The sequence below is a fragment of the Paraburkholderia sp. SARCC-3016 genome (genome assembly GCF_031119615.1).
Lineage (GTDB): Bacteria > Pseudomonadota > Gammaproteobacteria > Burkholderiales > Burkholderiaceae > Paraburkholderia.
Genome location: NZ_JAVHZD010000025.1, coordinates 1 through 56,930 on the forward strand (window position 1 = coordinate 1; position 56,930 = coordinate 56,930).

At 61.3% G+C, this 56,930-nt stretch carries 51 protein-coding genes and 8 pseudogenes; 21 read left to right on the forward strand and 38 right to left on the reverse strand.

The features are described from left to right. Positions 1-210 precede the first annotated feature (210 nt). The 14 genes and pseudogenes from istB to QYH69_RS23735 all read right to left on the reverse strand — a co-directional run bounded on the left by istB (position 211) and on the right by QYH69_RS23735 (position 12,723). Complete coding sequence (gene istB, locus QYH69_RS23670; RefSeq protein WP_308834176.1) at positions 211-999, reverse strand: IS21-like element helper ATPase IstB; 789 nt, start codon at positions 997-999, stop codon at positions 211-213. Positions 1,000-1,005: 6 nt separating this feature from the next. Then, positions 1,006-2,523 carry an IS21 family transposase gene (gene istA / locus QYH69_RS23675; protein ID WP_308834294.1) on the reverse strand — a complete coding sequence of 506 codons (1,518 nt, stop codon included), beginning with the start codon at positions 2,521-2,523 and terminating at the stop codon, positions 1,006-1,008. Between the two features lie 222 nt (positions 2,524-2,745). Beyond that, positions 2,746-3,510 (reverse strand): annotated as a pseudogene (locus QYH69_RS23680) (IS481 family transposase); the annotation flags it as partial. A 387-nt stretch (positions 3,511-3,897) separates the two neighbouring features. Next, positions 3,898-4,857 (reverse strand): formyltransferase family protein, encoded by a 960-nt coding sequence (locus QYH69_RS23685; protein WP_308834177.1) that lies wholly within the window; start codon positions 4,855-4,857, stop codon positions 3,898-3,900. A gap of 17 nt (positions 4,858-4,874) precedes the next feature. Next, positions 4,875-5,869: pseudogene (locus QYH69_RS23690) on the reverse strand (IS5 family transposase). Between the two features lie 489 nt (positions 5,870-6,358). Further along, the gene (locus QYH69_RS23695) at positions 6,359-6,565 is read right to left on the reverse strand and encodes a hypothetical protein (RefSeq protein ID WP_308834178.1); all 207 of its coding nucleotides are present in this window, start codon (positions 6,563-6,565) and stop codon (positions 6,359-6,361) included. 107 nt (positions 6,566-6,672) lie between these two features. Beyond that, positions 6,673-7,479, reverse strand: coding sequence for a type III secretion system export apparatus subunit SctT (gene sctT, locus QYH69_RS23700; protein ID WP_308834179.1), 807 nt, complete (start codon positions 7,477-7,479; stop codon positions 6,673-6,675). A gap of 13 nt (positions 7,480-7,492) precedes the next feature. Then, entirely contained in the window at positions 7,493-8,047 is a 555-nt protein-coding gene (locus QYH69_RS23705) for a type III secretion system protein (RefSeq protein ID WP_308834180.1), read from the reverse strand. 13 nt (positions 8,048-8,060) lie between these two features. After that, the gene (sctN, locus tag QYH69_RS23710; RefSeq protein WP_308834295.1) at positions 8,061-9,362 is read right to left on the reverse strand and encodes a type III secretion system ATPase SctN; all 1,302 of its coding nucleotides are present in this window, start codon (positions 9,360-9,362) and stop codon (positions 8,061-8,063) included. 104 nt (positions 9,363-9,466) lie between these two features. Beyond that, a complete protein-coding gene (gene sctL, locus QYH69_RS23715; protein ID WP_308834181.1) occupies positions 9,467-10,159 on the reverse strand; it encodes a type III secretion system stator protein SctL in 693 nt (230 codons plus the stop codon). Between the two features lie 65 nt (positions 10,160-10,224). Then, entirely contained in the window at positions 10,225-10,896 is a 672-nt protein-coding gene (locus QYH69_RS23720; protein ID WP_308834182.1) for a type III secretion protein HrpB4, read from the reverse strand. A gap of 25 nt (positions 10,897-10,921) precedes the next feature. Next, positions 10,922-11,731 (reverse strand): type III secretion system inner membrane ring lipoprotein SctJ, encoded by an 810-nt coding sequence (gene sctJ, locus QYH69_RS23725; protein WP_374992481.1) that lies wholly within the window; start codon positions 11,729-11,731, stop codon positions 10,922-10,924. Between the two features lies 1 nt (position 11,732). Further along, the gene (locus QYH69_RS23730; RefSeq protein ID WP_308834183.1) at positions 11,733-12,125 is read right to left on the reverse strand and encodes a serine kinase; all 393 of its coding nucleotides are present in this window, start codon (positions 12,123-12,125) and stop codon (positions 11,733-11,735) included. A 28-nt stretch (positions 12,126-12,153) separates the two neighbouring features. Further along, entirely contained in the window at positions 12,154-12,723 is a 570-nt protein-coding gene (locus QYH69_RS23735; RefSeq protein WP_308834184.1) for an HrpB1 family type III secretion system apparatus protein, read from the reverse strand. Positions 12,724-13,033: 310 nt separating this feature from the next. Here QYH69_RS23735 and QYH69_RS23740 point away from each other — a divergent pair, with 310 nt between their 5' ends. The 11 genes from QYH69_RS23740 to QYH69_RS23790 all read left to right on the forward strand — a co-directional run bounded on the left by QYH69_RS23740 (position 13,034) and on the right by QYH69_RS23790 (position 22,294). Then, positions 13,034-14,092 carry an EscU/YscU/HrcU family type III secretion system export apparatus switch protein gene (locus QYH69_RS23740; RefSeq protein ID WP_308834185.1) on the forward strand — a complete coding sequence of 353 codons (1,059 nt, stop codon included), beginning with the start codon at positions 13,034-13,036 and terminating at the stop codon, positions 14,090-14,092. 23 nt (positions 14,093-14,115) lie between these two features. Next, on the forward strand, positions 14,116-16,095 hold the full coding sequence (locus QYH69_RS23745; protein ID WP_308834186.1) for an FHIPEP family type III secretion protein: 1,980 nt from the start codon (positions 14,116-14,118) through the stop codon (positions 16,093-16,095). 16 nt (positions 16,096-16,111) lie between these two features. Then, the gene (sctP, locus tag QYH69_RS23750) at positions 16,112-16,870 is read left to right on the forward strand and encodes a type III secretion system protein SctP (RefSeq protein WP_308834187.1); all 759 of its coding nucleotides are present in this window, start codon (positions 16,112-16,114) and stop codon (positions 16,868-16,870) included. A gap of 21 nt (positions 16,871-16,891) precedes the next feature. Further along, positions 16,892-17,989 carry a type III secretion system cytoplasmic ring protein SctQ gene (sctQ, locus tag QYH69_RS23755; protein ID WP_308834188.1) on the forward strand — a complete coding sequence of 366 codons (1,098 nt, stop codon included), beginning with the start codon at positions 16,892-16,894 and terminating at the stop codon, positions 17,987-17,989. Continuing rightward, on the forward strand, positions 17,986-18,642 hold the full coding sequence (gene sctR / locus QYH69_RS23760) for a type III secretion system export apparatus subunit SctR (protein ID WP_308834189.1): 657 nt from the start codon (positions 17,986-17,988) through the stop codon (positions 18,640-18,642). Before sctQ ends, sctR begins: the two co-directional genes overlap by 4 nt. A 10-nt stretch (positions 18,643-18,652) precedes the next feature. After that, positions 18,653-18,916 (forward strand): type III secretion system export apparatus subunit SctS, encoded by a 264-nt coding sequence (gene sctS, locus QYH69_RS23765; RefSeq protein ID WP_308834190.1) that lies wholly within the window; start codon positions 18,653-18,655, stop codon positions 18,914-18,916. Further along, positions 18,913-19,932: a hypothetical protein gene (locus tag QYH69_RS23770; protein ID WP_308834191.1), complete on the forward strand. Its 1,020-nt coding sequence runs from the start codon at positions 18,913-18,915 to the stop codon at positions 19,930-19,932. The genes sctS and QYH69_RS23770 overlap by 4 nt, the downstream gene beginning before the upstream one ends. Before the next feature lie 87 nt (positions 19,933-20,019). Continuing rightward, on the forward strand, positions 20,020-21,021 hold the full coding sequence (hrpD5, locus tag QYH69_RS23775; RefSeq protein WP_308834192.1) for an HrpD5 family protein: 1,002 nt from the start codon (positions 20,020-20,022) through the stop codon (positions 21,019-21,021). Between the two features lie 17 nt (positions 21,022-21,038). Beyond that, complete coding sequence (locus QYH69_RS23780; RefSeq protein ID WP_308834193.1) at positions 21,039-21,299, forward strand: type III secretion system protein; 261 nt, start codon at positions 21,039-21,041, stop codon at positions 21,297-21,299. Positions 21,300-21,476: 177 nt separating this feature from the next. Continuing rightward, the gene (locus QYH69_RS23785) at positions 21,477-21,722 is read left to right on the forward strand and encodes a hypothetical protein (RefSeq protein WP_308834194.1); all 246 of its coding nucleotides are present in this window, start codon (positions 21,477-21,479) and stop codon (positions 21,720-21,722) included. 116 nt (positions 21,723-21,838) lie between these two features. Beyond that, on the forward strand, positions 21,839-22,294 hold the full coding sequence (locus tag QYH69_RS23790) for a molecular chaperone Tir (protein ID WP_308834195.1): 456 nt from the start codon (positions 21,839-21,841) through the stop codon (positions 22,292-22,294). Between the two features lie 31 nt (positions 22,295-22,325). On the opposite strand, the gene QYH69_RS23795 is transcribed toward QYH69_RS23790, so the two are convergent. The 4 genes from QYH69_RS23795 to sctC are packed head-to-tail and all read right to left on the reverse strand — an operon-like array spanning position 22,326 to position 27,409. Beyond that, the gene (locus tag QYH69_RS23795; protein ID WP_308834196.1) at positions 22,326-23,723 is read right to left on the reverse strand and encodes a secretin N-terminal domain-containing protein; all 1,398 of its coding nucleotides are present in this window, start codon (positions 23,721-23,723) and stop codon (positions 22,326-22,328) included. After that, positions 23,720-24,475: a response regulator transcription factor gene (locus QYH69_RS23800; protein WP_308834197.1), complete on the reverse strand. Its 756-nt coding sequence runs from the start codon at positions 24,473-24,475 to the stop codon at positions 23,720-23,722. Before QYH69_RS23800 ends, QYH69_RS23795 begins: the two co-directional genes overlap by 4 nt. 34 nt (positions 24,476-24,509) lie before the next feature. Further along, positions 24,510-25,595, reverse strand: coding sequence for a HAMP domain-containing sensor histidine kinase (locus QYH69_RS23805; RefSeq protein WP_308834198.1), 1,086 nt, complete (start codon positions 25,593-25,595; stop codon positions 24,510-24,512). 32 nt (positions 25,596-25,627) lie between these two features. After that, entirely contained in the window at positions 25,628-27,409 is a 1,782-nt protein-coding gene (gene sctC / locus QYH69_RS23810) for a type III secretion system outer membrane ring subunit SctC (protein ID WP_308834297.1), read from the reverse strand. Between the two features lie 117 nt (positions 27,410-27,526). On the opposite strand from sctC, the gene QYH69_RS23815 reads away from it, so the two are divergent. Further along, positions 27,527-28,627: an ATPase, T2SS/T4P/T4SS family gene (locus tag QYH69_RS23815; protein ID WP_308834199.1), complete on the forward strand. Its 1,101-nt coding sequence runs from the start codon at positions 27,527-27,529 to the stop codon at positions 28,625-28,627. A gap of 126 nt (positions 28,628-28,753) precedes the next feature. Here the strand turns inward: QYH69_RS23815 and pilV are convergent, their stop codons facing one another. The 9 genes and pseudogenes from pilV to QYH69_RS23860 form a co-directional block, all read right to left on the reverse strand. Continuing rightward, positions 28,754-30,394, reverse strand: a complete 1,641-nt coding sequence (pilV, locus tag QYH69_RS23820; RefSeq protein WP_308834200.1) for a shufflon system plasmid conjugative transfer pilus tip adhesin PilV — start codon at positions 30,392-30,394, stop codon at positions 28,754-28,756. Further along, positions 30,387-30,866 (reverse strand): type IV pilus biogenesis protein PilM, encoded by a 480-nt coding sequence (pilM, locus tag QYH69_RS23825; RefSeq protein ID WP_308834201.1) that lies wholly within the window; start codon positions 30,864-30,866, stop codon positions 30,387-30,389. The genes pilV and pilM overlap by 8 nt, the downstream gene beginning before the upstream one ends. A gap of 13 nt (positions 30,867-30,879) precedes the next feature. Then, a complete protein-coding gene (locus QYH69_RS23830; RefSeq protein ID WP_308834202.1) occupies positions 30,880-31,440 on the reverse strand; it encodes a type 4 pilus major pilin in 561 nt (186 codons plus the stop codon). A 92-nt stretch (positions 31,441-31,532) separates the two neighbouring features. Continuing rightward, positions 31,533-32,602 (reverse strand): annotated as a pseudogene (locus QYH69_RS23835) (type II secretion system F family protein). Continuing rightward, positions 32,592-34,310, reverse strand: a complete 1,719-nt coding sequence (locus tag QYH69_RS23840) for a GspE/PulE family protein (RefSeq protein WP_374992482.1) — start codon at positions 34,308-34,310, stop codon at positions 32,592-32,594. Before QYH69_RS23840 ends, QYH69_RS23835 begins: the two are co-directional and overlap by 11 nt. A gap of 5 nt (positions 34,311-34,315) precedes the next feature. Then, entirely contained in the window at positions 34,316-34,882 is a 567-nt protein-coding gene (gene pilP / locus QYH69_RS23845; RefSeq protein ID WP_308834203.1) for a type IV pilus biogenesis protein PilP, read from the reverse strand. Continuing rightward, positions 34,872-36,191, reverse strand: a complete 1,320-nt coding sequence (gene pilO2 / locus QYH69_RS23850; RefSeq protein ID WP_308834204.1) for a type 4b pilus protein PilO2 — start codon at positions 36,189-36,191, stop codon at positions 34,872-34,874. Before pilO2 ends, pilP begins: the two co-directional genes overlap by 11 nt. Before the next feature lie 4 nt (positions 36,192-36,195). Continuing rightward, entirely contained in the window at positions 36,196-37,923 is a 1,728-nt protein-coding gene (locus QYH69_RS23855) for a PilN family type IVB pilus formation outer membrane protein (RefSeq protein ID WP_308834205.1), read from the reverse strand. Continuing rightward, the gene (locus tag QYH69_RS23860) at positions 37,923-38,789 is read right to left on the reverse strand and encodes a TcpQ domain-containing protein (protein WP_308834206.1); all 867 of its coding nucleotides are present in this window, start codon (positions 38,787-38,789) and stop codon (positions 37,923-37,925) included. Before QYH69_RS23860 ends, QYH69_RS23855 begins: the two co-directional genes overlap by 1 nt. A gap of 757 nt (positions 38,790-39,546) precedes the next feature. On the opposite strand from QYH69_RS23860, the gene QYH69_RS23865 reads away from it, so the two are divergent. Both QYH69_RS23865 and QYH69_RS23870 read left to right on the forward strand, forming a co-directional pair. Then, positions 39,547-40,983, forward strand: coding sequence for a helix-turn-helix transcriptional regulator (locus QYH69_RS23865; protein WP_308834207.1), 1,437 nt, complete (start codon positions 39,547-39,549; stop codon positions 40,981-40,983). Positions 40,984-41,136: 153 nt separating this feature from the next. Beyond that, on the forward strand, positions 41,137-41,586 hold the full coding sequence (locus QYH69_RS23870; protein ID WP_308834299.1) for a lytic transglycosylase domain-containing protein: 450 nt from the start codon (positions 41,137-41,139) through the stop codon (positions 41,584-41,586). Positions 41,587-41,723: 137 nt separating this feature from the next. Here QYH69_RS23870 and QYH69_RS23875 read toward each other — a convergent pair. Then, a pseudogene (locus tag QYH69_RS23875) lies at positions 41,724-41,834 on the reverse strand (helix-turn-helix domain-containing protein); the annotation flags it as partial. Between QYH69_RS23875 and QYH69_RS23880 the strand changes: the two are divergent. Further along, positions 41,833-42,610 (forward strand): annotated as a pseudogene (locus QYH69_RS23880) (IS110 family transposase); the annotation flags it as partial. The pseudogenes QYH69_RS23875 and QYH69_RS23880 sit on opposite strands and share 2 nt — an antisense overlap. Positions 42,611-42,636: 26 nt before the next feature. Here QYH69_RS23880 and QYH69_RS23885 read toward each other — a convergent pair. Beyond that, positions 42,637-42,943: pseudogene (locus tag QYH69_RS23885) on the reverse strand (DDE-type integrase/transposase/recombinase); the annotation flags it as partial. Positions 42,944-42,999: 56 nt separating this feature from the next. Further along, positions 43,000-43,386 (reverse strand): hypothetical protein, encoded by a 387-nt coding sequence (locus tag QYH69_RS23890; RefSeq protein WP_308834208.1) that lies wholly within the window; start codon positions 43,384-43,386, stop codon positions 43,000-43,002. 83 nt (positions 43,387-43,469) lie between these two features. On the opposite strand from QYH69_RS23890, the pseudogene QYH69_RS23895 reads away from it, so the two are divergent. Beyond that, positions 43,470-44,136: pseudogene (locus QYH69_RS23895) on the forward strand (IS3 family transposase); the annotation flags it as partial. Between the two features lie 72 nt (positions 44,137-44,208). Here QYH69_RS23895 and QYH69_RS23900 read toward each other — a convergent pair. The 4 genes from QYH69_RS23900 to QYH69_RS23915 all read right to left on the reverse strand — a co-directional run bounded on the left by QYH69_RS23900 (position 44,209) and on the right by QYH69_RS23915 (position 47,886). Next, entirely contained in the window at positions 44,209-44,454 is a 246-nt protein-coding gene (locus tag QYH69_RS23900; protein ID WP_308834209.1) for a hypothetical protein, read from the reverse strand. 312 nt (positions 44,455-44,766) lie between these two features. Then, positions 44,767-44,970: a hypothetical protein gene (locus tag QYH69_RS23905; RefSeq protein ID WP_308834210.1), complete on the reverse strand. Its 204-nt coding sequence runs from the start codon at positions 44,968-44,970 to the stop codon at positions 44,767-44,769. 76 nt (positions 44,971-45,046) lie between these two features. Beyond that, positions 45,047-47,368, reverse strand: a complete 2,322-nt coding sequence (locus QYH69_RS23910) for an SMC family ATPase (protein ID WP_308834211.1) — start codon at positions 47,366-47,368, stop codon at positions 45,047-45,049. Further along, complete coding sequence (locus tag QYH69_RS23915; protein WP_308834212.1) at positions 47,356-47,886, reverse strand: hypothetical protein; 531 nt, start codon at positions 47,884-47,886, stop codon at positions 47,356-47,358. The genes QYH69_RS23910 and QYH69_RS23915 overlap by 13 nt, the downstream gene beginning before the upstream one ends. Positions 47,887-48,192: 306 nt before the next feature. Here QYH69_RS23915 and QYH69_RS23920 point away from each other — a divergent pair. Further along, positions 48,193-49,186: pseudogene (locus QYH69_RS23920) on the forward strand (IS110 family transposase). Positions 49,187-49,550: 364 nt separating this feature from the next. On the opposite strand, the gene QYH69_RS23925 reads toward QYH69_RS23920, so the two are convergent. The 4 genes from QYH69_RS23925 to QYH69_RS23940 all read right to left on the reverse strand — a co-directional run bounded on the left by QYH69_RS23925 (position 49,551) and on the right by QYH69_RS23940 (position 53,274). Further along, positions 49,551-50,927 carry a metallophosphatase family protein gene (locus QYH69_RS23925; protein WP_308834213.1) on the reverse strand — a complete coding sequence of 459 codons (1,377 nt, stop codon included), beginning with the start codon at positions 50,925-50,927 and terminating at the stop codon, positions 49,551-49,553. Between the two features lie 78 nt (positions 50,928-51,005). Beyond that, positions 51,006-51,491, reverse strand: coding sequence for an NADAR family protein (locus QYH69_RS23930; protein ID WP_308834214.1), 486 nt, complete (start codon positions 51,489-51,491; stop codon positions 51,006-51,008). A 158-nt stretch (positions 51,492-51,649) separates the two neighbouring features. Beyond that, positions 51,650-53,011: a hypothetical protein gene (locus QYH69_RS23935; protein WP_308834215.1), complete on the reverse strand. Its 1,362-nt coding sequence runs from the start codon at positions 53,009-53,011 to the stop codon at positions 51,650-51,652. Beyond that, entirely contained in the window at positions 53,008-53,274 is a 267-nt protein-coding gene (locus tag QYH69_RS23940) for a hypothetical protein (protein ID WP_308834216.1), read from the reverse strand. Before QYH69_RS23940 ends, QYH69_RS23935 begins: the two co-directional genes overlap by 4 nt. A gap of 623 nt (positions 53,275-53,897) precedes the next feature. Between QYH69_RS23940 and QYH69_RS23945 the strand changes: the two genes are divergently transcribed. From QYH69_RS23945 to QYH69_RS23960, 4 genes are all read left to right on the forward strand, one after another. Further along, complete coding sequence (locus QYH69_RS23945; protein WP_308834217.1) at positions 53,898-54,548, forward strand: DUF1845 domain-containing protein; 651 nt, start codon at positions 53,898-53,900, stop codon at positions 54,546-54,548. Between the two features lie 870 nt (positions 54,549-55,418). Further along, positions 55,419-55,886, forward strand: a complete 468-nt coding sequence (locus tag QYH69_RS23950) for a polymer-forming cytoskeletal protein (RefSeq protein WP_308834218.1) — start codon at positions 55,419-55,421, stop codon at positions 55,884-55,886. A 10-nt stretch (positions 55,887-55,896) separates the two neighbouring features. Then, a complete protein-coding gene (locus QYH69_RS23955) occupies positions 55,897-56,346 on the forward strand; it encodes a hypothetical protein (protein ID WP_308834219.1) in 450 nt (149 codons plus the stop codon). A 67-nt stretch (positions 56,347-56,413) separates the two neighbouring features. Then, positions 56,414-56,917 carry a hypothetical protein gene (locus QYH69_RS23960; RefSeq protein WP_308834220.1) on the forward strand — a complete coding sequence of 168 codons (504 nt, stop codon included), beginning with the start codon at positions 56,414-56,416 and terminating at the stop codon, positions 56,915-56,917. The last annotated feature ends 13 nt before the right edge of the window (positions 56,918-56,930 follow it).

Genomic DNA, 56,930 nt, shown 5'->3' on the forward strand with positions numbered 1-56,930 from the left:
CGAGTCTCCCTTCAACGTGATGACCGTATAACGCACCAACAGAGAATCGGTTGTCATGAATTTGGTAAAACTCAATAACTCCGCGATACGATCGACGGGCGTCTTGCCACCAAGTGAGCCATGCGTGTCACGGATCGGCGTAATGACGCCGGGGATGATCGCCGTAATGGCGCCAGTTTGAAGTGAAGTAAAACGCGGATTCGAACGGACTCAAGGATGCGTTTTTTTGGCCGATTTCGCAAGCCGCGTCTGGTCGGGTTCTGGCATGGGTCTGGGCGTGCGGAAACTGTCACCATCGAGCACGATGCGATAAGCGCCATGTCGTAGGCGATCGAGTGTCGCGGCGCCGAGAATACGGTTGCCGGCAAAGGCATCGCCCCATTCGCTGAAGTCGAGGTTATTGGTCAGGATCGTCGCGGCAGTCTCGTACCTTTCCGCGATCAGGTCGTGGAAGTCTTCATCTTGCGGCGAGCGCAGCGGCTTGAGCGCGAAGTCGTCAACGATGAGGACCGGTACGCTGGCAAGCTGTTTCAGTTTGCGCTCATAGGTGCCAGTCGCACGCGCGGCATGCAGGCCGTTCAACAGTTTGGTCTGCGTGGTGAACACGACATCATGCCCTTGCCGGGCCGCGCAATTGCCGAGTGCCTGGGCCAGATGGGATTTGCCGGTGCCCGTTGGACCGGCGACGAGAACTGCAACCTTCTCATCGATATAGCGTCCCGTAGCGAGGTCGTGAATGTGGGTTCGATTAAGGTTCGGCAACCGGTCGAAGTCAAACGTTTCGAGTGTCTTGCCCATCGAGAAGCCGGCGCGAGACAGCCGCGTGCGCAGCTTCTTCTGGTCACGCCGGGCGACCTCGTCGTGCAGCAGCATGGCAAGGAATTCGGTGTAGGCGAGCTGGCCGTCAATGGCCTGCCGGTTGCGCTGTTCGAGCGAATCGAGCACGCCGGACAGGCGTAACTGCTTGAGCGTTGTGTTCAGTTCAGGACTGGGATTCATAGGCGTTTAGTGGATCAGCAGGGATTGGAGATTGCGACCGAAGCGACCGCCGTTGACGTAGGTATCGGTGAGCGTTTGCGGGGACCCTGTGATGGGCTCACTCTCCAGACCTTTGTCCAGAATCGTCTTGACGGTTCGCCACCTCGGGCTGGCATGTGCCAGCGCCCGTTCGCATGCGGCCTCCAGCCGGGCTTCTCCCACTTTGCCGCGAAGCCGGATAATCCCCTGCGCGCCACGCAGATTGACGAGCACCTCATTGTTGAAGAGCGCCAGAATCAGCGCGTGACAGGACGGGCCGATTTCTTTGGCCTGCGCCAAACACCACTGCGGATCGTGTTCGAGCCAGGCCTGCGCTGCCGGCGGCTGATGATCGCGGACTGTCGAGCGAGCACCGGGCTTACGCAGGCGGGGATGGGTGGCGACGAGTTCGTGCTGATGGAACAGTTGCACGACCGTGTCGGTGGCCTTCACCCACAGCGTCTTGCCAACCAGTGCGAATGGCACCGAGTAGAGCGCCTTGCGATGCTGGATGTGAGCGTCACGATGAACGGTGACGGTGGACCACGCGGCGAGCACCGGAGGTACATCGGGCAGCGCAGTCAACAGCGGCTTCTCGATGGCGAAGCGCGCCAGCGGCTGTTCACGTGTCGTGCCATGTTCACGAACGCCAGCTTCCAGCATGATCCATTCACGCACCTGCCGGTTGGCGTCGGCCAGATCACGGAACGTGCGCAACGGCATGAAGGACTTCTTGACGTACTTGACACCCGACTCAACGACGCCTTTCTTCTGCGGATCGTGCGGCGGACAGGCATCAATCCTGAAACCGTATCCTTCGGCAAGGCCTGCATAGGAACGCTGGACCTCAGGGTCGTACATGCAGGCCCTGATGATCGCGCACTTCGCGTTGTCGATGATGATTCGCCCCGGGCATCCGCCGAACCACTCGAAGGCGCGCCGGTGACAGGCCAGCCACGTGTCGACGGTCTGATCGAACACGAGTTCGACATACTGGTGACGCGACCAGCATAGCGTCATGACGAAGAACCAGGTCTTGAGCACATGGCCTGATTCGTGGACGAGTGCAGGACCGGAGCCGAAGTCGACCTGCGCGGCATCGGCCGGCGGGAAGTCCAGAATCGTCGTCGCGGTGACGATACGTTCGGCGCCCAGATGCTTAAGGAAGCGGCGCACCGCCGAATAGCTGCCGGTATAGCCATGATTGCGTTTGAGCGCACTGTGAATCGTCGTGCCCTGCACGTCAGCCTCGAACCAACCGATGATCTGCTCACGAAACGGCTCGAGCGTCGACACACAGGTGCTCGGCAGATGCGGCGTGCGGCCGAACCGACTGGCGATCACGGTGTCTTGCGGTAGCGGCTGCGCCGGATCGAGCCAGCCGAGTTCCTGCGCAGTGCGCCTTATGGCGGTGAGTTTCTTGCGGCCCATGAGCCCAGCGCGCGCGATGTCGCGATCGGAATCGCCTTGCCGCATGCGGACAAGGACTTGGCGGTACTCAAACAATTCGAACCTCCGGTTGGCCATGGGCGCTCCGCACAAAAAAGAGCGAAGCGTACCCAGTTGGGAAAGCTCGAACCGCGTTCTACTGCACGACGCAGGTGGCTCCAATACGCCGATCGTAAGCTGGCGCCATTACGGCGATCATCGACTGGCGTCATTACGCCGATCCTGCGCTGGCGCCTATGCGCCGATCATCGATTGGCTCCTATACGGCGATCCGTGACAATGCGGGCGCCGCCAGTTGTAGTCGAACTGCCACTCCTCAATTCGCTCGTCGATCGCATCCTCGGTCGGCGGATGATCCGACCGGAATTCGTTGAGGTCGGTGAGCTGTGAACGCTCGACTTTGCCATTGAGGTGTGGCGAGCGCGGCGGGATCGGCCGGAATTTGATGCACTCGCTCATCAAGCGCCGTTGTACCGACTCAGCGAAGAACTCGCCGCCCCGGTCGGTCTGGATACGCTGGATCGGGAACGGCATCTCCTCAATGACGCGATCAAGAAAGAGCAGCGTATTTCGGGCATTTCTTACTTGGGTAGATCGCCAGTGCCCGAAACCGCGAGCAGTCGTCGATGGCCGTGTATTGGTACGCACCTCGAGCGATTTTCATCGTGTCCATCTGGACGCGGTCACCAGGCACTGGCCGGCTATAGCGTTTCGGCTGCGCTGGTCACCTGGATCGAATCAACGGTTCTACACCCGCCCCACTCAAGACCTTGTGAATGGTCGCGAGGGATAGTTCCCGTTGCTCGCGCAGTCGCAATTCATTCTGGATTCGACGGGCGCCTTTGCGCTAGCACGCAATCGGAAGATCGTCGCCCGATCAGCCGCAGAACCTTTCCGGTTTGGGCTGCGGAGTGGACGACGGCTTTGAGACTGAAGACCTGCCTCGCCAGCTTCCTGATAGCGGCGTAGCCATTTGCGAAGTGTCGGTCGAGATATGCCGCACCGTGCGCACACGAGACCGGCGTTGCCGGTCTCGTTATACATGCGTACCCACCGTTGTCGCGCGGCGATCTCTCAGTCCATGGCTTCATTTTTAGTTGAAACGATGTCTATGAATCACACACTTGCATGCATCGGGTCCAAGCGCAACAATGCTCGCCCGTAGTCCGTAGTCCGTAGTCGAAGAGCGAGGTGACCAGCCGCGCTGCCACAAGAGGCAGCGCCCGCACTATGCAGGATTCGCCGAAACGCTCCTGCTTCGCCGGGCCATGCCTACTGCCGCTCGCACATCGATGCTTTGGCTCGGCCTCGGCCCGGGAAAACTCACTGCTCTCGTTTAACACGTCGTTTTCTCGACGACTCCCGTCATGTCACAGACTCCTGCAAACGTAGCCCGACGAGTCATGACGGGCAAGAGCTACCGCACACTACCTAGCCGCGAGCTTCCCGGCTAAGTACGCTCCATTCGATAAGCGCGACGAACCCATCCGCCGCGGCGATAACTATCGATCGGTGATACTGGTGCACAACCTGCCCCGGCTCATATGCATGCTCCTCTCGCCACGCAACGGCGCGCCGCACGTAGATCTTCGCGTTGCATACCATGGCGAGACATTCGAGTAGTCCGAAAGCTCGTACCATACGCATGGTTTCCGCAACGGGACGCGTGAAATCGAAGGTGCGCGCGGCTTCGGGAACCCGAGGCCAGTAGCTGCCCCCCTCCTGCGAGCGACTCTCGCCCCAAAGCGCCTCGAAATCGCGGGCAACGCGCGAGGCCAGGCGCTGAGCGGCCATCTGAAGTTTCAACTGCAGCGTTTCTTGCCATTCGTCGACCGCTATCGGCAAGTGTTCAACTGCAATCAGCGGGCCCGTGTCGAAGTCGGTGTCGATCTGGTGACAACTGATGCCCCACTCTCGCCGGTCATCGAGAATGGCCTGTATTGGGGGATAGGGACCGCGCCCTTCGGGCAACGGCGACGGATGAAAATTCGCGGCATAGCGCAAATGTTCGCGCCAGTCTGGTATGCGCCATGCGTAGCCGGACACGATCAGCGCATCGCATTGCTGTCGCGAGAGCCGGTGCAAGTCGTCTTGGACAATGCGCGACAGCTGCACGGGAATATTCAGCTTTTGTGCGCGTTGAATGATCTCGTTGTTGAAATCCGTCTGATTGTCGACGGGAATCGTGAAGAGCGCGACGGGTTCCCAGCCTGCCGCAACGAAGGTATCGAATACAACACGCCAGCGATCGAAGCCGGCGAACGCGAATCGCATGAAGGATCTCTCTAAGGAAACGTTGATCAATGAGTCCGATGCGGGTGATCCTGCGCATACGGCTCGCGATTGATTAAACTGGAAGCCCGTCGAGGCATATTTTGGGTACCTGCACAACCGACTTCCTACGCTTTTCACCCGCCAGACGGACTGCCCCCATGACATGGGCGCAACCGCTTACGCGCCATTACCAGGTTCGCCAGCGCAAACAGGCGGAACAATTACGCCGTGTTCTTGAGCAACCCCTTGTAGCGCACCTTGCGATGCCGGAACAGGTTCTTGACGACATGGAATGGATGCTCGACGCTCGCACGAATCTGCGCCTTTTTCCGCTCAGCCGAGACCGCCAGATCTTTGAGCGCGCCGCCCTCGGGCATCGCCTCGATCTTGCCCCGCTTGAGCGCTACGTGCCACTTCACCGGCTTGCCTTTCATCTCCTCGCGCTTGTCCATGCCGGTATAGCCTGCGTCGCCGACCGCTTCGCGCTCGTGACCGTGCAGCAGTGCGTGAGCCTGCGAGATCACCGACTCGTTGGCCGCCGTGGTGACCACGCTATGTACCAGCCCCGAGTCGGCATCGACACCGACATGCGCTTTCATGCCGAAATGCCACTCGCTACCCTTCTTCACCTGGTGCATCTCAGGATCGCGGCTCTTTTCAGCATTCTTCGTCGACGACGGAGCCTCGAAGATCATTGCATCTACCAGGGTGCCGTCCTTCATCATCAGCCCGCGCTCGCACAGTTCGATGCCAATCTCGTCGAACAACTTGCGCGTGAGCTCGTGCTCGACCAGCAGACGCCGGAATTTAAGCAGCGTGGTGGCATCGGGCACGTTCTCTCGCGCCAGGTCAATGCCGGCGAACGCGCGCATCGCCATGCTGTCGTACAGCGCGTCTTCAAGACCTTCGTCTGACAGGCCATACCACTGTTGAAGAAAGTAGATTCGAAGCATGCGCTCAAGACCGATCGGCGGCCGGCCCCGTTCGCCTTTCGGGTAGTGCGGCCCGATCGCCGACAACAGGCGCTGCCGCGGAACCACCTTCTCCATCTCTGTCAGGAAACGCTGCCGTTTCGTCACGCGCTTCTTGCCCAGGCTTTCTGCTTCTGCAAACCGATCTGCCGCTTCATGATCGTGGAACCGTTCCGTGAGCTTCTCTACAACGTCCTCGGCCTCGTAGCGATGACTGCCGAGCTGAATTAATCAGCGTTTCCCTAAGGAAGTAACGGCGAATGGACATGGCCGGCCTCAAGCGTGCCCTTGCCCGTTTGCAGGTACATCTACGACGCGGAAATCGTGTGGTAGATCGCGAACCGGTTAGCTCGAAGCGTTGTTTCGCTGAGCGTGACATCCCATCAAACACGGTGCGGCCAGTCCACCTATTCAAGTGGACGTCAACGCTTGCGGTCCCCGGATTTGGCGTACGTCGACATGTGCCGACCGCAACGTCCCGTTCTACGCTACGCCACTTCCCGCATCAGGTGCTGCAAGTAGCGCTCGCGCTGTATGGGTCGCCATCGGGTCGTCGGACTGAAACGCCGCCGCATAAGTAGACGTCTGCCACGCCGGGTCGCGCAGCGCGTAAAGGCATAGCGCGGTCAGCGCCATCCCGCACGACGTCAGCGTGCCATCGTCGCGCCGACGAGGCGCAGTTCGCTCAACGCCGCTCCCCATACGCGCAAAGGTACATGCCACCAGGCTAGCGCGACGCGTGCTTCGTCGTTATCGGGGCGCAACACGGTAACCGCATCGAGCAAATCCTGCACACGCGAATTCGTGTCGAGTACAGCGCTTGCCCATAGCACACGTTCCCGTAACGACCTCACGTTCTTTCAGTGTTTCCATTGTATTTTTATCCCCGTGTCCAGCATCACATCCACGCGTGCAAAGCAAGCCAGCGGCCTCCCCCTCGCCCGTTCTCTTCGGCAGTGCCTCACTTTTCGCCTGCCAGCGCCCGCGCCTCGGCAGCAATGCCTATAAGCGACAACTGGTCGTGCACCTCATCAACGAAGACGCCAGCCAGCAACGCCAGCATAAGGATCGTAAGTGCACCTTTCACCGGCTGCGCCAGCGAATGCAGATCGAGCTTCTGCGAAACCTTGCCTGTAAAGCCAAAACCGATATCAATCAGCAGCAGCAGCACCATCATCGGCGTCGCGAGCTTTGCCACCGTCTCCATCAGTGAGTCCGTCTTCGAAAGAACAAACGATTCGACGATTTTCGCAGCGACAGGCGCGACGTTCTGGATCGGCCACCAATGGTAAGACTCGTAGATTGCGCCAAGCAGAAACGTCATGCCGCCAAAGCACCAGAAGGCGGCGATCGCAAACTGACTGAGCAGCGTCGATGTGAGCGAAGTCTCCTGCCCCTGGCTCGGGTTCTGCATCTGTATCTGGTTGAAGCCGGTCAGGTCGTCGACGTAGGTGCCGACACACTCGGCCGCCCAGAATACGCTTGACGCCGCGAAACCGATCACGATGCCAATCAGCGCTTCTTTCAGCGCTACGACGACGAGGATCATCGCATCACCGTGCTCCATCAGACCGTCTTGCCCATACGCGACGAAACTGCCCCACATCAGTGCGAGTGCGGTGCGCACACGGCCCTGAATGAAGTTGTCCGAGGTGGGCGGGAAGATCATCATCATCACCATCAGACGCTCGCTACACAGCCCGATAATGATCATGGAGTGCACCAACTGTTGGCTGGATTTGATCGATGCGTAAGTGATATCGCTCATTTCACCCCCTGTTTCAGAATTTCGATGGATGCGACGCGCCCCGACGCAGCACACACCTTCCGTCTTCGTTTCGCAATCGTCGCGACACGCCCGCGCGAGGCCGAAAGCTTTCCGCCGATTCGTCATCCTGTGCATCCTCGGCGGCCCTCGCGATACTCTTGGCGAGCGCGTCGCGACGCTTGTCGTAAATGTTGATACGGGCGCGATTGCGCAATATTTGTGCGCGCGCCTCGGCAATTTCCGCTTCCTTTGCATCAAGCGCGCGCTGTGCCTGTTCAGCCTGCGATTGCAGCGCCGCGTGGCGCTCCGCGGCGTACGAGCGGTACTCTCGTAACATCAGCAGATCGTCGGCGCGAAACCGGTCGCCACTGAACATCGCATCGATCTTGCCGTCCTGGCTCCTGAGTTCAGTCCGCTGCGCGTCGGCGGCATCGCGACGCTCCCGCAGCGCGCCGGCTAGCGCTTGCGACTCGCCCCGCAATCCGGCCAATGCCGCGTTCAGCTTGCGATCCCCCTGCCGACGGCGCGACAGCACCCGTTCGAATGCCTCGACGCGTCGATCCTTCATCGCCGCCCTCGCTTCAGGACTTCGCAAGCTCGAAGAGCATTGCGACGGTGTCATTGGGGTCGATCAGATGGCTCGTGGCCTGACCAAGGAACGACCGGATCGCGTCGATCTTCGCAATCGCTTCGTCGGCAACCGGGTCCGTACCGCTCTGGTATTCGCCGACCTGCAGTAGTAATTCAACTTCTTTATGCTTGGCCATCAGCCGACGAAGGTGGCCGGCCGCCGCGGCGTGGTCGGGTCCGACAATCTGCGACATCACGCGCGAGAGGCTGCCAAGCACATCGATGGCGGGATAGCGGTTCTGCGCGGCAATCTCGCGCGAAAGGATCATGTGACCGTCGAGAATCCCGCGCACTTCCTCCGCGATCGGGTCGCCGCCGGATTCGTCTTCGGCAAGCACCGTGTACAACGCGGTGATCGAGCCGTACTCTGAACGGCCCGCTCGCTCGAGCAGGCGCGGCAGTTCTGCGAAGATCGACGGCGGGAAGCCGCGCCGCGTCGGTGGCTCGCCCATCGCGAGGCCGATCTCGCGCTGCGCTCGAGCAAAGCGGGTCAGCGAGTCCATCATCAGCAGTACGCGCAAACCGCGGTCGCGAAAGTATTCGGCGACCGCCGTGGCCGCATAGGCGGCCTTGACGCGCTCGATCGGCGAGCGGTCGGAGGTCGCGCATACGACCACCGAGCGCGCCATGCCCTCCTCGCCCAGAATGTCCTCGACGAACTCGCGCACTTCGCGGCCGCGCTCGCCGATCAGCGCGATCACGTTGACATTGCAGCGCGCGCCGCGCGCGAACATGCCCATTAGCGTGCTCTTGCCGACGCCCGCAGGGGCGAATATGCCCATGCGCTGTCCTTCGGCGAGCGTCATCATGCCGTCTACGACGCGCACACCGGTCGGCATCGGCGTATCGAGCACGGGCCGCGACATCGGATTGGGCGGATCGGCGAGCACCGGCTGCAATTCGTCGCATTCGAGCTCGCCCCGCCCGTCGATCGGCTGGCCAAGGCTGTCGATCACACGGCCCAGTAGGCCCTGGCCGATGCGCAGCGACAGCGGGCGCTTGAGGCCGACGACGCGCGTCGCGCGCGATATGTTGCTGAGCCGGCCGAACGGCGATAGCAACGCGATGCCACGCGAAAAGCCAACCACTTCGGCGCGTTGAAGCAACTCCCCCCGGGGCGAGCGCAGTTCGCAAAGCTCGCCTAGCGTCGCATCCAGACCCGACACACGCAGCAGCGTGCCGATCACTTCCTGGACTTTGCCGCATGCCGTCAGCGCCGGACGCGCGCGCAGTTCACGCTCAATGGCGTTCATGAGTCCGGTAAAGCCAAACGCGGCGGGCATTTCGTCGCGGCCGCTTTCGCTGTCGCCGGCAACGAGTGCCGCTATTGCACTGTCAACAATGTCAGCTTTGTCAATCAAGATGTCTTATCCGCGTTCCAGTCGGTCGCCTCATCAGCAGCCTGGCCGTCGGCCGTCGGCATTGCGTCGAGGCGGGTCGCGTCCGGCATGCTGCGTACCGCCCGCGCCAACGCATCGCGCATCGCGCCCAGTTGCAGCGACACGCTCGCGTCCAGGACACCAAGGTCGGTCTCGATCAGGCACGCCCCCTCTTCGAGTGTCTCGTCGGCGCTGACGAGCAGCCGCACCGCGCATCCCGCGTCGCGCCATCCGCGCGCCGCGGCTTCGAATGCGCCGTTCGCCCCCGCGAGACCGGACTGGTGAACCCGCACCTGCACGGGGCTGCTGTCTGCAACGATAGGCTCGATGATCGCCGCGGCCCGTGCAAAGAGCGCCGCCGGATCCGCCGTCGCGACGATCTGCTCCACCGCGAGCGCTACAACCTCGGCCAACCTGTCGCGCTGCCGGCGTTCGAGCGACGCCGCGTCGGCGTGCGAGCGCAACGCGCGCTCCTGCCAGTGGGATAGCGCTTGCTGGAAGCCGTGTTCGTATCCGCGAAGAGACGCGTTGTCATATTCTTCCTGTGCACGGGCGACGATTGCCTGCGCCTCCGCGCGGGCGGCCTCCAACACAGAATCATGCTGCTTGCGCATTTCAAGGTAGCCCGCATCCATGTCGATAAGCGTGGCGAAATCTGCGCCGCGCAGCACGTCTCCGTCCGCGCCGACGCCGAGTCCCGCTTCCGGCCCATCGGTTCGCGGGTTGCGTAACCAGATCACCATGACCGCTCCGGAAACAGGCTAGGCAACTGCGAAATGATCGTGCGGCTCAGGTTCTGGCTATGCGCAGCGGGAAAAGCCTCAGGCATCTCGCGCGTTGCATCCTCCGGCAGCGCGAGCTGCACGATGGCAAGTGGTCCGTCGGGCGCCCAGCCGCATTCGTGCGAGAACAACATGAAGCCGTACCTCGCGAGCGCACAAGCGTTCGCCTCATCGATCATCTCGCGCAGTCGCGGCCGCGTGCCATTGCCGGCGAGCCGGCGCCGCTGTCCATGCAGCAGACGAACCCCATGCGCGCCGACCCATTCGCTCAGGAGCGCGCGGCGTGGCCGGTCTATCCACGAACGCAACTCTTCGACGAGTTCGAACAGCGCTCGCAGTCGGAACACGGTCAGGCATTCCTGCGCCGGCAACAGAACGAGCGCGGCGTCTGGTGCACTGAACGCCGCGAGCGGCGGCGGCAGCATGCCGATTCCTCCGAGGAACGCTTCTGCCAGCGCGGGCGTCTCCTGAACGTCTGTCGCTCGCACCTGGTCCGCGCAGGGCATCGCCGCGACGCGCAGCGGATGGATCCAATCAAATAACGTGCGTCGGCGCCGGTGATGTTCGACGAGCCGTGCGGTCACCGCAGCGGCAAGGACATTATGGGTTGCGTTGTAGCCGATCATATCCGCTAGTACTCAAGCGCTTTCGTTACGTGGTCGTCTTGCTTTCGCGCGCGTGTAGCCGCGACCGCAGGCTCGCGAGCATGACGCCGTGCAGCTTGCCCGTCTTGCCGCGTAGCAGCGCGAAAGCACCGGCCAGCGCGAGCAGCATTAGCCCGACTACCCCGCCTGCGAGAGCGAGCGAGCCGTTCTGTCTGTCGCTTCGGACCGCGAGATCCACCGCATCGGCGGGAACCGACGTCACACTAACCTCAGCATAGGTCAGCCCCTCGATGCTGTGCACGACCAGGTTCTTGATCGCGGGCGTAAGCCTCTCAACATTCGCATCGGGCCGATACTTGATGAATACGGACGCCGACGAGGGCTTCGCCGACTCCGCCAACGGGTCGTTGTTCGGCAATACGATCTGCACGCGCGCCACCACGACACCGTCGATCGTCGACAGTGTGTCGTCGAGTTCCTGCGACAAACCGTAGATGAAGCGCACGCGTTCCTCCGTCGGCGTCGACACCATGCCGTCCTTTTTGAACAGCGAGCCGAGATCGTCGTACTTCTTGCGTGGCAGGCCGCGAGCGCGCAGTTCTTCCATCGCAGGCACGATCTCCTTGTCGCCGACCATCACGGACCAGGTCTTGCCGCCGTCGGGCGTGGCTTTCTGCGCATTGACGCCCGCCTGAAGCAGCGTTGCGACCATCTCGTTGGTATCACTCTCGCTCAACTGGCCGTAGAGTTCCTGCTTGCACGCTGAGAGCGAAAACACGAGCGCCATGGCGGGCAAGAGCGGCAAGAGCCGGCGCCCACGCGCAAAGAGGCATTCGCGCAGAATTGTTAATTTCATGTCACTGGTTCTTCATAAGTGTCTGGACCGCGTCCTTTGACGAATTCACCATAGCCATCTTCACCTGAAGATCTGCGGTGGAAAGCGTGACTTCTTCCGATACGGTTAAGTTTGCGGCAACCATACGATCCAATGAGAGCCCGCTCGCGTGCTGTCTCAGGTACAGCACATCGTTCGGCACCTTCCGATCGTCCTCGGCCCGCTCCTCCACAGCCCTCACGACAATGTTGTCGTGCCCCGTGGCATGAACCGGTGGTACGTGCGGCTCGGCCTTGGCCATCGCGGCCAAGAACCGGTCAGTGAGCGCTTGGGGCACGGTACCGGGATCCGGGCCGGCCGCACCGGTGGCGCGGGTGATTTCATCCAGCAAGTGCGTGGCTGCGGTTGGACTCATCAGGTACTCCCTATGAAGAACAAAAGACTTAGATTCGCAAGTACTGCATCGTCAGCGGCATGTCGCTCAACGACTGCGACGGCGCCGCGACCGCGCCTCCGCCGGCCGTCTCCGCTTCTTCTCTCAACTCGCGCACGGACCCAGGCTCAACGAACCGCCCCGTGCGCCTCGCCGTCGCCGCCGCGTGCTTCAGATCATCGCTCGCGAGCAGGATCTTCGCTACCCGGATTGCCTCGTCGTCACCCCCCTCTTCCACGAGCGCACGTGCTTCGTCTTGCCAACCATACACATCCAGCTCCATAAGGCACCGCAGTAATACGCTCTTGCTTTGCGCCAGGTAAATTCCGCGCTCGACGAGACCGCGAAATATTGCCTCCGCGTCTCTCCACTCCCCTCGCAACGTCAAGAGGCAGCCGTCGAAAAACGAAAAATCAGCGTTGTCGGGCCGCAGCAGATGCAGCAGATCAACGATTTGCCCGATATCGTCGACGTCAGCGCCCTCTCGCCTCCCGCCGCGCACGAGAGCAGCAGCGGTCAGGCTAACGATCGCGCTTACCACCGCCCACGGGCATTGCGACTGATTCTTCAGAACGTCCATCCCTTTCCCCCAAAAGCCATCAAGTTCAATTCAACGGGCCCGATGCTGCATAGCTGCGTCGGTGAGAAGTTACGCAACGGCGGTTGGCCGTCTCGGGTACAGCACGAAATCTGAAAATGAAACGCGAATCGACGAGTCATTTTCGCTTTGCTCCCTGAAACGCCTCTCGCACAGCCAGACGGGCCGGTTCGCGGTCGACGCTCCGATTTCGCACCTGTACCCAGTGGACGTCTCGTCAACTCCTAACGTTTCGTCCAATATGGCCCCGTGCCGCGGCGCCGTATAAACAACAACAGACGTAGGACCGGATATGAGTGACGAAAAAAGCGAACAGCCTTCAGAGAAGAAACTGAAAAAGGTACGCGAGGAAGGACAGACCGCGAAGAGTACGGACCTCGTTGAAGTCGCTTCTCTTGGAGCAGTGACAATTACGCTCGCCGCCGGGCAGCACTATCTGGCGGAATCGATGCAAGCCATCGTCAAAGGCGCGATCGACTTCACTCATGGGGAGCTGTCGCTAGACGCTCTGTTCGCCACTCTGAGCGGCATCAGCCTGCACGCAATTACGCTTCTGTGCGGGGTCGCGGTTATCGCCCTCGTCGCCGCGATCGTGGCACTCGCGCCACAGACCGGGTTGCAGATCTCGCTCCAAACCGTCATGCCGAAATTCACTTCTATCAGCCCTTCATCAGGCATACAGAAAATCATTTCGATGAACGCGGTAATCGACCTGCTGAAGATGACGATCAAGGCCGCCGTGATCGTCGCGGTAATGTGGCAAACGATCAGGCAGTCGATGCCCGTGGTCGCGAGCTCGCTCAATCAATCCGTTCCGCAATTGATCGGTGTGCTGTGGTCGGTTCTGATGCACGTCGTCACCATCGCGCTCGGTGCCTTCGCTGTAATCGGCATGTTCGACTACAAGTTGCAGCAGTGGCTTTTTGTCCGCAAGAATCGGATGTCGAAAGACGACAAGAAGCGCGAGTCCAAGGAGAGCGAGGGGAACCCCGAAATGAAAGGTGAGCGCAAGCGCCTCGCGCGGGAATTAAGTCAGCAGGGTCCACGGCGCGGGGTTGGGCAAGCGAACGTTGTGGTCGTGAACCCCGTGCATTATGCGGTGGCGCTCCGTTATGACCCGACCGAGTTCCCGCTGCCGGTGGTGCTCGCCAAGGGCGTTGACGAGGAGGCATTACTGCTGCGCCGCTACGCTACCGAGTGTGGCGTGCCGATAGTCGCCAATCCGCCTGTCGCACGAATGCTGCACAAAATTCCCGAAAAGCAACCCGTGCCTGAAGAGCTTTTCGAAGTCGTCGCGGCGATTCTGCGTTGGGTCGACTCGCTCGCAGCCCAACCCGCCAACCCCGCCTGAGCTGAAGCTAAGGAGTATTCGATATGCTGAAAACCATCAAGCTGCCGGGTGTCGGCGAGGCAGGTATCGCCGTCCTGCTGATCGCGATCGTGTCGTTGATGATCCTGCCGCTGCCGCCGACCATTATCGACGGCCTGCTCGCCATCAACATCACCATCAGCGTCACGCTGCTGATGGTCACTATGTACGTCGGCCATATCGCGTCGCTATCCGCGTTCCCGTCGGTACTGCTGTTCACGACGCTCTACCGGCTGTCCCTGAACATCGCGTCGACCAAGTCGATCCTGCTGCATGCCGATGCCGGCAATATCATCGAAAGCTTTGGCGAACTGGTCGTTGGCGGCAACCTCGTCGTCGGCCTTGTCGTGTTCCTCATAATCTCGGTCGTGCAATTTATCGTGATTGCGAAAGGCTCGGAGCGGGTGGCCGAAGTCGGTGCGCGCTTCACGCTGGACGCGTTGCCCGGAAAGCAGATGAGCATCGACGCCGATTTGCGCGCGAATATCTTGACGCCCGAGGAGGCACGCAAGAAGCGCACCCGTCTTGCGGTGGAAAGCCAGCTGCACGGCGGCATGGACGGAGCAATGAAGTTCGTCAAGGGCGACGCCATTGCCGGCCTGATGATCACGCTGGTCAACATCGTCGCCGGCATCGCGGTGGGCATCGCCTATCACGGTATGTCCGCAGCGGAGGCGGCCAATCGATTCTCGGTGCTGTCGATCGGCGATGCGATGGTCTCGCAGATCCCATCGTTGCTGATCTCGGTCGCCGCGGGCGTGATGATCACGCGCGTCGATGAAGGGAACGGCGATTCCGGGTCGTCGCTCGGCGAAGACATCAAACGCCAGTTCACCAGCAGCTCGCGCGCGCTCTATTTCGCCGCACTGCTGCTGCTCGGCTTCGCGGCCGTACCCGGTTTTCCTGCCCCGCTCTTCCTGTTGCTCGCAGCCACGCTCGGCTTTACGGGCTACAGACTGCAAAGGAAACAAAGTGGTCCGTCCAAAGAGGCCGGCAAGCCGGTTAACGCAATGCAACGCGCCGGCGCGAAGGGCGACGCACCGTCGATCCTGCTGCGTCCGCCGCAATTCACCTGCCCGCTCGGCGTGCGCCTCGCGCCCGATGTCTGCCCCCGGCTCACCGCCGAGGCACTCGATGCGGCGTTCGACATGCATCGTGCCGCGCTACAGGCGGAAATCGGACTGCCGTTCCCCGGGATCATGATGTGGACCGAGCCGACGTTGCCAGCAGACACCTACGAAATTCTGCTTTTTGACGTGCCGCATGCGCGCACGACGCTCACCGAAGCGCAGGCAGCCGAGGTGGATGCGAAGCTCGAGGCCGCCAGTGGCGCGGCGGCCGTGCAAACGCCGGAGGCGCTGATCGCGCGACACACCACCCGGCTCCTGCGCCGCCATGCGCATCTGTTCCTAGGCATCCAAGAAGCCCAATGGATTCTCGATCAGCTGAATGAAGACTATCCTGGCCTCGTCACGGAAGTGCAAAAGGCGCTGTCGCCACAGAAAATAGCGGACGTACTTCGCCGGCTACTCGAGGAAGAAGTGCCAATCCGGAATATCCGCACCATCACGGAGGGCTTGATTACATGGGGCCCCAAGGAGAAGGACATGCTGATGCTGACCGAGTACATCCGCATGGAGCTCGGGCGCCTGATCGCCTACCGTGCGACCGGCGGCGACGCACGCGAGCTGCCAGTGGTGCTCGTCGACACGCAGGTCGAGCAGCACATCCGGCAGTCAATCAAGCAAACGCCAACGGGAAATTTCCTCGCGCTGCCCCCTGATGAGATCGCGCGGATCGTCGGCAACATTGACGCAATCGTCAGCGAGGCGCCCCGTGCTCCTGTCGCGCTCGTCGCATCGATGGACATTCGGCGTTACATCAGGCGCATGATCGAATCACGCCTTGGCTGGCTGCCGGTCTACTCGTACCAGGAGCTTGGGTCCCATGTCGATCTGACTCCCATCGGCCGTCTAACGATGTAATCCAGCGAGGGCCGACATGCATTCTTCGTTACGTCACCGTGCGCGCGTCGTTGCCGAACATCCAGCTCATACGGAACCCAAACCGGACACGTCGTCCGCCCATTTACGCCACCAGGGCGAGCTCTTTCGTCGCCTGCACGCGCGCGCCCACGCCGATTTGACTCAGGAAACGCAAACGATTGATGAAACATCCAATATACGATGCGAGTCCTACGCCTTCGACAGTATTGCCGCGTGTTCTGACGAGGCACGCGACGGCAGCGACCACGGCGAGCACAGCAACGATGACGACGGCAACGAAGAACCGCAAGAGTCCGAATCTCGCAAGAACATCGCTGACAGCTTACCGGGAACTTCGCTCCTCGCTCCGGGGTCATTCGTTCCTAACGTCGCGGCACTGCATGACGTGCACGCGATGAAGCGATTCGCTGTCTCCGAAACGCCGTCCGCAAACGAGGCAGCGTCAGTAGTCGAGCCGGACATGCGGCGCCTCGTTGAATCGATCGTGACGCGGATCGCCGACTTCAGCTCGAACCCTGCCGTCCTCGAACGCGGAGATTGGCACTTCACAATCCCGCTCGACCCCGCGTTGCTGCCCGATTGCACGTTGAACCTGACGTTTTCGCGTTTCACTTTGACGCTTCGTTTCGACACTTTCGTAGACAGATCTGCAACGCTACTCTCCCAGCATACGGACGCGTTGCGAAAAAGCCTCGACGACGTTATGCGAGATCGCTTCGGCACACCCAGCAGCATCGAGATCATCGTCACGTAAAACCATAGGGACCTCAACTCCATGCTAGAGACCAACGGGAGCGGCACCGAAACGATGTCAAGGTCCGCAGTCTCGCTCGATCCGACACGCCTGCCGTCACTTACAGCGACGACCTCGCGCCAGCATCGGCTGGCGGTCGACGGGCGCCTAGTCGCGCTGCTCTCGCATGCCCTGGGCGTCGAGAACTGGAGAGTCGGCACACGCAATCTCGTCGATATCAACTGTGCGACTGTCGTGACGCTGCGTTGGGGCATCCATAGCGCGGCGGTACGTATCGACGCGGCACAACATCCGGGGATGGAAAGCGTGATCGGTTCGGGCGCCGGGGCAAATGTCGCACTTCGCAATGCGGTTGGCGCACTCCTGCTCACCCCACTGCTGCGGGCATTCGAAACGCTCGGCATGCAGAGCGTCGAGATCGCCTCGCTCGAGCGTGCGGCGACACCGTCTTCGGAGAGCGCCTGCTGCGCGCTTGCGTTCCGGCTCGGGTCGCAGCGCATCGACGCGACGCTTGAGCAGATCGACAGCGGCTGGCTCGATGCGCTTGAAGCGCTCGTCGCCCAGCAGTGCACGCCGTTTGCGACGCACGTCAGCGAAATCGCGGTGCCCGGGCGCCTGCTGATCGGGGAGAAGGCAATGAGCGTCACAACGCTCGAATCTCTGCGGCCAGGAGACGTCATCATGCGCGCTGTATCCGGCGAGATGAGCGCACTGCTTAGGCGCACAAGCGAAACGGCGCGCGCCCAGGTGATCTGGGGCTGCTACGGGGCCCGGCAGCTGTGCGTGCTGGCTAACGTTACCCACCATACCCTAATCTTGAAAGAAGACCCCACGATGAGCCACGACACCCAATTCAGCGCGCCTCTGACCGACACGATCGACTCGCCGGTCGAGATCAGCCGTCTCGATCTACCTCTCAGACTTGAGATTGACACTGTGTCGTTGCCCGTAGCACAGCTCTCCGCGCTGCGCGCGGGCTACGTGCTCGAGCTTCCGACCGCCGTCCCCGACGCGCGTATCCGTCTTGTCACCTACGGGCAGACGATCGCCTTCGGCGAGCTCGTCAGCGTCGGCGACCATCTCGGCGTACGTCTGGTTCAACTATCGAGCGGCCAATGATTCACTTCGGCGATTTAACCGGGCTGCTGATCACGGTCGTCGCGATCACGATGATTCCATTTGTCGCGATGGTTGCCACCTCTTACGCGAAGATCGTCGTCGTACTCGGACTGTTGCGCAACGCGCTGGGCGTGCAACAGGTCCCTCCAAATATGGTGCTCAACGGCATCGCGATACTGGTCTCGGCGTATGTGATGGCGCCCGTCGGTATTCAGGCTATGAAGACTCTGCACGACACGCATCGCCCGCCCGGCACCGACTCGTCGATAGTCGTGTTCGATGTGTTCGACGCCGCCAAGGAGCCGTTTCGGCAGTTTCTTAAAAAGCATACGGGAGAGCGGGAGAAACGCTTCTTCGTTCGCTCAGCGACGGTGATCTGGCCCAAGGACATCGCCGCGAAAGTCCGCGACGACGACCTGATCGTACTGGCTCCCGCGTTCACGATCACCGAGATGACCGACGCATTCAAGATCGGATTTCTGCTTTATGTCGCGTTTGTCGTCGTCGATCTCGTCATCGCGAACGTGCTAATGGCCATGGGCCTTAACCAGGTTCAGCCGACCAATGTCGCAATTCCTTTCAAGCTGTTGCTGTTCGTCGCGATGAGCGGGTGGTCCACGTTGATCCATGGCCTCATCATGACCTATCGTTGAGTGATCCGCCATGGAAACCGAATCGCTTGTTCGCATTACCACGCAGGGATTGCTGCTGTGCCTGTCGGTTTCGATGCCTGTCATCGTGGTCGCTGCGCTCACTGGCCTCGCAATATCGTTCGTGCAGGCCATCACTTCGATGCAAGATCAAAGCATCTCGTATGCCGTGAAACTCATCGCGGTGGTCGCTACCGTGTTGATCATGGGTGCCTGGGGCGCCGGCGCGATCTTGCGATTCGCCAATGAGATCATCACACTGGCGGTGCCGTCATGAATCAACGCGTCAACGGGCATCACGGCAACACGTTGCATCAGACCGATCCGAGTGAGCAGATGCTTGAAGCGGCTGCGCGCGACAGGTTACAGCAAGCGGGGCTGCGACATGCGAGGATGCTGCGCAACGAGATGGCCGCTGCGTTCTGGAAGGGCAAAACCATCAGGGGTAGAGGCAAGATTCTTTCACCGTCCGCGCACAGGCTCGCCAGCCTGGGCAAGCGGCCGCGCGCCGATGCGTACGTGAAGGAATTCGCGAGAAACACTGTTGACCGTGATCGATCGGAGTGCAGCGCACAGGATCCAAAAAACCAGCACGAACACCACCACGCACACGAGCACAGGGACGATCGGCAGGAGGAGCGGCAGCAGCGCGGGCGTGATGATGGGGAGCAGCAAGGGGAGCCACAGCAGCAAAACCGGAACGGCGAACAATCGCAACAGCAGCGTTCGCACGACGGACATGAGAAGCCGTCGCGGCCATACGCGAGAAAAGCCAGCAGCCTGAGCGCCGTGCCTGCTGACCCGCGTCCGGGTCCGATGCTCCTTCTGGCAATAGACATGGTCGGTTCGCCAGACCTGCGGTATGCCCTAGCCAACGCGCACACGAAAGCCGCTTTGCGGCTGTTACGGGAACTCGGGCGCGTCGGACACCTGCTCGCCGCTCCGTTTCTGCTCGAAGCGAGGAAGAGATCGAGCCTTCTGCACAGCCGGCGATTGCCACGGCTCCGTTCGTACCGAAATGCCAGTCTTGCCCACGAAGCGGCCAACCCTGGCAACGCGCGTGTCGTAGCGAAACTCCATGAACTGTCGAGTGACTTCACGGAGACGCGGAAGCGTTATGCCGTCGAATATAGCGACTACGAGCAGTCGATCCCAGGGGTCAAGCAAGTCATGCTCGACGAGTCTGACAGAAACTCGGCCGCGCGAAGCGCATCGGTTAGTGTCACTCTCGTCGATTCGGATAAGACTGTCGAAGTTCGCACGCCAACGGCGACGCCAGCGGCCAATACGTAAACTGACGTCAACGGTTGATACATCAGCAGCGAAGAATCGCAGAATGATTAGGTTAGCGAATCATCTGCGAAAAGGCGAACCACACACATGAAAGCCTTTCGAGTATTAGCAGGCAGCCACGCCGGAGTGCAGGTTCCGATCTCGAGCGGCACTTACCGGATCAGCGCGGCAGAGAACGCCGATATATGCATTAGCGACTGGGCCGTCGACGAAGTGATGCTTGCTATCGGCGACGACGGTGTGGCGCGTCTGCTTTCAGGCAACGGCGACGAAGTGCTCGTGGCGGATTTCGTGGCCGTACCGTTCGGCGATGTCGTCCTTTGCGTCGGCCCCGAAGATGCTGCGTGGCCACGCGACCTCGATCTGCTTGCCGGCCTCTTGAACACCACTGAGCCTCCGGTGAAAGACGGAGCAGGCCCGGACAACGCGAACACTGCGACGGAGCCGGAGCGGGCGCCGCGCCGTTTCACACGCAGGACAGCCGCCGTGGCGCTTATGTGCACCTCGGCGATTGGTGGATTGACGGCAGCCGGAGTGATGTTAGCCAGCACGCAGTCGAGCGAGGCTGCAAACGTGAAATTCGCCCCAAACGCGCTGGCGACGCAAATCGACGACGCGCTGCATCGCGCGGGATCAACCGATCTGCACGCGGTCGCGCGCAAGAACAGCGTGGCGGTTGAAGGTATCGTGCCCACGGCCGACGACGACAGCCGGGTGCAGCGGATTGTCGACGGTCTTGCGCCCGGCAAGGTGCATCTGGAATACGACGTCGCACAGGAAGACGTCGCAAATATCCAACAGTCGCTGGCGGGCACAGGTGCAAGAGTCACTTACGAGGGTCACGGCGTGTTTCGCGTTAGTGGCAATGTGAAATCGATGTCGACGTTCGAGACATTGATTGCGGATGTGCGCGCGGATCTCAACAGCAATGCCCGCCGCATTGAGATCAACGTCAAGGAGGCGAAGATACCGGTACCCGCGGACATCGAATACACGGAAGTGGTTGCGACGGGCAGATTGCGTTACATCGAAACGCCTGACGGCACGAAACACCTGTTCCCGAGCATCAAAGACGAAGCTGACAATTGAACGCAAAAGGAATCGACATGTATGAAGCATTGTTACCTATAGCGCAGGACCTGAACGCGCTGGACGCGACCTTCTCCGCGCCCGACAGCGCGCAACGGGTCGCGCGAATCGTCGCAGCCTTCAACGAAGCGGCACGGCGCATCAGCGTTGCAATGCAGACGTCGGCCGACGATCGCGAGCGCCTCGATTTGCAGACGCTGTATCGAGGAATGATTGCCGCACCGCGGATCGTGCTCGCGCTGCATGAACGGCACGGCGCGCGCAGGGGTGCAGTCTGAGAATTGTCTGCCGGCAAACCGCCTGACAGTGTCCCCTCGCAAGTGCACAGACCAGCGGCCGGGCCGTGCGCAGTTATGCCACAACCCTTTAGGACCAGAGGTCTTGGAGACTGATGGTGCTAATTTGGGCATCTACAATCAGCAGTAGGTTTCTTTCATTTTCAAAGGAGAACAGAAATGGGTATTTCACTTCCTAGCGGGTTTTCTTCCGGCAGCTCGCTTGGTAGCACGATCGGCAGCACGCTCGGCGCGGCCGGGCAAATGGCCCAGACTGGTAGCGCAGCGTCTCTCACCGGCGCCGAAGGCGAGCAGTTCGCGCAACAAATGACGGGAATCACCACGGGTTTGCAGTTGCAGGACTCCCTGGACAACGTTGTCCTGACCGCAGCGAAAACAATTGCGGACGCATCGAGCGAGAAGTAGCATCACGGGGGCGGTTGTGTGCGAAGGCGCGGAAACGGGAAGCTAGGCCCTCCCTGCTCCGTGCCTTTGTTTTTTTTTAGATTACCCACAAAGTCACCGTATAAATTCGAAATTTCATGAGCAGGGAACGCTTTGTCGAACTGATCCATGAGGTTTGCGATGTGGTCGGATTACCCGATGCGGAGTACATCGTCGCGACACAAGCGCTGGAGGTCGAGGGATTCGATGTCCGTCTCGATCATTACGAGGACGACCCAAATGCGCTCTACGTCTGTTTCCATTACGGCGCGGTGACACCGGGCAGATCGCTCGTCATCTTCCGCTTGATGCTCGAAGCAAACCTGTTGATCTATGCGCAGGACCAGGCGCAGCTCTGTCTGGACTCCGACACCGGCAGCATCGTGCTGCTCGTGTATGTCAACATCAGCCCCGACGTCACGGGCGAATATATTGCCGACCTGTTCTCGCACTACGCCGAGCACGGGCGCTACTGGAAAAACAATATCCTTGAATCGCCCGATGAGATGTTCGAAGGTATAGCTTCGGGTAACTATATGTGGCTACGTGCGTAGTGCGTGTTGCGCGCTTCGACGTGCGCCAGCGTTACGCCGCAATGCGTGGGATCAGCAGCACCAGACGCTCGCGTGCGGGCAACCCCGATGCGTTGCCCGCTGTGGGCGCCGCAATGACGAAGCACCCGCCCGGCTCGACACTCTGCGCGAGCTTCCGGTGGTCTGCTTCATCTGCTGCTCGCCGCCCGAGTTCCACCTCTAGGCCGATGCGCTGCATCATTGCGGCGCCTTCGACGGTCGGCCGTACGGACAGCCACAGATCGAGTGCAGGATCCTCAGGCAGGTCATAACCAACGCGACGCGCAAGACGCGCTTCGTACCGGTCGAAAATGGCCGGCGTCCGGTCTCGCGTCAGCGCGGTCCGCGAGACTTCGATATGCGCACGGCGGGCTTTGGCGAGCGCTTCAATCTGCGCCATCAACGCCTGTCCCTCGCCGGGCGCGATGCCGGAACCAAAGCGCGCGCCTGCGTCGGCAATCGACGCAAGCGCAGGCGGCAGCATGGATTGCAGATCGCCCAGCGCATCGACGTCGACATCGACGATCCACGTTTGAACCGAAATGAGCTGTGGCCGGGTATCGAGATTCTTGACCAGCATGCCGTCCGCATCGATGCGCTCCGGCTTGTCCCGGACGAGGATAGAGTTGGTCGCCGCGTCGGCCTCGATCGCCGGCAACGGCGTGCCAAGCTCCACGATCTGCCGCGTTGGCGCACTGCCGGCGCCGGCTGCACTCGCAGGCTCCGTGGCGTCCTTCGCGGACCGCCTGAACCGCCGGCGCAGCAGCGTTGCCGCCCCGGGCACAACCACCGTGCGGCCGTCGATCACGCTCGTCTCGTCGGCTGCATTCGCATAGCTAAGGCGAAACACTCGCACCGTCGTGCGCGAACTCGAACCCGCATCGCGCTCAAAGCGCTCGGCGGCAGCGCGAATGCGTGCGATATAACTCTTGGGCCCCGAGATGTCGACGGTGCCCTCGGCGCCATCGACATCAAGCGGGAAACGCGCATCGATGACGCCCGCCTGCTCGAGAGCGGCTGCGAGACCGCGTGTGGAAAGCGCCTGCGGCCTGAGCGCGACCGCCAGTTGCGCATTGGCCGGCGACACCTGCAACACCGCGCCGTCGTCATACCAGACGAAGCCGAACGCACTGGCAAGCGCGTCGAGAAAACGTTGCGGCGGCATCGAGAAGCGACCACTTACGACGCCCTCGACCGGCCCATCGATGCGCAGCGCAATGTGTTCGTCCGCAGCGAATTCCCTCAGCACATCGGGCACGTTGCTACCATTTGTCGCGTACGCGAAGCGGCTACCGGGCCAATCGACGCGCGCGGCGTGAGCGGGCGGCGCAAGGAACGCGGCGACAAGCGCGGACGTGACGCTGACTATCGTGCGCGCGCGCGACAGACGCGAGATCGGGTATTCTCTCATGATGCCTGTCGCGGCGGCGCGTCCATGTCACGCTCCGCAGCTGCATCGACGGAGAGTGTCAGGCGGTAGCCCGTCGCGTAGGCCGACTGCACATTCCAGCCTACACCGGCTGACTTGAGGCTTGCGCGCAGCCGGCTCACGTACATGTCCACGGAGCGGCTCTGCACCGCGGCCTCCCAGCCCCATACCACGCTCATCAGATCCTGCCGTAACACCACAGCGCCCAGGTGGCGCGCGAGATGCCAGAGGATGTCGAATTCCTTCGTACCGAGCTTGTGCGCCACGCCCGCCACGACGAGCGAGCGCTGCAGCTGGTCGAGTGCCGAATCGCCAATCAGCATTCTGCGCTGCTCGAGGTTCGCCGGCACCGCCCGGCGCAGCAGCGCGCGCACGCGCGCGAGCAATACCTGTCGGTCATAGGGCTTCACGAGGTAGTCGTCCGCGCCGGCATCCAGTATCTGCACGATGTCCGATTCCGCCGAATGCACGGTCTGGAAGATAACGGGCATCGTCGACTGTGAACGGTTGCGGATTTTGAGCAGAAGGCGGTCGCCTTTCACGCCGGGTAAGTCCCAATCGAGGATCGCCAGATCGGCCCAGTTGTCCGCGAGGAACTGCTGCGCGTCGAGCCCGCTATGAAAAGCGTCGACATGGTAACCCTCGCCCTTGAGCCACAAGTTGACGAGCGCGTGATGCGCGACATCGTCCTCGACGAAGAGGATGCGAACCGGTTTGCCTGCAAGCGATTTCATAATTCAAATCCTGGTCATGGCGGCACGCTTGCCGTCAATCGGAGCGGCTCGCGCGCAGCGCGCGGTCCGCATCGACGAGCGACGCCGGCTGCGGCTGCACCGCAACCGCGCTCAGGCACGGCAGACGCAGCACGAATGAGGTGCCGCCTTGCCTGTTCCGCTCAGCATAAAGTGAGCCGCCGTGCATGCCGAGGATCTGCACCGCCAGCTTGAGCCCGAGGCCAAAGCCGGTGGCCGACTGCTTGCCCAGCTTCTCGAAGTCGGTGCAGCGCTCGCCTTCGAGCAGCCCCTTCAGTCCACCAGCACGGTCGTCGACGAGCACCTCGGCGAATCCTCCCGCCACTCGCATGGACACCGTCACGGTCTCGCCACGCGGCGAAGCGCGCACTGCATTGTCAATCACGTTCTGGATCGCGCGGGCGACGAAGTTGCGCATGCCACTTACCCAAAGCGGCGAACTGTTGGGCAGCCACAAGTGAAGAGCGATGCCGCAATACACTGCCGTGATCTCGAGTTGCGAAACAATCTGGCGCAGCGTCACGCGCAGATCGAAGCGCTTGAAATCTCGCGCATGCAAATGCTCGCCAACCGACGTGAAGATGAATTGCTCGCCGAGCGAGAGGACGTAATGCGTGAGCTGCGTAATCTGCTGCATGCCGCCGCAACGCTCGAATGCGTCGGGATCGCTCGCGTCCAGTTGCGTCAACGCACTGATCGAATTCAGCGGCGAGCGCAGGTCGTGCAACAGGAAGCGCAGCGACATCGCGCGCTCGTCGAGCGAGTGCGCGAACGGCGTCACGTCGGTCACCGCGATCACGACGGCATCGTCCGCTCCTAGTGGGCCGGCCTCCAGCCACAGGGTCGCCTCGTCGACGCGCAATTCGCGGCCCGCCGCAAGGTCGCGCGGGCGCGGCACATCGCCCATCGCGAAGCGCTCGCTCAACGTCTGGCTGAAGTTCGTGCCCGCCGGCAGATCCAACTTCAGCATGCGGAGCGCCCGCGCATTCGCATGGATGACCGTACCCGCGCCGTCAAGTTCAATGACGCCGCACGGCAACCCACCGAGCACGCCGCGCATGCGGCGCGCTTCGTCGTCGGACATGCGCTGATCGCGCTCCATGATGCTCTCGTTTCTCGCAGCGGCTATCGCGGTTAAGGGGAGATAACGCGCGGCGACAGCAGGAACAGCCGATCCATACTGCTCTTTTGCCGACTGTTGGTTCTGAACAGCCCGCCGATCACCGGGATCTTCGATAGTCCCGGCACGCCGGTGACGCCGTTGCTGTCGTTCTCGGTGCGAAATCCCGCGATCAGCAGCGCCTGCCCTTCGTCGATGAAGGCCTGCGTGTTGATAGTGCTGTTCTCGACCACGGGCAGGTTGCTGACGGTCTGCGACGTCAACTGTCCATCTTCGATCGCGACGTCGAGTTTGATTCGCGTGTGACCGTCCTCCTCGACGACCATCGGCAGCACGCGCAACGATACGCCAGTCGAAATGGTGAACAGGTTTCCGCCCGCAAAGCCCTGCACCGGAACAAAAAACTGTGTCTTGTCGTCCATCACCGCCGAGATGTTATTGAGCGTGACGACCTTCGGGCTCGCCTCGATCTTCGCGGTATTGGTCTGCTGGAGTGCGCTGACGCGGGCCATCACGTAACGGCCCGCGTCCCCGAGCACGGCCGCGAGCGACAGGCCGGTCGGTGACGCCGGAACCATCATATTGCCGGGCAGCGTGGTCTGCCCGAAGGTCTGGCTGAGCGTGCCGTTGAACGTGTTTTGCGGTAGTGTGCCGGTTCCCGTCTGCAGGTCGAAGTGGCTATTGTGCAAGGTCCAGTCGACGCCGAGCTGCCGCATCGCGTTGTCGTCGATCTCGATAATCTGCGCCTCGATCTCGATCAGCTGCGGCTTGACGTCGAGGCGATCGATCAGCGTACCGTATTGCGACATGCGATCCTCGGTGTCGCGGATGATCACGGAATTCGTGCGCTGGTCCGCTACGATGACAGGCAACTGCCCGTCACCTGCCGGCCCCGCACCCGAACGCTGCTGTTGCGCAGGTTGCGTGTCACCTAGCGCCGCGGCGAGTTCCTTCGACGGCTGTCCGGTAAGCCCGGCGAAGAGACCCGTGCTCATCGAGCCCGTTGAGCCGGTCGAGCCCATCGGCAAGGGAATTGGAACGACGCCTCCGCCGGAATTACCGGCTACGTCGCCGATAGACGTATTGCTCGTGATCCCCGCCGCCATGTGGCTCGCGCCGTTGGCCGATGCGCCAGACGACTTCGTCCCGTGCAAATGATAGATCTCATTTAGCACCGTCGCGACGCCCTCAAGCGTCACCTGTTGCCCGTCGACCTGCACCGTGCGGTCTTCGGCCCATGCGTGGCTCAGCGGAAACACGCGCACCTGTGAGCCGCTCACGTGCGAAGTCGTCTCGTCGAGACGGCTCGCGACGTCGGTGACCATTTGCACATAACGCGGCGGCCCGCTTACGAGCGCCGTGCGCTGCTGCGCGTCGTAAACGATGGGAAAGCGCGCGTCGGCGATGTGCAGCCGCTCGAGTGCATCGCGCAGTTCGGATGTATCGGCGGAGTCCAGCTTCACGAGCGTGCTTTGCAAGTTCGACGCGGTCGTGATGTCCAGCACATTACCGTCGTAATACCAGACGAAGCCAAATGACGCGGCAAGCGCATCCAGAAAGGACCGCGGCCGCATATGGAATTTGCCGCTCACCGTGCCGCTTACCTCAGGGGCAATGCGCGTCGGAATGCCCTGGCTTGCGCCGAAATCGTGCAGCACATCCTTGATGTCCTTGCCTTGTGCATCGTAATCCACAATCGAGGTTTTCCAGTGGACCGGTGCCGCGTGTGCGCTGCCCAGCGCCACACCGAACGCAACCGCGGCGCTCAGCGCGAGTGCGCCTAATCGATGGACCATGGGCTTGATGCGCGACCCGCGCAAAGGCATCCGTATCGCCCGTCCGAGCTCTTCCGACACAGCATCCACAATTTTCATGTAACTTCCGACTATCATCCAATTCGAAGGGCATTCCCGATGAACACCCCGGGTCACCAACGCCGAGATCTGACGCGCGAAATTCTCGAACTGATCGATCTGCGCCAGACCTTTACGGACATTCATATCGAGCAGGACCGGCCGGTCATGATCAACGCGCCGCGAGGCTGGCTGGCGGTCGGTGACGAACCGGTGCTGTACGACGAAATAGTGTCGACGCTCGCATCGATCGAGCCCGACTGGGAAGCGCTGTTGCAGCACGGCGCGATCGACCGCCCGTTCGTGCTGACGCGCTGCCGGCTGCGCTGCAATATCTATAGGACCAACGGCGGACGCAGGCTCGTGATCTCGCTGCGCCGCCTGCCGCTTGAGCCGCTGCCGCTCGATAAGCTCGGTCTGCCCGCCTATGTCCGTTCGATGATCGACGGCGCCAAAGGCCTCGTACTCGTGAGCGGGCCGACCGGCTCGGGCAAGACCACGACGATCGCCTCGCTGCTCGATCACATTAACCGCACACGCAACAGCCACATCATCACGATCGAGGAACCGATCGAGTATGAAATTGAAGGCCGGTCGTCGATCGTCTCGCAACGCCAGGTGCCGATCGACACGCCAAGCTTCCCGGCGGGCTTGCGGGAGGCGCTGCGGCAAAGGCCGGATGTCATCATGGTCGGCGAGGTGCGCGACCCGGAAACCGCAGAAACGGCACTGCAGGCCGGCGAATCCGGTCACCTCGTTCTCGCGACGATGCATACTGCCAGCGCGATCGGCACGATTACGCGACTGCTTTCGTACTTCCCGACCGAGCAGCGCGAGCGCTACGCATCGGCGCTCGCGAACTGCCTGATCGGCGTGATCTGCCAGTGCCTCGTGCCGACTCAGGACGGCGAGAAATTCGTGCTCGCGAGCGAACTGCTCTTCAACAACAATCAGCAGATCAGCGCGATGCTGACGGATCCCGCGAAGCTGCCGTATCTGGCCGAGTTCATGAAGCGCAAGGAAGACAACATGTCTCGAATGCTCAACGATCATCTGTTCAGTCTTGTTTCGAAGGACCGGTGCCTGCCGCGCGACGCCCTGCGTGTGGCGTACAACCGGCTCGAACTGCACGAGATGCTGCAAACGCTCGCGCCGCACTAAGGCGGTGTAGCGGCCGGAGCCAACCCGCGGGAGAAATTCTCCGCGGCCCCTGCTGCGGAGGGGTTGGCGCAACGGCGCGCTCGACATGCGGCAAAGCAGACTCGAAGAGTTCACAAGGGGCCGTCCTCAATCGTACGCGTTGATGGTCCAGCCTGCCGCGACAGGCGAGTTCGGAATGGTCTGTTCCTGCTCGCCGCAGAAGCTGCTCGTCCACGGCGTGCCGATCACCGCGAAGGTGGCCCAGTTCGTCGTCACCACAACGGTGTAGGTGCCCGCCGCGCCGGCCTGGGTAAGCGAATTGTTGATGCCGCCCGAATCGTCGGTCAGCGTCGGGGTTTGGCTTTCCTGATGTCCGACGTTGTTGCTATTGCCGTCCAGAATGTCGACGTCTTGTGATAACTGCGCCTCGTGACCTTGCCTTGGGCCGCATAAACCGTCGTTCAGATGGGCAAACGACTGCACGACGATGATGCCGGGTTTGGCCAACGTCACCTGTTGCGAAAACGTGTACGAAAAGGTTCCGTTCGTAGTATTGAACGAGTACGGCGAGTTCGCGAAGTTGGTCGCCGGCTGCGGGGTGCAGGTCGGATAGTCGCCCGCGCCCGGTCCGGCCATGATGATCTGGCAGCCCGTCAACTGGAATACCGGCTCGATTTCGCTTTGCGTTTGCCAGGTGCCATTGCGGCATGACAGTACGTCGCCGCTCGAATCGGTCGAGACGAGCGTCGTATCCGAGGCCGCCGACGCACAGGCCGCACCCACCGTCTGTGCATTGCCCAGCGCGAGATTGCCCGCCTCATCGACGGCCAGCGCCTGCCAGCTCTTGCCGTTGAAGGTGTACGCCCGATTCGTCGCGAGCGTCATCCGCACGTCGCCCGTCACCGCCGTCACTGAACCGAGCGCCGCCGCATCCGCGACCGGCTCGCGCCAGTGAAACGACGCCTGCGGCGTCCAGATCCCGCCGCCGCAATTGAGCACGTTCCCCGCAGCGTCGGCCGCGATGGAGCCCGACTGCGTGCACGCCGCGAAGTCGATCTGCTGCGCGAGCACGATTGGCACCTGCATAGTGTTCGCGGCCGGATCGCCCGGCACGCCCACCCGGTAGAGGAAGTCCGCGTTCTGCGATTGCGCGCCGTTGAAAAAGATAAGACTCGCGAGATGGCCCACGCCGGTCTTCGTGCCTGAGCACGCCGCGTTCGCCGGATTGGGCAACGCCACCGACCAGCCGCCGAACGCTCCCACTGCTGCTCCGCCAGGGTTGTTGGTCGCCTGGATCGAGCCGCCTCCCGCGCCGGCGTTCGTCGCGGCATAGCCGAGCTCTGTGTCCGGAATCGTTGTGCCTCCCTCCGTCACCAGCAGCGCCTGTAGAGCACCGGGCGTTGCAGTGCCGTAGATCAGTAGGCACGGTGTCTGGCCATATGCGTTCACCGCGCTTATTGCCGAGGACAGATAGGTCGACAACTGAAAAGGCTTGCCATTCAGCTTCACAACCACCGGGCTGGATGCTGTTGCCTGCGCGGCCAGCGCCGTGTAGTTCTGTTGAATGAGCTGCGTGGCTGCGGCCGTCAGTTGCGACTGGTAGAGCGCGGCCTGCTGCGCGCGCGCGTCGGCGAGCGTCGAGTTGATCATCGCCGTTACTCCGGCGATCAGCATCGCGGCGATTGCCAAGGTCGCCAGCATCTCGACCAGCGTGAAGCCGCCCAATCGACGAGCGGTTGGCAGCGCGCCGCGTCGTGCATCCGTGCGAGGCGGCCGCGGGCTATTCATACGCCTGCGCCATCCACACGGGCATGCCAGCCGGAATGACGTTCGCCAAGGCCGGCGGCAATGCCACCGGCGGATTACCTGGCGAAACGATGGTCGCGCCTTGTGCGACGCCGGCAAGCGCTGAGCCTTGCGCGAGTTGCTGCATGCCGGTAACGACGGCCGCCGCGGGCACCGCAATCGCGTACACGACGACAAGACTGCCGGTAAAGTCAGCGTTGGGCTGCACGTAGTTCTGCCACATCGCATTCGCGTTGAACGAGCCGAGCTGCGATCCGAGGCTCGATGCCGGGACGCTGCCGGTGAACGAAGGATTGGCCAGCGCGAAGGCGACTACCGCCTGCTGGTATTCCCTCATGTTCAGCGCGAGTTCAATGGACGACGGTCCTTGCGCCAGCGGCGTCGAGGTGCGGTTCATGAGTGCGTAGGCACCGCTCAGCATGCCGAGAACGGCGACTGCCCAGATCACGTACATAGACTGTCAGCGCTCAGGTCGAGGTCCACGTGATGCTCACATTGGATGTGCCGCAATCCTTCTGCGCGGTGCTCGGATCGATCGGGAGCAACGTTTCCGTGGCGGTGCCGACCGTGATCGACGACCAGCTTCCGCCAGCCGTGACCGCGTTGATGCATACCGCGGGAGGCACATTGTCATATTCGATGGTGAATGTGCCCGGGCTCGTGCCCGCCCCCACGGTGACGTTTCCGCCCCACACGTCGGTCGCCGCCCCGCCCGACGCCACCGGAACTGTGCTTGGGAAAACACCTGCCGCAGACAGCACGGAGTTATTGACGTTCGTGTAGCCGCCGGCCTGCCCCATATACAGTTTCTTCACACCGGCCTGAATCGCATTGACCTGCTCTGACAGCTCATTGGTTCCCGCGCTGTTGAACGCGCCGTTCAGTAGCGCCACCGCCCCGATCACGACGATTGCCGCGATCCCGAGATAGGCGATCGCTTCGAGTAGGGAAGCGCCGCGCTGAGCGTTGCGGGAGCGCACGCGTACCGTGCGCACGCGCTGCGTTGTGACAATTTCGTTACCCTGCATGGTGTTCTCCTTTTTTCGACAAGCGGCACAACCCTATCCGTGCCATGTGAATGAGACTGTAAAACTGCACCTGATGCCATGTTGCGAAAAGCTCAATGCATGCTCCGAGCCATTGCCGCAATTTCCTGCTGAATCCCGAAAAACCCGCTAATGAGCCACGACAACACGAGCGCCAGCATCACGATCGCGACACCATTGACGACGCGCATTTGCGCCTCGATTCTCTCCACACCTTCGCTCATCCACTCGCTTGCGAGCGAATACAACGCTTCGGCGAAGCCCTTGTATTCGGCGTACACGCATAGATCGTCGACGATCTCGCTCGACGGAAACCCGTAGCCAGTGTTCTTCAATGATTCGCCGACGTTCAAGCCCGACTTGACGCCGAACAGCGTGTCGTCGATCCGTTGCCGCAGCCACGGCCGTGCGTCGACCGCCAGCCGCGCGAGCGACCGTTCGACGGTGAAACCCGCTGACTGCAACGACGAAAATGCCGCCAAAAAGCCGCAGCCGACAATGAGGCGATAGATAGAGTAGGGCGGGTAGCGATCGAGCGCGACGCGCGCCCTGCCGGACCAACGCGGCATCGAATAGAACAGTGCGGCGAGGCCAATCATGAAGACGGCCACGCAATAGAGCATTCCGCTCTGCACGAAGCGCGACAGTTCGTAAAGCGAGCGAGCCACGCCGTGCCAGCGCTCCGGGCTCACAATGCTGGCAAACTGCGGAATCACGAGCAGGCCGAACAGATACACATAGCAGACTGTCATCGCGAGGATCACGACCGGATACGTGAGGCCGCCGACGATCGCCGTGCGAATCCGGCGGCCGTACTGCACTACCGTGCACACGTTGAGCAGCGCGGCCTCGAGACGTCCCGACTGTTCTCCCGCCAGCACGATCATCTGTTCCGTATGCGGGACCCACCACGACAACGCCTCGGCCAACATCCCGCCGTTTTGAAGTCGGATCGTAGCCATGTCGTTCTGTGAGCCAAGGAGTTGGTAGAATGTTTTGTCTTCCTAAGACCGCTTGGCCTCCGACTTATCTTGAGCAACGGCAGTCCGTTCGACAGCATCTTCGCGATCTTGCGATAGAGACGCACACGGGCCTGCGCCGTCAGCTGCAAACGCGCCCACCGGCGATCCAGTTCAAGTGCCATGGCTGCCGTCGAGTGCGTACGGACGTTCGCCGTGGGTATGTGCAAACGGACCGACCACGCGCTCGGCCATACGCGGATCGACGAGTCCCGCCGCCACCTTGTCGAGCGCGTGTTGCGCGACGGTCTGCCCGCCAAGCTCGGTGACCCAATATTGATGCGCGTCCCCTTTGCGCCCCGCTCGCACCAGTTCGAAGAAAGCCGCGTTCGTATGAATCACTTCGGCCACTACCGTGCGCCCGACCGTGCCGCTTTTGCAATGCGGGCAACCGGACCCGGCCACCCGGACCTGCTCGAAACGCGGGCCGACTGCCCGCTTGACGCGCGCAACCAGACCTGCATCGAGCTGCTGCACCACCTCGGTCAGCGGTCGCGAGCAACGCGGACACAGCAGTTTCACCAGCCGCTGGCTGATCAGGCCCGTGACGAGCGATTCGTCCGTCACCATCGAGATCGGCAGGCCCAGATCGACCAGACGATCGACGATTGCAAGCGCCCCGTTCGCATGCACGGTCGTCCAGACCTGGTGACCCGTCATCGCTGCGCGCAGCGCGCTTTGTGCGGACGCACGATCGCGAACCTCGCCGATCATGATCGTGTCGGGGTCGAGTCGCATTGCATTGGCAATCGCGGCGGCGAACACCAGCGAACGGGCCTCCTCGGTCGATGCATTGACGACCGGCGTCTGAATTGCGCCTTCGATCGGATATTCGACCGGGTCTTCGACGGTGATAACGTGGATGGAGCCAGCCATCTCGCGCAGCTGTTTCGTCAGCACGCGCTGCAGCGTCGTCGATTTGCCGGAGCCGGTGGGGCCACTGATGATATTCATGCCATGCGGCTGCTGTGTGAGCAGGTCGAATGCGGCGGTCTGGACCGTTGTAAAACCGAGTTCCGCCAGTTCGGGCGATTCACCCGCATCGTTATAGAGCAGACGCAGGACCATTACGTTGCCGACGCTCGTTGGCGCAGTGGCGATCCGTACACCGAACAGCCGGTCCGGCAGTTTGTCACGATCGCCGATGGCCGCATCCTGCCGCTCGTTCGGCTTGTACGTATTGTCCGACACGCTCGACATCGCCGCGTAGAGCGTCGCGAGCAGCCGCTCGCCGTACTCGCGCGTCTGCTCGGACACGCGTACGAGTTCGTTGTGGATGCGAAACAGAATCTCGGTGCTGAAGCGATTGACGCGGATGTGGATATCCGATGCCCGTTCGTCGCACGCACGCGAAATCAGGCTTTTCGCCAGCACCTGCATCTGAGTGTGGTCTACCCGCTCCGCGCTGCCATCACGGCGCTGACCCTGATACGTGCGGCGGATCGCGTCGAGACTCACAAAACGCATCTTATATCGGCAATTCAGGCGCTCGAGCCGCGCGCAATACGAAAGCACGAACGGATTCATCTCGTGCCCCGCGGCAACGAGAAGCGCCTGGTCATCAAGCAGGCAGACGAACTTGCGCTCCTCGGCGCTCGCGGCGAATTCACCGCTGTCCGACAGCGGGCGCGCGGTCACGGAAACCACCGCCACTGGCGTCTGCTGCATGGGTACGAGCGGCGGTGCGGCGTTCAGCGCTGGCTCGCGCGGCACGGCGGAAGCGAATGCCGGTGCCGCCTCAGCGTCGCCGATCAGTGGCCTGACGACGGGCGTGAGGATAAGAGGCGTCAGGCCTTTGATAGACCTGTTTGGCGGTACGGAGAAGCTCGTCATGGCGATCACCTCGGGGGCATCGGTGAGATGGACATCCCCGGCACCCCGTTCGACCCGGCGCTGTTCGCCACGAGGCTGTTGCGCGACACGCCACGCGACAGCGTCGAGACGGCCAGTGTCACGCGGTGCCCGTCCTGCACCGACAGCACCACGGCACCGGAACGGATCTCTGCAACGCGCGTGCCCTCTGCAAGCGTGTCGCCAGCACGCACGTCGAACTCCGAGCCGTCGCTCGCCGTGAGCGTCGCGCTCATCGCACCGCCGAGGCTTTGCGTCGCCAGCAGGGACATTGCCCCGTTCGTCGCAGGATTGCCAATCTGGTGCAGTGACTTTTGCCGCTCGGCGACCTGTGCCAGCACGTCCAATTTCTTGAGTTCGGCCTTGAGAAGCAGTGTGTCTTCTTGCAGCCGCATTAATTCGTCCGCGGCCGCCGTCGCGGCGGGCGTCGGCACCGCCACGACCTGCAAACCCGCATCCGCCACCGGCGCGCTCGCTTGCGCGAGGGACGTGACCGGCCATGCGACCACCGAGGCCGATATCGACACCACTACGATCAACGCGTCATTTTTCATATAGCACTCCGTCAAGGGTCCACCGGCCGGACTGGTAAGAAAGCGTCTCGATGCGCACGCCAACCTCATCGAGATACTTGATCAGGCTGTCGGGCCGCACTTCGCCGAGTCGTGCCGACAGGTGCCACGCTCGCCACGAAGGTTGGGCTGCGGCACTTTCACCCGAATGCAGGCGGTCTAGCGATTGAGAGGCCAGACTTTTCTGCGGTACCGCCACCGGCAGCGACGAAAAAGTAAGAGGGATGTCGAGCAGCTGGAATGCGGACAGCATCCGCAACCGCACGCCGGTCACGCCATCAATCACATCGTCGCCGCCTGATGGCAGCGTCATCGGCTCGACATAACTCGCATGCTCGCCGTTGCTATCAATCGTTGCGTGCGGCTCGACCGCCACCAGCATCGCCACGTTCGATCCGCCGCGCGACCACTTGTAACTGACATTCATCGCACGGCATACATATTCGTCAAGGTCCCAGCCCCCTGGAGCAATGGCCGCGAAACGACTGACACAGGCGCGAATCAAGGTATCGGGTCGCGGTTCACTCGCCCACGGATGCACGATTTTCGGCGGCGGCGCGATCGGCTTCGGTCGACGCAGGCGCAATCGTACACGGGCCTGTTCGAACGCGGCCTCGCGCGCCTTTTCGATCTGGTGGCGCCGATAGGCCATCACGCCGATAGCCGCGGCGCCGAGCACGCTTATCGCGGCGGTGGCGATCACAACCGTGCGCCACGGCGAGAGTCGCTTCGCGCGAGTGAGGTTGAGCCAGCTCGGCAAATGCAGCTTGCCGCCGCGGCGCGGCAGCAGGTCCTCGATACGGCGTGCGTAGAAATTGTGGAAACCCTGGACCTCGAGCTGCGGGTCGCCGATCACGACGTTCCAGCCACCGAGGCTATAGTCGCTGTGCAAGCGCTCGAATACCTCTTCGCTTGCGCCAACCCAGTCGCCGTTCGGCAGGAACGCGCCATCCCGCACCGCGAAATACGCCCAGCGTCCGTCAGGAAGCTGGAACGCGGCGAGCCAGTTCGGCGCAGGTTGCTGGCGGCCGTCGTAGAACGCACCTTCGGTTGCGATCACCTTCGACACTAGCGCGCCGAGCGATGGCAAGCCGAGCTGCGCGCCCTCGTGCGTGCTCGCGAACCCCGCACCTGCAAAGGCGCGGTCGATGCGTAGCACCATCGCATCGAAATTGAGCCGCGCCGCAAGCTCCACCGCCTCGGCGCGCAACTCGTGCCGCCGCGACAGCGATTGCCAGAACAGCCCGCAAACGAAGCGTTGACGGCCTAGCTGGATGACTTGCGCTGCCATGACTTCAGGCTCCGTTCATCGTGACCGGCGAAAGCAGTATGACGATCACCTCCCGCGAATGGCTGGCGTTCACGCCGCCGCCAGCCACGAAGTTGGCGGGTGTGCCGATGCCTTGTCGGTTGTCCTGATCAGCGATGCCTTCATAGCCGCTGATGACGAGCGTCTGTCCCGACTTCACCGCAATGCGCTGCAGGAAGTTGCGCGTGTCGACGGTCGGCAGCTGGATGGTCTGCCCGGCGCTCTGGAAATTGACGAGACTCGCAAGCGACGAGATGTTCGTGGAGAACTGCATCATCACCGTGCCGTCGTCGAGAACGTGAGGTAGCAACGTCAGGTTGAATCCGGTCGTGATGGTGCCCGGCGTGAGCGATGTCTGGGTCCCGACGTTGAGCGTAGACGTGGATGAGACCTGCGCAAGATAGCCCTGCTGTTCCGCCACCTGCACTGGGACGGGCTGATCGTTCAGCGTCGTGATCGAGGCGGACGTCTTGCGGCGCACGGCACCCTGCGTCGAGAGCGCGTTGATGACCGCGCTCGTGGTGTTCGCACGGCTCGACGGGGTGATGACGGTCGCCGACAGTTCATTGCTGTTCGGAATCAGGCTCGAGAATGCAGTCGTAATGCCGAATTTCGTGCCGAGCGCCTCGTACACGGCATTCCAGTTGATGCCGTAACTGTCGTCCGCCGAGAGTATGACCGACAGCACAGTAACGTTGACGAGTATCTGTCGCGACAACACGCGATTCTGCTGATCCATGAACTCGGCAACGTGTTCCAGCACATCCGGCGTATCCGTCACCTCAATAGAGCCGGTTGCGGGCGACGTCACGACTGAGCCGGCTGGCGACAGCATCGACTTGATGGCCGCGTTCAGGCCGTTGTAGACGGATAGTTGGGCGTTCATCGTGATGTTCGCGCTGTTGTCCGACGAGACGGTCGGCGTTCCGTTCGATCCCGTGCTCGTGGAGCCAGATCCGCCGCCAGCCGCGCCATTAGCGCCTGCGATGCCACCGCTGGCGGATGTCGTTCCACTGTTGCTCGCACCGCTCACGACGCTTGTATCAAGCCTGGAGTCGCCGGGAATAGCGATGACCTGGAATACACGCGTATCCGTATAGAAGAAGACGATCGCACCTTGCTCGTACTTCCAGTACACGCCAAAGCGCGCGGCGGCCGCGTCAAGCAGCCCCCGCAGCGTGCCGCCCGAATAGACGATGTGAACAGGTACCGGCGCCGGGACGGACGCCAGCGACCCCGTGCCTGCCGACTGCGGCAATGGACCTTGCAGCAACCCCGTGGGCAACGGCGGCAAGGGCGCGGCCGAACCAGTGGGCAACGCCGCAGCACTCACCTGCGTGGCGCGCGCCGCGGCATCGTCGGCACCCGGCGCGATCTTCGACGGAATGTGCGCTAGGCGCGATATGCGATCGGCGAACGCCCGTAACGAATCGACGGCGCCGTCGAAGCTGGCGGGTTCGCCGAACAGTTTCGGCAATGTCGATTTCGACGAAAGCTTTATCGTCTTGCCAGACAACCACAGATCGTCCTTGACGACCACGGCGTCGTTATCGGCTTCGAGGTTGTTACCCGTCCCGAGGTTGCCAAGCAGTTTGTCCGCGCGCACGACGTCGCCTTGCGTGCCTTGTTCGACCTTCTGCATGAGCCCGGTGCAGCCCGCCAGCATCGGCACGCATGCAACAGCCATCAGGATGTAGCGACTCAATACAATCATCAACCTGCTCCCTTCGGCACGACCCGCAACACGCGGTTGCGCTCGTACATAATCACGTGAATCGGCACCTGCGACCCGGCGAGCGCTTCGACGACCTGCCGCAAAGCTTGATCGAGCGTGCCATGTACCGTGGCTGTGGCATCGACCGCGAAATCGGTCGGCACGTCCCAGATAAATTGCCAGCCGGCGTCGCTTGCCCAACGCGCGAGCGCATTGCGCACCGAGCCATCGGAGATGCGCATTTGCCACTCCATCTGCTGGGGAGGCAGCGCGGCCGCGGGCGATGCCGGAGCGTCGTCCTGCGGCGTGGGCGTAACCGCGGGCATCGGCACCTGGATCGCCGATACGGTCGGCGCGGGCTGCCGTGCCGGCGTGGAGGCGATTGGCCGTGCCGGCGCGGAAGTCGGCTCGGACCCTGTGGAAGGCAGCGGGGTCGCGTCAGGAGGCGCCCCGCCAGCGGCAGCAGCCGAAGCGATCGCGCGAACAATCGCCGGCGGGTCTGCAGACTTCACGGACGACATACCGTCGGCAAGGGCGGGAGCCGCGGACAGCGGCGTATGTTCGGCCGCATGAGCGAGACGCGCGTTGGCCGTTACGGTGACGATGTGCAATTCCGTATTGACTTTCGCCTGCAAGGACGCGTCTGCCGAGAGTACTTCGCCAAGCGCACGAACGACCGGGCCGGAATGCCAGCTGACTGGCATATCGGCCCACGCGCCAGCGTTCGGCACTATGACGCTATAGCTGGGCGGCACCACCTCTTCGATCGCCCGCAGCAGCGGCACTTCGTGTCCGCTCTTTCGCACGGTGTCGCCGAAACGCTCACTTCCGTCGACGACGACCTGCGCATCGGACGCATGCGCCACACCACAAACGAACCATGAGCCACTTAACGAGGCGGTGACGACGAGGCTGGCGGCCTGCTTGCACAGGCCTAGTCGTTTGCGCCGCCTGCTGCGCGAATGTCCTATGCATTCCAAATTGAATGACGCCACTAAAACTTCCACCCAAAAGTCAATTACACATCGAATCAACACAATTCGACGGTTCGTGTGAGTTTGAAATCAAATAAATTTCATGGCGAAATGTGCTAGCAAAATGTTCATGAATTTATACACAAATTATTTGTATATAAATACTAGCTTTCAAAATTCTTATATTTACCTATTGTTATCCGAAACACGCAAAGAGGTCATTTCGGTAAGAATGCAGATTCACTTCTTCGTCGAATACATCATGACTTATCTGCACACCTGCCGAACATCGAATCATATGAGGCACTCGCTACTTCTATATGACAGGATTTTTATTTTTCGTCAAACACTGGAAATATAACTTTTACCTCCTCATTCATTACCCCTCCCTCTTCTTTCTTTTCTCCTGTTCCTAATATTGATGCAAAAAAATGCATGTCGACACGGTAAATTCTCAAGAAATGTCGTTAGCGCCAATGTCGTACATGAGACGGTCAATCGAACATACCCAAGCCATGTCGCCATCTCACGGATTGTCAGCGAAGGTAACAAACCATCACAAACGCGCACTGGACTCCCGTTGCGATGCAAACATGCGCTCACTACCTAACGTTGCCCACTACACGACTCACCGATTCAGGAGCACGACATGTTTTCGACTATCTATTTCGCTGCATCGTCCGCCCTCGCATCAGACGACACGCCTTCGGACGTAGCTACCAAAGTCCTCAAAGGGCAGTTCGCGGAAGCAATTCATAGCGCCGGCCAGTACGCCGATAGCAACGACGATGATGCGCAGCCTGGCTATGCACAAATGCAGATTTATGGCGACCTTGAACTGATGCTCGGTCGCCATGAGGAAGCGGAGGAAACGTACCGGCGTGCCCAGAAGGCCATTCGTTCCGATCGCGACGCCCTGCGTATCGCGTCGTGCCGCAATACTGGCTGGCAAGCCTTCTTTCGCAATCGGTTCAACGTCGCGCTGAGTTGCTTCAAGCGCATCGGCGAGGAAAAAGCAGCCACGCCGCGCCAGCGTCTGGACAGCCTCGTTGGCGCAACGCTGGTGTCGTTCCATCTCGGCTGCGTGCAGGCCGCCTGTCATCGGCTGGCCGATCTGGCGTCGCTCGCCGCTGCGGACCACGATCGCCGCTGGACCTATCTAATCGAGGCGCTGCGCCGCGATCTCTTTACCCAGCATGAGTTGCATGGTTCGGAGCAACTCGCCGACCACATCTACTGGCGCTCGGTGATCGCAGAGTTCGACCACAAACAGGCGCCCACACGCGGCGACTTGACGGAAGTCACACCACTGCCGCTGCTCGCGAACCGCCTCGCGTACCTGTCCGAACTCGTCTCGCTCGCCACGGGCCATGCCGCGACAAGGGAAAATCTCACGAAATACACGAACTGGAGTCGAAAGGCGGGACTTGGCGATTACTATCGCAGCCTGTGCATCGAGATTACCCTTGCCGCTATCTCCGGGCACGCAACCCCCTTCGCGGAATCAATGCTCGACGCGTCGGGTGCGGCGGCGGCGCAAGGCGCACAACGTGCACGCTGGTATCTCGACTATCTGTACTGCCGCGCGAAGATCATGCAGCAGCAGATGCGCATGCACGAGTTTGCGCAGTTCTATGGTCGCTATGCGCTCGCATCAATCCAGCATGTGCGCGCGGACAGCGCGTGGATGCCGACCGTCGCCTCCGAAACCCCGCAGACGAGGCAAAACGCGCCGCACTCCGATGACGTCAGCGCCCGCCTCCCGGCGAAATATCGCCGCGCTTATCGCTACCTGATGGACAACCTCGATCAGAAGGATCTTTCGGTTCGCGAAGTGGCTTCCCATGTCGGCGTGACCGAGCGCGCGATGCAGATTGCGTTCAAGAATCATCTCGGGTTGTCGCCGAGCGAACTCATCCGCCGCCAGCGCATGGAGCGCATCCGCGACGATCTGCTCGACGACGATGCGCCGGTCACGAGTGTGATCGATGTCGCGAGAAAATGGGGCGTGCGTCATCGCTCGACACTGATTAACGGCTATCGCCGCGTATTTGACGAAGTTCCGTCGGAAACGATGAGCCGTTAATTATGGCGACACTTGGCCCTGTTGCGCCCGATCACGCCCCGCCCGCGCGATGCAATGCGCGTGGCCAGCGGCGCGCCCCTGCCGGCGGAGCTCCTTACGCCACAGTTCCGCGTAGCTTCGACTTTTTCCGGTCTCGAATCACTCACCATGCCGATGACATTCCGTACGCTCGCGCTGGCGCTCTCACTCTTCGCCATGAAGCCCGCGACAGCGCGAGCCGATTCCGACTGCTTTTCCGCGGCTGCGGCTTATCAGCATGTCAACCCTGTAGTGTTGCGAGCGATTGCCTGGCGTGAATCGCATGGAAACGCCAATGCGATTCACCGCAATGCGAACGGCTCGACCGACTACGGAATGATGCAGATCAACTCCATCCACCTGCCGACGCTTTCGCGTTACGGACTCTCCGCCGTCGACCTGATGAATCCATGCGCGAATATCTTCGTGGCCGCGTGGCATCTGCACAAGATGATAGTCAAGTACGGCAACACGTGGGCGGCCATTGGCGCTTACCACTCGGAGACGCCCGCCGAGCGCGATCGTTACGCACGCGCAATTCAGTCGATCGTCTGGCGGATCGACGCAGTCAAGCTCGGGAAATGATTGCCGCGACGTGTCGGGCATTGAGGTCGGTCGGAGAAAGTAGACGCCAACATTCCATAGAATTTGGGAACGGAGGCAAACATGAATCGAATCCGAAGGCTGTCTACAGAAAGGAATTCCGTGAAGAGGCCTCGAGGCTGTACGCCGTTCCTGATGTATTTGCGAACCGTCTTGCGATCCATACCGAGTCGAGCGGCGATGGCCGAGATACTCAGCCCCTGCCGGTGCAATTCCAGAATCGTCATCATGCAAGACGTCACGCTGGTTGGAATCGATCTGGGCAAGCACGTTCCACCTCCATGGACAGGACAGCAAAGGCAATGCTGTCTTCCGCAAAAAATTCAGCCGCAAGCAGATGATCGAGTTCTTCGCCACGTGCCGAGCTTGCACGGTTGTGATGGAGGCCTGCGCGGGCGCTCATCATCTCGCACGCAAGCTCGCAGAGCTAGGGCATACGGCCAGGCTGATATCGCCTCAATTCGTACGGCCATTTGTGAAGAGCAACAAGAGCGACTTCATCGATGCCGAGGCGATCTGCGAAGCGTCATCACGTCCGAGCATGCGGTTCGTGACGCCCCAAACCGAATCCCAACAGACCCTGTCCATCCTGCATCGGGTGCGCGAAGCAATGGTCAGTGACCGTGTTCGCACGACGAACCAGATGCATGCGTTTCTGCTTGAGTTCGGCATAAGTCTGCCCATAGGCACAGCGGTTATCAAGCGTCTATCGACGGTGCTAGCGGAGCATTCGTTGCCGCCGCGCCTTGTTTCAATCCTCGAGGAGTTGCACGCACACTATGTCTATCTGACTGACCGGATCAATAACCTCGATAAGGAAATGGCGCGTCAGCTCTGCGAAGACGATCGGGGCTCGTGTCTGCTGACCATGCCGGGCATCGGCCCTGTGACAGCTAGCCTGCTAACAGCGGAACTCGGGGACGGCAAGCAGTATTCGTGCGGACGCGACTTTGCGGCCTCCGTTGGCCTGGTTCCCCGACAGTACAGCACCGGCGGGCGCTCGAGTGGGGAGTATCTATCCGACGCTGACAGCGCGTTGTCAAAGCAGTTTCCTCTTCCACTCATTGACGCCTGCATGCGGAATTGCCCGAGGAGATCCTGATAGGCGTGAGCGCAGTATTGGGCCCCGCGATCCGTGTGATGGATCAGACCGGGTGCCAGGCGCTGCGATGCAACTGCACGGGACAGCGCCTGCATGACCAGATGCTTCGTCATGCGCACTCATGGCGTAGCCGACCAGCTCGCCACTAAACAGATCCTTCAGGCCGGCGAGGTACAGCCAGCCCTCGTCAGTCGCGATATATGTGATGTCACCGCACCAGGCCTGATTTGGCAAGGTACATGCCGCCAAGATATGGCTTGCTTTGGCCCATGTCCAAGTTGTGTGAGCGACTCCTAGTGAAAGGTTTCTTGCTCAACGCCAAAGTGAATATTCCCATTTCTTACCGCGGCATGAATGGCGTCCAGAAACTGTGAGGCCGCAAACGGAGTAAAGCGGATTCTTTCCTTTGTTTGTTGATCACTTGTTCTCGCCAAGTTGCAAAAAATCACATCCATTTCTCCGGACGGATGCAATGCTATCGAAACAGGGGACGATATCTCCATGCAAACCACAACAGTCTTATAGGTATCTGGCGTAATTTCGGCATCGGACACGGAACTCGGCTCCACATAGTATTGGTAACGGCCATAGTGAACAAAAGGAGAGAACACATCATCTGGCCAAACAAGGCTGATTATTTTCTTCTTTACCCCATCGACACGACTTAAGTAGCGAAGCATCAATTCATTTCACGAATTCATTCTTAAGCGTCGCCCTCCTCTTGCAATTCCCAACTTCTTTTTAGCGCGAGCTCATAGCCGATCTGGATGTCAGTCAGATGAGGACGCACTCGGCGGCGTTCAAGGCGAAGGTGGCGCTGGCCGCGGTCAAGGGCGAGCGCACACTGGCGGAACTGGCGCAGTAGTTCGACGTGCACCCAAACCAGATCACAGAATGGAAGCGGCAATTGCAGGAGCGCGCGGCGGACGTGTTCCACGCGGGCGGTGCGCCGTCGAACGAGCCACCGGTTGATCTGAGATCGCTGCACGCGAAAATCGGACAGCTGGCGCTGGAAAATGACTTTTTAAGTGGTGCGCTCGACAAGGGGGATTGCTGAGCGCAAAGAAATGATTGAGCGTACGCATGCGTTGCCGATTTCGCAGCAGGCCCGTCTCGTCGGCGTGGCGAGATCGAGCGTGTATTACCGGCCGCAACCGATGGGCGAAGCGGATCATTTGCTGATGCGCCGTATCGACGTACTGCATCTGGAATTTCCGTTTGCCGGGGCACGGATGCTGGCGCGCCCGCTGCGCCGGGAAGGCCATGCAGTGGGTCGCCGTCGCGTGCGCACGCTGATGAAGCGCATGGGCGTGGAGGCGCTGTACTGCAAGCCAAATACGAGTCGGCGCAACGCACAGCACAAGGTCTGGCCGTACCTGCTGTGCGGCATGAAGATCGACCGTGCCAACCAGGTGTGGGCACTCGCGATCGCATCAAGCTAAAGCTGGCAGGAATGAGCCCGGTGGCATACCGAACACACCGTCCAACTCTGCGGGGTCAGTTCAATTCGTTAAGTGGGCACGATACTGAACCGCCCCGGCTTTGTCGGAGACCGCCGAGTTTGGCGCTACGCCGCGCGAGCGGAGCGCACCAGCAAGCAAATCTGGCTCGCCTGGATTTGTTGACCGTGCCACAACCTTGATGCCGCATTCGGTCGAATCGTACGCAGGCGTTGTCGGCACATCGGTTGGCTGATGCTTACCGACTTCCTGCTGTCGCAACTGGCTCTTTCCTTCGAACTTCGGCATGAATTTTCTCCAATGAGAGCGATCTCATCCATTGCAGGGAATGAAGAGCGCCAGCGTTAGTTATCCATCGGTTATATGCGGCGCCACTGCCGTCCAAACGGCGACGGGATGGCATGGGCGGAATGCACCTGGGGACCAGCATTTTCACGGGTGCCGGTGGGACCTTGTTCGACCATGAGAAGTGCTGCGGCGAATAGTGCTCCTGCTACCGCTGCGACCTTGATCCGATTGCTCACGGTTTCACCTCCATAAAAAAGCAATGCCCCAGACCTCTTGCGAGGAATGGGGCTTGAAAGGCCGACCGCAGCCGGTTCAGTTGCAGGTTTTCGGGTGGCTCACGGCAAACGTCAGCACGCGACCGTCCGGACAGAGGATGAAGTCCCCCGGCTCGCTGCCCGGCTGGACGACCACGATTGACGGCTTTGCGTGTTCCGCGCGCACCTGTGGCTGATTCGAACAGGCGCACAGCGGCGAGCTACCGCCCGCAACGATAAGCAGCATCAGAAGATTTTGCATGGCATTCCTCAATGGAGTTAAACGAGGAACGCCCCTGCGGGGAGCGTTCCCCACAGGGTTAAAAGCTAATGAACGCTCAAACAGCGAGCGCTTCGACATCGATCACGGCGTCGGCTTCGGCGACGAGATCGGGTGTCTGCGAGATAAAAAACTCACGCTCGTACCCGCCCTGCTTCAGTACCTCGCGCTTCATCCGCATGAACTGCAACTTGCGCTCAGGATCGAGCGGGCCGTCCGATTCATCGCTGAAAAGCGTCTGGTACGGCTGGCCTGCATTGCCGGCCAGATACAGGGCGATACCGCGGGTGACGCACTCGTTGATCCAGACCTTCTGGCCGCCGGACATCACCGATATTGCCTTCGTGCTGTCGTTGTCGGCGTCGTGCACGAGAATTTCAAACCCCTCGCGCATTTCGCCACTGGCAAGCTCCCGTTGCGTGCGGATCTCGACCGTGAAGCGCGTGCCGTAACACGCGAGCAGCAGATCGTTCACCGTCTGCGTGAGCGCCGGGCCCGCGTCGTCGATCGTCAGGGCAATCACACCTTCGTTGCCCAGACCCTTCGCGAGCAGCTTCCAGCGTGCGATCTCATCGGAGATGCGGTTCGCGCGCGAGTGCGTCGCGTCGAAACCACCTAACTCCTTTTCGAGCGCATCGCATTCAGCCTGGCGCGTCGCCTGCGCACGGATCAATGCTTCGATCCGTGCGTCGGCCGCCGTCACCGCCTCACGTGTGGCGGCCAGTCGACGGTCGACGTCCGCGATCGCCGCGGTCACGTCGACCGCGGCAAGGCGAGCCAGCTCGGCATCGACTTCCTGACGCTGCAACGTGAGGCGCGTTGTCTCCGCCTCCCGGCGTTGACGCGCATCCCGCTCTTCCGCATCGAGTGTCTGCAGATCATTGCGGGCAGCGGCCAGTCCTTCGGCGGCCGCATCGAGCAGCGGCTTGCGCGCGGCGAGGTCGACGGCTTTCTGCAGGTCCTGACGTGCTCTCGCGAGCGCGTCATTCACCGCTTTCAGCTCGACCCGCTTTGCCGCCAGCTGCTGCACCTGTGGCTCCAGCTGGTCCGCCTGTGCGCGCTGTGTACGAAAACTCTCGCGCAACGACTGCAGCGACACACGGTGCTCGACCGCTTTTGCACCAGCTTCCCGACCCTGTGCAAGCAGAGGACATGTGTTGTGCATCTCATGGCCTGCGCATGGCACGGAATCGACGACTGCGGCCTGCGCCTCCAGCGTACGAAGCAGCGTCAGCTTCGACGTCCCGTCCGATTCGAGCCCTTTCAGGCCTGAGGTCAACGAGGTGAGCGTCAACCGCTTCTGCTCCAGATCGGCGATCAAAGCCTGCAACGGTTCGACTTTCGCCTCTGCGCTACCAATACGCATCTGCGCATCGTCGCGCGCGGCCGCTGCACCGTTGATGGCATCGCGCTGTCCGAGCGTCGTCTCATGCTTCGAGACGGCCTCGTTCAGCGCCCGACGCCGTTGGGCGATGCGCTGGTCCAGCGCTTTCACATCATTGGCGTTTGCCTGCAGTGCCGCGTTGAGCTCGGTGCGCCGGACGGTGAGGTCCCGCACGCGCGCCGCGGTGCTGGCGTTTTCAGCCTGCTTCGCGACAAGCGCCGCGCGCTGCTGCATCAGGTTCGCCACATCAGACTGGCGCGTGTCGCGATCCTTGCGGGTCGCGGCGAGCGCTTCATCATCTGGGGCGATTTCCCGAACGGTCTGCACAAGACGCTCGCGCTTGCCACTGAATGCGGCAAGCTGCTGCTGCACGCCATCGAGCGCACGGCCAAGCACCTTCGCGACGTCCCCCGCCTTCGTGGACAGCGCACGCAGGTGATCAATCTTCAGCAGTTCCGCGAGCAGCCCCTTGATCTCGCTTGCGCCATAGGACGCAAGCGGGCGACGGTTCTGTGCAGAAAACACGCTGGTAAAGAACGTTTCGAGCGTGCCGCAGATTGCCTCGACGCAGCGGTCGTACGTCTCCGCCTTGCCGTCTGCGACGGTGCCATCGGGCAGCACCACAGGTTGCCATGTGCCGTCCGCCGTGCGGTATAGAAGAAAATAGTCCGCCTTGCCTGTCTTGCCCGGCTTGCGGAAGGCGAACGACGAGCGATATCGCACCCCGCCGTGCTCCCATTCAAACTCCTTCAGCGCCTGGGCACCACAGACGTGGTCCCAGTACGAGAAGGCGTCGACCGAGAGCTTCGCTGCACGGGACGGCATGATCCGGTACGGATGCAGGTTGTCCATAATCGTCGACTTGCCGGCTCCGTTCGGGCCGGTGAGCGCGATCAGGCCGCCAGGCAGTGATTCGAGATCGAGCGTCACGCTGTCGCGCTTCATCCCGTCCCGAACGCCATAGAAGCCTTCGAGGGTCAGTTTCAGTGGGCGCATGACGGTGTCTCCGGCATCGGCGAGTCGAACAGATAGTCCGACGGCAGCCAGGGGGCGTCGTCATCGTCAGCGAGCATCCTGCCGAGCAGCGGGTGGGGTTGCGGCGCCGGTGGAACCAGCGAGCCGTCCAGAGCCTGTTCAACGAAGGTGCAGTTCGCGCGAAACTCCTGCCCGACCTGCCTGAGCAATGCATCCCAGCCATTGCAGCCGGTCAGCGCGCGCAACTCGCGGTCGGACCACTGGCTCGCATAACCCGTGTTGAACGACCACAGCAGGTTTTGCGTCTGCACATCAGGCACGACGGCCAGTTCCGGGTTGCCGGCGTCGACTGTGGAGCCGAGAACGAGAAAGCAGCCTTTCTGCGCAATGACAGCACCGCGATCGGCGCCGAACGGCTGATGGAAGATGCCGGCGGTAAAGCCCGCATGCTTCACGAGCAGCTGCTGCAGGTCGCGCACCGGCATCGATGCGGCGAAATGCCGGATCCAGGCCGGACCGGCGGGATAAAGGCCAAACATGATCACACTCCGTAAAAAAGGGCGGAGTGCGTCCCCTCGCGGGGATGTCTCCCCGCCAGGGTCAAAGAAAGGATGGATGCAGCAATCGATGCGTCAATGACGCGGTCGAACCTCTGTTCCGGCAGTCTGCGCAGCGCGCGAGACTCCCGGAACAATGGTATGGACGCCTCCCACACCGTAACGTTATTTGATCGATCGAGAACCCGAAAAGGCAAAAGAGAAGCGGGATCAGTCGTGTCAATACCTAAGCCTTGCGCGATCATGCGGATTCCACCTGCCAAACCGGAGGGTTTGCAAATGAAGCTCATGCCTGTCGGAATCGACATTGCCAAGAATTTGTTCCAGGTGCATCACGTGGATGACCAAACCGGCGAAATCGTGAACAAGCCGATCAAGCGTGCAAAACTTCTCGAATATTTTGCAAATCGCACGCCATGTCTGATTGGTATGGAGGCATGTGGAGGAGCCCATCACTGGGCCCGACAGCTCATAGCAATGGGACACCAAATAAAGCTCATGCGAGGCGAATACGTGAAGGCTTTCAACATCCGCAATAAGAACGATGCAGCTGATGCGCAGGCAATCTGGCTCGCGGTACAGCAGCCCACAAAAGCTGTCGCCGTCAAAACGGAAATTCAGCAGGCTATGCTGTCACTTCACCGCATGCGTTCGCAGCTGGTGAAATTTCGAACCATGCAGATCAACAGTCTTCGCGGACTGCTCACCGAGTATGGCGAAGTCATGCCGGTCGGTCGAGCTTCTCTCGATAGAGCAACGCCGACGGTTCTCGCCCGTTTTGGCTGAGCGTCTACCCGCGGTCCTGATCGACACCTTGCGCGAACAATGGAACAACCTTTCGAAGCTCGACGAACAGATAGCTGCGATAGAGAGGCGAATGCTCGAATGGAAAAAGCAAGATCGGGCAGTACGCGCGATCAGCGAGATTCCCGGCGTCGGCCTCCTCACTGCAACGGCAGCTGTGGCGATTGTCGGCGACGCAAAGACCTTTCGATCTGGCCGCGAGTTCGCCGCATGGGCGGGCTTGGTGCCAAAACAGACTGGGTCCGGAGGAAAAGTCGATTTGCATGGGATCAGTAAGCGCGGCGTTACGCACTTGCGGACGTTGCTTGTACACGGAGCCCGCAGCGTGGTCACGAAAGCCCGGAAGTCCGATCCATGGATCCAAGACCTCCGCTTGCGACGGCCGATGAATGTCGTGATCGTGGCACTGGCGAACAAGATGGCCCGAATCATCTGGGCCATACTCGCGCACGATAAGTCGGAGGCCAAGCGGTCTTAGGAAGACAAAACATTCTACCAACTCCTTGGCTCACAGAACGACATGGCTACGATCCGACTTGACGGATTAGCAGTTCAACGGTTGCGCTGGCAATCGAGTGTTATGGCAAAACAGGTCGGACCGGGACTCACCAAACCTGGACAGCCGTTCGAGCTCAAAAGCTGGCCGGAACAATGAGGCGTGAGTCAGCGGAATCCATAGGGGCCCGCAGCTAGAACTCCGGCTGCTACAAAGGCCGGATATACAGGTGCAACCCGTTTCTGTCGCGTCGATCACTCGAAATCCTGTGCAAATCGGGAGGCGTCCATATACACGGCTGTGTTCCGCCTGAGAGCGCCATACTGGCCGCTCTCACGAAGGCGGCTTACGCCGCAAAAAGATCGTCCGTCAGCCAGGACAGCGAGGGCGAAGCAGTCGGTGCGTCAACGGACACCGAGGCTGCTGGTTCCGGCATCGAAGGCTGGTCGGCAGACACATCGCCGGCAACCGCGAGCGCTAGCGACCGTGTGTCGGACGCCAGATCGATACGCGACAGAACCGCAGCTGCTATTGCTTCGGCATCCCCGGAATCGAGCAGTTGCAGACGCTCGACGACGGCTTCCGCCTCGACATTCACAAGCTCACACCAGCGCGCGACCTTGCCCTGCACCGTGCTCTCGAGACTGATACCCTGTGCACGGCTTCGCACCACCGGCAGCACACGCCCCTCAAGCTTCAGGCCACCAGCCAGGGCAAACATCGCGTCGATCGCACCGCGGTCGACAAGCTGCCTGTGCTCCTCGTCGACCTGCCAGCGCACGCGCACGAACTTGTCATGCGCATCCGCCGCAAGCACGGCGAGCCGATCCATGTCGGGCGGCCCGTCGAACTCGATGCTGATCATCTGCCGCGAAGGCGTCGGAACCAGGACCGAATCGGCGACATCCGTCTGCACGTCCCACATCAGGTAGCCCTTGTCGCCCTCCTCACCGTAGTGGAACCGGCCGATCGAGCCCGGGTAGGCGATACGCCTGCCCTCGCGCTCCCAGTGCTGATGCTTGTGGATATGCCCGAGCATGAACGCGCTGCATTGCGCATCGAACAGCGCGCCGAGCGAAAACTCATGATCGAAACCGGCCATCGTGACGCCGTGTTCGGTCGAGCAGCCGTTCACTGTTCCGTGCGACACGCCCACCGTTGCGATGCCAGCGGCGCGCAGTTCAAGGTTCACGCGGCCGGCGGCCGCAAGATACGTCGCGAGCACATCGCCAAGTTCTGTTCCGGCCGCGACCGCGCCCACGCTGGCTGCAAGGCTTCCCTTGTTGACCGTTGGCAGGCACGTGAATACGACGCTCGGGCGCATGTCGCGCACCTGCTCGAGTTCGGGCGGCGAAAACACCGGTCCCTCAGACGCGAAGAACCGGTCATCGACGAGCGCCACCTGCTGTACGCGGTCCGCAATGAACACGTGATACGACTCGCCCATCAAGGAGAAATTGCTCAACGTGCCGGGCGGTTCGTGCGAGAACGTGCCCTGCAGCATCAGGACAGGCATGTCTTCAGCGAGACGGTGAATACGCCGCGCAAGCGCGTTCAGCGCCGGCGAATGCGCATCGAGCCGATGATCGGTCGAGTCGCCCGATATCACCGCAACGCATGCCTCGCGTCGCACGGCATCGTCAACGGCAAAGGCGAAGCAGCGATCCGCTTCGGCCAGACGCTCTGGCGAGTAATGCAGGTCAGAAAAATGTGCGATCTTCAAGATTCGCCTCCATAAAAGCAGAAAGGCCGCCCGCGGGCAGCCATTCGTCGTTGGACGCCCTCGCGAGCGGCGGAAAAATCAGGTGGTTGAAAGTGCGTCACGCACCCGCATCAGCGTCTTGCCGAGCAGGTTCATGCCGCGCCAGTGGCGAGGATCCCCAATGCGCGAATCGAACTCGCCAATGCCGACACCCCAGATGAGGTCATAGGGGCTCGCCTCGACCAGTTGCGTCGGCGCAGTGGACAGCAGGATCGAGCGGATACCCGGGTTCTGCGCGAACTTCTCGCGACAGCCGACATAGACGATCGACTCGCGACGGGTCTCCCATATCGCAAGATCGAAACCCGAGACCTGACGGCCGATCGCCTTCTGGGTCATCGGGTCACGCGCATCGAGAATCTTCTGCGCTGCATCGTCATCGTTGAAAAGCTTCGCCTTCGCGAACATCATGAACTGCTCAACGCTCGTGAAGGTCACATCGTGATAGACGAACTGGCAGGGATGCCAGTTGCTGAGTACATCGTCCGCGCCGAAAAACGCGGTGATATTGCCGATTTTCCTCATCGGACGAGTTCCTTAAAAAGAGATGGCCGCCGTAGCGGGCTCGTTTCGATGCGCAGGTACGCTGTCGAAAACACTTGAGCAAGCCGCCTTGCTGAAATGTTCTCGTGGAAGGAAGGAACGCCAGCCCCTGAGGGCTGGGTTCCGGATGCATCGCTACGTTAGTCGCCAAACAGCACGGCCTGCGTCGCTGCATTGATTTCATCGTTGAGCTTTGCTGGATCGCTCAGACCCTGCGTCAACCTCTCGTTCATGCCGTCGACATCTCTTGCACGATCGGTCCAGCCACGGCCGTACGTCGTGTGCGCAAAGACGCGGAAGCCCTGCTGGCGATCTTCGGCATTGAGTCCAAGCCGTTGCAGCAGATCGGACATGCGGTGAAGCTTCGCGTCGTGCGACTCCGGCTGTGTGCCCGTACCGCTGTCGACAAGATCCGCCATCACCTTCTGCATCAGCGGGCCCGATGTGGCTTGCGACTGCCCCGCAGGTTCTGGAGAACCACCGGTGCTGTCGTGCGTATCGACGTCAGCCTGTGCATCGTCGGGATGCAATGCGTGCACGTTGCCGCCCGCTTCGATCAACGCCACTGCAGCGTTAGCCGACTCGAGTGCCGGCGCCGGATCTTCGGCACCGTCGAGCAGCGCGCCGATATCGATCTCAGCGTCGAGAACCGTGAGCATCTGCTTCTGTCGCACCGCTTCGCCGCCTTCGTTGATACGGGTGATATCGAACTCGCGCTTGGAGAGCATGAAGCGCGTACCGGTCAGCTTGCCGCGCGCGAGCACGACGGTCTGCATCGCGGCATACGCCTTCTGCAGCACATAGATCGAGTTGGTCGGCAGCTCGATGAGACCCAGGCCCTTGATGTCCGGTACCGCGAAGATAAAGCTCGCGGACAGGTTGCACTGGCGCGACTGGTACTGCGGACATTGCTCGGGGTCGCACACGCCATCGGGAATCGAATCGTCCTGCCGGAAAATCACCGTGCGACCACCGAAGTTGCGTGTTGCGCGCTGCGCACGCGGATCGCGCTCGACCTTCGCGTACGTCTTGCAGTAACGCGTGCCGTCGGGGCCATACTCCGAGAAATACTTGCGACCCGTCGCGCCCCACGCAGCCATCTGGTTGGGCAGATTGCTCATCCAGTCGTTAAACGCGAACAGCACTGGAAAACGATAGAGCTTCAACCCGTCGCCGCGATCTTCGCCATACAGCCGCAGAATCTCGTCGGCAACCTCCGGGTTCGTGAAGTCGGAACGGCGACACGTGAAATACGGCACGTTCTTCGGCACCAGTGGATCCCTGATTCTGCACTGTGACTCGATCACTTTCGCGATGTCGTCAAACGACGATCCTGCAGCGACCATCGTCTCGTACAGGTTCACGGCCTTTGCGTTCTCACGCGCACTGGACTTGAGCACCTTGATGCCGGGCCGGATGCGACCAATGGTCGGCGGGCGCATGGCGCGCTCTTCAACGATGCTGCGGGGTGCAGCATCGGACAACGTCATTACAGCGGTCATTGGACATTACCTCGCAGAATGAAAATGGCTGCCGTGCGCATCTGGTCTGCAGACTGCTGCAGGCCGTTTGCGACCGCGTATCCGCGGTTCGTGGCAACGTGTGAAAGAAAAACGCGACGCTGGTCGTCGGCGAGCATTGCAACCGTCGCGACCTCGCACCGTTCACGCCACGCCGGCGAGCCGGTGTCGGCCGCCTCGCGTTCGTGCTCGAGCCGGTTACGGATCGTCTGGGCAATACGCTCGTCAAGATGGTCGGGAAGCACGGATACCTCCGGTTAAGAAAGACAGGGGACGAAAAAAAAAGCGCGTCCCGGGTCAGGAACGCGCTTTTCTGGATTCGACTGGAAATGACCCGGGCGCCACGTCCCTTCCGGGGACGTGGCGCTCAGGGAGCCGCAAGGCTCAGATACGAGGGCGGGAGATCGCCCTCGCGCAGCATGGTCACGCTGCGCAACAGCCCATTTTCGGGAAATACATTCCGCCGCAGGATCACGGATCAGTCCACTACGATCGTTTTACCCGGATGGGTCTGGAGAGAGACACCCGAATATCCGGGCTCAAACGATGCCACGGCGCGTGAAGCAGCCGGTGGCGAGTTTTATGACTGAAAGATGGGGAGCGCGGGCGAGGCGCTCATCAGCAGAAGATTCCACACCAGTAGCCAGCTGGTCGGAGCATGCGCGATGGCACGGCTTGGTACAGAAGACGGACTCCAGGCTACAGAGTCGAGGTCGATGCGTCAGTGACGCCGGGAATGGATTCAGTATTGCGTAAAAAACCGGGTACGGGCACCGGAAAGCTCCTGAATTCAGCGTAGCTTTCGGGTCAACCTGTGTGCGGTAGTTCACACACAATGATCGGGAGAGAGACCTACACCCGAAAAATCATGTCCGCCGTTCTTGAACTCCCGTCCGACCCGGAGCGCGAGACGCCACCCGGCGATTCACGTCCCGAACTCACGATAGCCGCCCCAACGCATGATGCCGGCGATGCGCCGTCGCCTGCCGACAATGCACCTTACGCTACAGCCACGGGCCTCAAGCCCATCGAGCGGCTCACGAGCGACTCGCGCATTGCACGCATCATCCCGGACTCCGACGCCAGCACGCTGCTCGAGTACTGCTCGCTCTTTGCGCGCACGTTCATCCGGTCGGACTATAACTTCTGCGCAGCGAAGGTAACCGTCGCGCGCGGCGGCAAGGTCAAGGCGCTGGACAAGGCTTTTCGCGAAGCCGACAGCTGGCTCTCGAAGGCGATCGCCTGGGTTGAGAAACATAACGCCCGCCCGCTGGTGCTGCCACGTGAATCAATCGAACTGAAGGTGACCCACCCTCTCGCCGGACGGCTTGTGCGCTGCCTCACGCAATACGACCGGCTGTTCGCGAGCTCGCTGGAGGCGTTGCTGTCCGGAAAGATCGAGACGGAAGGCCGCGAAAACATTCTGGCCAACGCGGAAAAGCGTATCAGGCACATCGTCTTCGTCTGCGCGCCTGACAACGACGAGTTCGACTTTGACGGCACGCGACTCGAGCAGTGACCGCCTTGCACGTCTGCGGCCAGATCACAACCCGGAGGAACGGAACACATGGATTTACGAGAAATCCAGGCGTTGCACGCCCATTACGCGACGCAGCCTGTCACGATCGATATCGCCGGACACGTTGCGTCGATGCCTAGCCTTCCGACGCCTGATGATGCGCGCGATCGGCACGCAGTGTTCGGGAACGTGCGGCGGATCGCACGGCCAGTGTCGATCGGTCTTGCCGTTGGCGCCCTCGCAGTCGGCACGGCGCTGGGCGCATACCACCTTTACCAGCTGATCCACCCTCCGGCACCGCTGATTGCAGCCGCAAAGAAAGTAGCAGCCGTCCCCGTACGACCGCCGGCTCCCGCAACCCGACAGGATCAGCCAATCGACGTTGCACCAGCGCGGCCGCTGACCTCGCGTGATCTCGACAGTGGACTGGCCGCGCCCCGATCGGCTCTGTCGAGTATCGATACTCGACAGCTCTCTCCGGCGATCGACGCGCGCCCGGGTGAGCAGCGCGCGGCAAGCACGACCACGCAACCTGCCCTGGCAAGCGCCGCCGCATCGCCAATTCATGCGGCGCACACCCCGGCGTCGTCGGTGTCCGCGCCCGCACCCGCGCCTACGCTCCAGGCCACGCCGGTCGCCGTGCCTGAACCGACTGAAGTCCGGCGCACACCTGAGGTGGCGGCGACAGCGATCCCGGCGTCAGTCGCGGTCAGGCCCGCGGAGAAGACGATCCGTCATCCGGTGCACCATCGCGCGGCCGAACCGGTGACCGAAAGAACCGCTGGAGCATCTTCGCCGGCACTCGAAGCGACAAAACCCTCAACGCCCGCCGGCAAGTCCGGCGACGTTCAGCTCTTCTAGGAGAATCCAGTGAAATCACAATCGCTCAGTGTGACGCTGCTCGCCACCGGCGCGACGATCCATGGTGACCTGATCCTCGACCACGGCCTGAGCACATTCGGGATCGTCGACGGCAACCTGATTGCGAACGCGGGGCTGCTGCATGTCGGCCTTGGCGGCATGGTCAAAGGCATGGTGCAAGGAGAACACGTGCGCATCGACGGCTCCGTCGAAGGCGACGTCCATGCACGGGCGACGCTCGAGATCAACGGCCGCGTGAAGGGAAACATCTTCTATTGCGGCACGATCCGCCTGGGGCCACGGGCGGCGATTGACGGTCAGCTCAAGCGTGTCGCGAGGGAACTGACGATCGAGGCGCCCGCGGCCAGCGGCGAAACGAGGCTTGAGCCGCCTGCACGTGAACATGGAGAGTCTGTGTCCGTCGGAAGTCCTGTCTCGAACGTACAGCATCTGCCGCGTACCGCGGTCAACGATTAAGGAGAGTGCCATGCAATTGTCCGCCCGGCCTACGCCGGTTGTGTTTCGCATTGCGTTCGCGCAAATGGTCTGGTATGCGAGTCTTGGCGCCGGGCTTTACAGCTTGTGGTCGATCGTCCCGTTCCTTGGCGGCAAAACCGATTCCTGGCTGCTTACCCTGGCTCACCGGGTAGCAGCACTAATGGTGAAGGTGATATCGCCAGGCAACACCGCCGATCTGTGGCAATTGATGCTCATGTCGTTCGATGCTTATCTCTTCGGCGCGATGTTCCTGCTCCTTGCCGCCATACTTGTCTGGCAGGCTGGCCTGGAGATCTCGTCGGCCGTATGGAAGGAGAGCGACGAGTCTGAATGGGGGCTTTTCCTCCCTCGCCTGCTCGCTTACTTCGGATACGGAAAGCGCGCTCGATATGTCCCTGCAGGACGTTCGAACGAATCTGACGGTCGCAGCGTCACCTGAACCGGTGCGTCGCAGAAACCGGACTGAGTTCCACCAGCCTGTCCCAGACACAAAGGAACAACAATTCATGAACAAACGCACCTGGCTTGCAGCATCATTTCTGGCCGCTGCTTTTTCGGCTCACGCAGACATTACTGCTTCGGCCCACACATTGAAGATCGAGTGGTTCAAGGACGGCCGCATGCTCGTCACGGGCATTGAGGTCACACCGGATGCCCTCGGACAGTTGAAGCCCTATGCCATGCAGTCGGGGAACACCACCGGTTATGCAACATGCACGGTCGATTCGAATGGCCGCAAGCTGACGAGTCACGAAGCGTTCGCTGGCGTCATGCTCGTGGTGAAGCCGACGTCGATCGACGGCTCGACCATTCACGTACTCGTGTCTGCCTCCGACACCGTGGTCACGGGGAAGCATGAAACGGGGAGCGCGGACTGCCCGTCGGAAGTCGTGGATATTTCCGGGCCGCAGCGACTGGACATCCCGGTCGTTCTTAAGGATAGCGAAACCACCGACGTGCCGCTCAACGATCCGCGGTACCGGTTGCGCATCACGACGAATCGCGAATAACGGGCGCCGGCAC

Excerpts from the sequence above, each read along its gene's own strand:
- istB (WP_308834176.1), bottom strand. The coding sequence starts at position 999 with ATGAATCCCAGTCCTGAACTGAACACAACGCTCAAGCAGTTACGCCTG.
- sctT (WP_308834179.1), bottom strand. The coding sequence starts at position 7,479 with ATGAGCGATATCACTTACGCATCGATCAAATCCAGCCAACAGTTGGTG.
- QYH69_RS23705 (WP_308834180.1), bottom strand. The coding sequence starts at position 8,047 with ATGAAGGATCGACGCGTCGAGGCATTCGAACGGGTGCTGTCGCGCCGT.
- sctN (WP_308834295.1), bottom strand. The coding sequence starts at position 9,362 with ATGAACGCCATTGAGCGTGAACTGCGCGCGCGTCCGGCGCTGACGGCA.
- QYH69_RS23720 (WP_308834182.1), bottom strand. The coding sequence starts at position 10,896 with ATGATCGGCTACAACGCAACCCATAATGTCCTTGCCGCTGCGGTGACC.
- sctJ (WP_374992481.1), bottom strand. The coding sequence starts at position 11,731 with ATGAAATTAACAATTCTGCGCGAATGCCTCTTTGCGCGTGGGCGCCGG.
- QYH69_RS23730 (WP_308834183.1), bottom strand. The coding sequence starts at position 12,125 with ATGAGTCCAACCGCAGCCACGCACTTGCTGGATGAAATCACCCGCGCC.
- QYH69_RS23735 (WP_308834184.1), bottom strand. The coding sequence starts at position 12,723 with ATGGACGTTCTGAAGAATCAGTCGCAATGCCCGTGGGCGGTGGTAAGC.
- QYH69_RS23740 (WP_308834185.1), top strand. The coding sequence starts at position 13,034 with ATGAGTGACGAAAAAAGCGAACAGCCTTCAGAGAAGAAACTGAAAAAG.
- QYH69_RS23745 (WP_308834186.1), top strand. The coding sequence starts at position 14,116 with ATGCTGAAAACCATCAAGCTGCCGGGTGTCGGCGAGGCAGGTATCGCC.
- sctP (WP_308834187.1), top strand. The coding sequence starts at position 16,112 with ATGCATTCTTCGTTACGTCACCGTGCGCGCGTCGTTGCCGAACATCCA.
- sctQ (WP_308834188.1), top strand. The coding sequence starts at position 16,892 with ATGCTAGAGACCAACGGGAGCGGCACCGAAACGATGTCAAGGTCCGCA.
- sctR (WP_308834189.1), top strand. The coding sequence starts at position 17,986 with ATGATTCACTTCGGCGATTTAACCGGGCTGCTGATCACGGTCGTCGCG.
- sctS (WP_308834190.1), top strand. The coding sequence starts at position 18,653 with ATGGAAACCGAATCGCTTGTTCGCATTACCACGCAGGGATTGCTGCTG.
- QYH69_RS23770 (WP_308834191.1), top strand. The coding sequence starts at position 18,913 with ATGAATCAACGCGTCAACGGGCATCACGGCAACACGTTGCATCAGACC.
- hrpD5 (WP_308834192.1), top strand. The coding sequence starts at position 20,020 with ATGAAAGCCTTTCGAGTATTAGCAGGCAGCCACGCCGGAGTGCAGGTT.
- QYH69_RS23780 (WP_308834193.1), top strand. The coding sequence starts at position 21,039 with ATGTATGAAGCATTGTTACCTATAGCGCAGGACCTGAACGCGCTGGAC.
- QYH69_RS23785 (WP_308834194.1), top strand. The coding sequence starts at position 21,477 with ATGGGTATTTCACTTCCTAGCGGGTTTTCTTCCGGCAGCTCGCTTGGT.
- QYH69_RS23790 (WP_308834195.1), top strand. The coding sequence starts at position 21,839 with ATGAGCAGGGAACGCTTTGTCGAACTGATCCATGAGGTTTGCGATGTG.
- QYH69_RS23795 (WP_308834196.1), bottom strand. The coding sequence starts at position 23,723 with ATGAGAGAATACCCGATCTCGCGTCTGTCGCGCGCGCGCACGATAGTC.
- QYH69_RS23800 (WP_308834197.1), bottom strand. The coding sequence starts at position 24,475 with ATGAAATCGCTTGCAGGCAAACCGGTTCGCATCCTCTTCGTCGAGGAC.
- QYH69_RS23805 (WP_308834198.1), bottom strand. The coding sequence starts at position 25,595 with ATGGAGCGCGATCAGCGCATGTCCGACGACGAAGCGCGCCGCATGCGC.
- sctC (WP_308834297.1), bottom strand. The coding sequence starts at position 27,409 with ATGGTCCATCGATTAGGCGCACTCGCGCTGAGCGCCGCGGTTGCGTTC.
- QYH69_RS23815 (WP_308834199.1), top strand. The coding sequence starts at position 27,527 with ATGAACACCCCGGGTCACCAACGCCGAGATCTGACGCGCGAAATTCTC.
- pilV (WP_308834200.1), bottom strand. The coding sequence starts at position 30,394 with ATGAATAGCCCGCGGCCGCCTCGCACGGATGCACGACGCGGCGCGCTG.
- pilM (WP_308834201.1), bottom strand. The coding sequence starts at position 30,866 with ATGTACGTGATCTGGGCAGTCGCCGTTCTCGGCATGCTGAGCGGTGCC.
- QYH69_RS23830 (WP_308834202.1), bottom strand. The coding sequence starts at position 31,440 with ATGCAGGGTAACGAAATTGTCACAACGCAGCGCGTGCGCACGGTACGC.
- QYH69_RS23840 (WP_374992482.1), bottom strand. The coding sequence starts at position 34,310 with ATGACGAGCTTCTCCGTACCGCCAAACAGGTCTATCAAAGGCCTGACG.
- pilP (WP_308834203.1), bottom strand. The coding sequence starts at position 34,882 with ATGAAAAATGACGCGTTGATCGTAGTGGTGTCGATATCGGCCTCGGTG.
- pilO2 (WP_308834204.1), bottom strand. The coding sequence starts at position 36,191 with ATGGCAGCGCAAGTCATCCAGCTAGGCCGTCAACGCTTCGTTTGCGGG.
- QYH69_RS23855 (WP_308834205.1), bottom strand. The coding sequence starts at position 37,923 with ATGATTGTATTGAGTCGCTACATCCTGATGGCTGTTGCATGCGTGCCG.
- QYH69_RS23865 (WP_308834207.1), top strand. The coding sequence starts at position 39,547 with ATGTTTTCGACTATCTATTTCGCTGCATCGTCCGCCCTCGCATCAGAC.
- QYH69_RS23870 (WP_308834299.1), top strand. The coding sequence starts at position 41,137 with ATGACATTCCGTACGCTCGCGCTGGCGCTCTCACTCTTCGCCATGAAG.
- QYH69_RS23890 (WP_308834208.1), bottom strand. The coding sequence starts at position 43,386 with ATGCTTCGCTACTTAAGTCGTGTCGATGGGGTAAAGAAGAAAATAATC.
- QYH69_RS23900 (WP_308834209.1), bottom strand. The coding sequence starts at position 44,454 with ATGCCGAAGTTCGAAGGAAAGAGCCAGTTGCGACAGCAGGAAGTCGGT.
- QYH69_RS23905 (WP_308834210.1), bottom strand. The coding sequence starts at position 44,970 with ATGCAAAATCTTCTGATGCTGCTTATCGTTGCGGGCGGTAGCTCGCCG.
- QYH69_RS23910 (WP_308834211.1), bottom strand. The coding sequence starts at position 47,368 with ATGCGCCCACTGAAACTGACCCTCGAAGGCTTCTATGGCGTTCGGGAC.
- QYH69_RS23915 (WP_308834212.1), bottom strand. The coding sequence starts at position 47,886 with ATGTTTGGCCTTTATCCCGCCGGTCCGGCCTGGATCCGGCATTTCGCC.
- QYH69_RS23930 (WP_308834214.1), bottom strand. The coding sequence starts at position 51,491 with ATGAGGAAAATCGGCAATATCACCGCGTTTTTCGGCGCGGACGATGTA.
- QYH69_RS23935 (WP_308834215.1), bottom strand. The coding sequence starts at position 53,011 with ATGACCGCTGTAATGACGTTGTCCGATGCTGCACCCCGCAGCATCGTT.
- QYH69_RS23945 (WP_308834217.1), top strand. The coding sequence starts at position 53,898 with ATGTCCGCCGTTCTTGAACTCCCGTCCGACCCGGAGCGCGAGACGCCA.
- QYH69_RS23955 (WP_308834219.1), top strand. The coding sequence starts at position 55,897 with ATGCAATTGTCCGCCCGGCCTACGCCGGTTGTGTTTCGCATTGCGTTC.
- QYH69_RS23960 (WP_308834220.1), top strand. The coding sequence starts at position 56,414 with ATGAACAAACGCACCTGGCTTGCAGCATCATTTCTGGCCGCTGCTTTT.